Below are 57539 nucleotides of genomic sequence, written 5' to 3' on the forward strand. Positions count from 1 at the left end.
ATCGCGAAGTCCCTACCCGAGCTGCCGGACGAGAAAAAATCTCGATTTGTCAATGACTTCGGCCTGTCTGAATATGACGCGTCAGTTCTGACCGCAGAGGCCGAGAACGCCGCCTACTTTGAGGCCGTCGCCGATGGTCGCAACGGCAAGCTGTCTGCAAACTGGGTGATCAACGAACTCTTTGGCCGTTTGAAAAAGGACGACAAGGGCATCACCGAAAGCCCGATTTCACCAGAGCAATTGGGCGGTATCATCGACCTGATCAGCTCGGACGCGATTTCCGGCAAGATCGCCAAGGACCTCTTTGAGATCGTCTACACCGAAGGCGGTGACCCTGCGAAGATCGTCGAAGAACGCGGCATGAAGCAGGTGACTGACACCGGCGCGATTGAAGCCGCACTGGACGAGATCATCGCCGCCAACCCAGAGCAGGTCGAAAAAGCCAAGGTCAATCCAAAGCTCGCGGGCTGGTTTGTTGGTCAGGTGATGAAAGCCACCGGCGGCAAGGCCAATCCGAAGGCGGTCAACCAGTTGGTGGCTCAGAAACTCAACGGCTAAATCGCCACCTCTGGGTTATTTCGCTCAAAATCGCACAACCAAAAGCCGCAGGCAGGTCGGGAATTCCTGCGGCAAATTCCCCGTGGCGCCCTTTCTAAAAGACATTTAAGTCAAGAAATGCTATGTTTTCGGCAATTGGGCAGAGTTTTATGGTTTACGAATACAAAGTCATTCCAGCACCGGAAAAAGGACGCAAGGCGCGCGGGGTCCGCAAGCCTGAGGATAAGTTTGCCCTCGCGGTGCAAGAGAGCATGAACGAAATGGCTCAGCTCGGCTGGGAATTCCTGCGCAGCGAAACATTGCCCAACACGGAACGCACTGGGCTCACGCGCCGCACCACCACCGAGCGCAGCGTTTTGGTGTTTCGTCGCGAGATCGCACAAGAGCCTAAAAGCTCTCTGGAAGCAACGCTGCGCGAGGTCGAAAAACCCAAGCCTGTCGCCGCGCCGCCGGTCGTTGAACCGACCACCGCTGAGGTGACAGAACCTGAATTACCCGAAATCGCGGCCGAGCCAATCGCCGCTCGTGATGACGCGCAAACCGTTGTTCCTATGAACAAACCGGTGGTCGCAGATCCAGCCCCCACGGAAGACCCTACCCCAGCAGCTCCGAAGAAACTGGCGGCTGTTGAAACCGAGAGCTTTCCGGATCCGCGCCCTGTGGAGCCGCCGCAACCTGAGTCTCAGGCGCTCTACACAAAAGACCGCGTGAAGCCTGCGAAGACTGCAAAGGCGAATGCTCTGCCCGCAGCGCTGCGCAGTCGCGCATCTCAGACGCAAGAAGGCAAAAAGGCCTAGCTGTCCAAGTCCAAAGCCAGGGCGTGAATGCGCCCCACCAGCTCTGCCCCCAGCGCTTTGTGTACGGCCCGATGGCGCGCGACTCTGTTCATAGTTTCAAAGGCTTGCGCGCGCATCCTGACGTTAAAATGGCTCTGCCCGCCCTCTTGATAGCCCGCATGGCCACGGTGGCTTTCGCTGTCATCCACAACCGTCAGCTCTCTGGGCGCAAAGGCGGCAGACAACCGCTCATGAATTTCGTCTTTTACCAACATTTTTTTGGCCTGCCCCCTTCAATATAGCGCGGTTTACTTTAAACTCTCGAACCCGAGTCGAATAGGTATGTTCCATGTCAAAATCAGATCCCTTCGGATTCGATATGTCCGTCTCTTCTGCCAAGAAAAAGAACCCGCGTGGGCGGCGGGGGATGTCTGGCGCGTCTGAAACCTCGACACGGGTTTGCGAACACCCTGATTGCGAAGAAGCAGGGCAGTATCGCGCACCCAAAGCACCGGATGTGCTGGATGAGTACCGCTGGTTCTGTAAAGACCACGTGCGCGAGTATAACGCCAAGTGGAGCTTCTTTGACGGCAAGACCGAGGCGGAAACCAACGCGCAGAAATCCAAGGACAAGGTCTGGGAGCGGGAAACCAAGAAATTCACCGATCCCGAGACCCGCGCCTGGGCCCGTCTGGGCATCGAAGACCCACATCAGGTTCTGGGCGGTAATGCCACGCAAAACCCTGGTCGTTCGACCGGGCGTCGCCTGCCACCCACCGAGCAGCGCGCAATTGATATCCTAGAAGCCGAGGCCACATGGTCAAAGGCCGACATCCGCAAGGCCTATAAGAAGCTGATCAAGGTTCTGCACCCGGACATGAATGGGGGCGACCGCAGCCAGGAAGAGCAGTTGCAAGAAGTCGTCTGGGCCTGGGATCAGGTCAAGGACAGCGCGAGCTTTAAGTGACGTCAGATGCCCATGCGTGCGCATCTACTGCGCCATGGTCATTCGTCGTCCCCGATGTGCGAAGAGCGCTGACGCCGGCATTTCTCTGAACAATAGCGCACGTTGTCCCAGTCTTTCTTCCATTTCTTGCGCCATAGAAACGGCCGCTTGCAAACCGGGCAGGTTTTCTGAGGCAGCTCAGACTTTTTCATGGTTTTCCAGAGCCGTAAAGAAACGCGCGGCGTCGGCTGACACGGCATTTCGCTTTTCGTCAGACATGCGATCCAGCGTTTTATAGACGAACCCAAGCCGCGGATTGCCCCGTAGTTTGCCATCATTTCTCGTCATGAAATCCCAGTAAAGGTAGTTGAACGGACAGGCTTTGGCGCCGTTTTTCGCGCTAACCTTGTAGGAACAAGACTCGCAATAATTGGACATTTTCTTGATATAGGCGCCGCTGGCCGCATAGGGTTTGGACCCCAGAACACCGCCATCTGCAAATAAAACCATGCCATGCACATTCGGCAGTTCGACCCACTCGTAGGCATCCGCGTAAACGAGGAGGTACCATTCATTGACCTCTTGCGGATCGATCCCCGCGAGCAGGGCAAAATTGCCAAGCACCATCAATCGTTGAATGTGGTGGGCATAGGCATTTTGCTTGGTTTCCAACACACATTGCCTCAGGCAGTTCATCTGGGTGACGCCGTCCCAATAGAAATCAGGCAAGGCCCGCGATGCGCCGAAATAATTTTCTTCTTTATAGGCAGGCATCTTGAGCCAATAGATCCCGCGCACATATTCCCGCCAGCCAAGGATTTGGCGGATAAACCCTTCGACGGCGTTCAAAGGCGCGTGCCCATCATGATAGGCCTGCTCCGCTGCGCGGATGCATTCGAGGGGCTCAAGCAACCCCACATTCAGATAGAGCGCGATATGACTGTGAAACATCCACGGCTCTCCTTCGACCATCGCATCCTGATAGGTGCCAAAGAGGGCGAGCCTTTCTCTAACGAACTGGCGCAACGCTTCCAGGGCCGCCGCCTGTGTGACCGCGTAGGGAAACGGCTCTAAATCGCCGAAATGGCTCGGAAATTTTTCGGCGACAAGCGTGAGCACCTCAGTCGTGACCGGATCCAACCTGTCCTGAAAAGGCGCAGGCACCTGCAGCCCCTCTTTCGGAGGGCTCCGGTTCTCGCTGTCATAATTCCACGCGCCCCCTATGGGTCCGCCATGATCCACCAGCACAGAGTATTTCCGCCGCATTTCGCGGTAGAAATACTCCATCCGTATCTGTTTTCGCCCCTGCGCCCAATCCTTAAACTCTTGATGGGACGCAAGAAATCGGGTGTCCTCCAGGATCTGAACCTGAACGCCAAGCCTTTCCGCCCAACCCTGCATCTCTGCAAGCAGCCGGTATTCTCCGGGCTCTGTGACAATCACTTCGGTGGCACGCAGATCCGCGATGGCGCGGGCCACCTCGTCATATAGGCTGCCTGCATTTTCAGGATCGGTGTATTTTGTATAGCGAACAATGTGCCCGCTTTGCCGCAGGCTTTCTGCGAAATGACGCATTGCCGAAAACACAAAGGCGATCTTTTTCTTGTGGTGTTTGACATAGGTCGCTTCGCTGCGCACTTCACACATCAAAATAACGTCGTCATCTGAAGCCAGCTGGAGACTTGGTATATTCAAGCTGAGCTGATCACCTAGTATCAAAATTAGCTTCATGTCACCCGCCCCTTTTCAAGAGTCTACGGCGGGTTCCGCGGTATGGATCAGCAAAGCTTGAAAGAACACAGCCCCGAGACACCAGTCTCGGGGCATTCAAAAAGTTGTAATCGGAAACTTTAAAAGTTTCCGTCGGCGATTTCTTTCAAAGAAATCGGACGCTACGCGGCTTTGAAAACCAGCGACACACCGTTCAGGCAATGGCGTTTGCCGGTTGGCTTTGGCCCATCATCAAAGATATGCCCCAAGTGGCTGCCACAACGGCGGCAATGCACCTCGGTACGCAGGCGCAACAGCTTGCGGTCAGGTTTTGTGCCAACAGCATTGCGCAACGATTTGTAAAAGCTCGGCCAGCCGGTACCACTGTCATACTTGTGCTTGGACGAATAAATCGCCAGGTCACAGCCCCGGCAATGATAGGTCCCGTCCGAGTAATTCTTGTCCAGCGGAGAGCTCCCGGCCCGTTCCGTCCCTTCCTGACGCATCACCTTATACTGCAGCGGCGTCAGCATCGCGCGCCATTCGGCCTCGCTGCGGGTGATCTCAAACTCTGCAGCGATCGCGCCGGTGCCCGAGAGGCTTCCAAACAGGGCAAAAGCGGTGGTCCCCAACAGTGCATCACGACGGTTCATAGGCGTCCCCTTTCCTTTACGGTTGCGCAAGTTCACCACGCCCCGCCGCATTTTCAAACCAACACTTGGTCAAAAACCCGTGACAGGCTGCAACAATCCACGCCACCGATGTGTACAATCGCTCATTTTCCGCGGGGTTTTTGCCCTAACGGTCGCTTTTGCCCTTTCCCTTGCGCCCGCGAGCGATATGTTGCGATGCGGAATGTATTGGCAGCGAATTTTCACTGCGACAGAAGGACGAGACCCATGGCCGACGGCATGACTGACATCGACGCAAAACCAACCGAAGATATCTCGGTGCGCGACGTATTTGGCATCGACAGTGATATGACGGTCAAAGGCTTTGCAGATGGCTCTGACCGTGTGCCAGAGCTGGACAGCACCTACAAATTCGACCCAGACACCACGCTGGCGATCCTGGCAGGCTTTTCCCACAACCGGCGTGTGATGATCCAGGGCTATCACGGCACGGGTAAATCCACCCATATCGAACAAGTCGCAGCGCGCCTGAACTGGCCTGCGGTGCGCGTGAACCTCGACAGCCACATCAGCCGGATCGACCTCATCGGTAAGGACGCGATTAAGCTGAAAGACGGCAAGCAGGTCACCGAATTCCACGAAGGCATCCTGCCATGGGCGCTGCGCAATCCGGTTGCGATTGTCTTTGATGAATATGACGCGGGCCGCGCGGATGTGATGTTTGTAATCCAACGTGTTCTGGAACACGACGGAGCCCTGACCCTGCTGGACCAAAACAAAATCCTGCGCCCTCACCCGCATTTCCGCCTGTTTGCGACCGCAAACACCGTCGGTCTGGGCGACACCACTGGACTTTATCACGGCACCCAACAGATCAACCAAGCGCAGATGGACCGCTGGTCGCTGGTCAGCACGCTAAACTATCTGTCGATTGACGCAGAAACCAACATCGTTCTGTCCAAAGCGCCGCATTACAACACCGAAGCAGGCCGCAAGACCATCAAACAGATGGTGACTGTCGCGGATCTGACGCGTACGGCCTTCATGAACGGAGACCTCTCCACCGTGATGTCCCCGCGGACCGTGATCAACTGGGCGCAGAACTCGGAGATTTTCCGCGATGTGGGCTATGCCTTCCGTCTGACCTTCCTCAACAAATGCGACGAACTGGAACGCCAGACAGTGGCCGAGTTCTATCAGCGTCTGTTTGACGGAGAACTGCCGGAATCTGCGGCGAGCATGAGCCTCGGCTAAAGTCATCGCCCGGCATTAAGCTAGGCATTCCAAAGGATTACGAGTGGCAATGTCAAAACCATCTGACAACCCAGCAGATCCGTTTAAGAAAGCCCTTGCTGAGGCCACCAAAACGCTTGCCCATGACCCAGAGCTCTCGGTCACCTATACCGTAGACCCCTCGGGCGTCTCGGGCGACGCGATGCGCCTGCCGCAGGTCAGCCGCCGCATGAGCCGCGAAGAGGTTCTCATGGCGCGTGGTACAGCGGACGCTCTGGCGTTCAACCGCCGCTATCACGATGCCAACACCCATGCCCGTTATGCCCCAACCGAAGGCATGGCGCGTGAGCTTTACCAAGCGATGGAGACCGCGCGCTGCGAAGCCATGGGCGCGCGGGATATGCCGGGCTCGGCGGGCAATATCGACGCCAAGATCGCGTCTGAGGCCCGTATTCGCGGCTATGAGAATGTCACCCAGCCTGCGGATGCGCCTTTGTCGGCGGCTGCGGGCTATCTGATCCGCCATCTGGCCACGGGCCGCGACCTGCCAGCGCCCGCGCAGAATGTGATGGAGCTGTGGAAGCCTTTCATTGAACAGAACGCCGGCGAAACGCTGGGCGATCTCTCAGACCTTTTGCACGACCAGACCGCTTTCGCGAAATTCGCGCGGCAAATGATTGATGATCTGGGCTATGGGGATCAACTCGGCGACGATCCCGATGAGTTGGATGATGAGGACGACACCGAGGCCGAAGAACAGCCTGACGAAGAGCCCGATCCAGATAGCACAGGCGATGACCAGTCCGACGAAGAGGAAATGGATGCAAATCCTGAATCTTCGCAGGAAGATCAACAAGATAGCCAGCAGGCCCAAGTCACCATGGACGATATGTCCGATGACGAGATGGCAGAAGAAAACGAGATGCCGGACGGCGAGGCTCCGCTGGAACCACCTGCCCCGCAGCCGATTTCTGATGCGGATCCGGATTATCAGGTCTTTGAGACCGAATATGACGAAGAGATCCGCGCCGAAGATCTGGCCGAAGTCGCGGAACTGGAACGCCTGCGCGCCTATCTGGACCAACAGCTAGAGCCGCTGAAGGGCGCGGTAAGCCGTCTGGCCAACAAGCTGCAACGCCGCCTTCAGGCGCAACAGAACCGCTCGTGGCTGTTTGATCTGGAAGAAGGCATTCTGGACGCTGGCCGTCTGGCGCGGGTTGTGGCCAATCCGACGACGCCTCTGTCTTTCAAGGTCGAAAAAGACACCGAATTCCGCGATACCGTCGTGACGCTCTTGCTGGATAACTCGGGCTCTATGCGTGGCCGTCCGATCTCTATCGCTGCGATCTGCGCCGATGTTCTGGCGCGTACGCTGGAACGTTGCAACGTCAAGGTCGAGATCCTTGGCTTTACCACCCGCGCGTGGAAAGGCGGTCAGAGCCGCGAGAAATGGCTGGCTGATGGACGTCCACAACAGCCGGGTCGTCTGAATGACTTGCGCCATATCATCTATAAATCCGCCGATGCGCCCTGGCGTCGGACACGGCCCAATTTGGGTCTGATGATGAAGGAAGGCCTGCTCAAGGAAAACATCGACGGCGAGGCGCTGGAATGGGCGCACCGTCGCATGGTGAGCCGTCCCGAGGCGCGCAAAATCCTCATGGTGATTTCCGACGGTGCGCCGGTCGATGACTCAACTTTGTCGGTTAACCCCGCGAATTACTTGGAAAAACACCTGCGTGATGTGATCGCCATGGTAGAGAAACGCCGCCAGGTGGAATTGCTCGCGATTGGTATCGGCCATGACGTGACACGTTACTACGAGCGTGCCGTCACCATCACCGATGTCGAACAACTGGCAGGTGCGATGACCGAGCAACTGGCAGCCCTCTTTGACAGCGATCCGCGTGCCCGGGCGCGCGTGATGGGCATGCGCCGCGCGGGATAAAGCGGCGGAGTTCACGCCCTCGTTTTTGCTCTGTTCCGAGCCCGCCGCGCCGCCTATGCTGCGCCTGTTGATCCCTATTTGGAGCACCCAATGTTTCAGAGTTTTGATGCCAGCAGTTCCCCCGAACAAGGGCCACCACGCCTTGCGAAACTGCGCGCTGAATTGGAGCGTGTCGGCGTGGACGGCTTCCTTGTGCCACGCGCGGATGTGCATCAGGGCGAATATGTCGCGCCGCGCGATGAGCGGCTTTCTTGGCTGACGGGGTTCACGGGCTCTGCTGGCTTCTGCGTTGCACTGAAGGACCGCGCAGGACTTTTTGTGGACGGCCGCTATCGCGTGCAGGGTCGCCAGCAATGCGCTGAAGAGTTCACCATCGTGCATTGGCCAGAGGTTGGCCTGGCGAGCTGGCTAAAAGAGAACATGAGCGCGGGCAAGATCGCTTTTGATCCTTGGCTACATACAGTTGGGCAAATCGACCAGCTTCAGGTGGACCTGACAGGGACAGAGATCACACTCACCCCAAGCCCCAATCTGGTGGATGAAATTTGGGCCGATCAACCGGACAAACCCAACGCGAAGGCCTTCGCGCAACCGATTGAATATGCGGGCGAAAGCAACGCTGATAAACGTGCTCGTCTGGGTAAGTCCATCGCCGCTAAAGGCGCGCGTTCCGCAGTCATCACCCTGCCCGACAGCCTCTGCTGGCTGTTGAATATCCGCGGCGAGGACATCGCCCACAACCCGGTTGTGCATGGATTTGTGATCCTGCACGCCGACGGATCCTGCGACCTGATCGCCAACCCCGAGAAATTCACCGAAGTCCTTGATCACCTTGGCAAAGGGGTCGCGCTACGCCCCGAAGAGGATCTTCTACCGGCCTTGCAATCGCTCGCTGGCCCTGTGTTGCTAGAGAAAAACTCAGTACCCACCGCCATCGCCGCGGCGCTGACCTCGGCAAACATCCCTGTTATCTTTGGCGCTGACCCATGCGCCCTGCCCAAAGCCTGCAAAAACGCAGCCGAGATCGCGGGTGCCGAGGCCGCCCATCTGCGCGACGGCGCGGCGGTTGCGAATTTCCTCGCATGGTTTGATGAAAACGCCAACAAGGGCATCACGGAAATCGACGTCGTCACCGAACTCGAGGCCCGGCGCGGCGCGACCAATATGCTTCGGGATGTGAGCTTTGACACCATCGCGGGCGCGGGCAGCAACGGGGCCGTGATCCACTATCGCGTGACCCATGAAACCAACCGCACGCTTAATCCCGGCGAGTTGCTGGTTCTGGACAGCGGCGGACAATATCAGGACGGCACCACCGACATCACCCGCACACTCGCCATCGGAGACGCCGGCGACGAAGAAAAGCGCGCCTTTACGTTAGTTCTAAAGGGCATGATTGCTGTTTCCGAGCTGCGTTTTCCCAAGGGCTATGCCGGGCGTGACATTCAATCCATCGCGCGGGTGCCGCTCTGGTCGGCGGGGCTTGATTTCGATCACGGTTTGGGCCACGGCGTCGGCAGCTATCTGAGCGTGCATGAAGGGCCTCAAAGCCTTTCGACCAAGGGGCATGTGGCGCTCGAACCCGGTATGATCGTCTCAAACGAGCCGGGGTATTACAAAGAAGGCGCCTATGGCATCCGCATCGAAAACCTCTTAGTGGTTCAAGAGGCCGAGGCACTGGAAGACGGCGATACGCACCGTCAAATGCTTTGTTTCAAGACTCTTCCCTACGTCCCTATTGACCTGAGCCTCGTCAACGCCGATATGTTGTCCTCATCTGAACGGGACTGGCTGAACAGCTACCATGACGCCTGTTACCGCACTTTGATCCCCCTTGTTGATGCAAGCACCAAGGACTGGCTGCGGAAGGCCACGGCCCGCATCTGACATACTTGCGTTACAATTGGCTGTTTTGACGGCCACGACTGTTTTTGAGGAGAGGCCCATGACACCTTACATTACGATCCGCAAAGCACCCGGCAACTGGACCGTGCGCGCTGGTGGCGCTGTTTTGGGTGAATCCTCAAATGCGCTGGAGCTGACCGAGGGCGACTACCCTTCCGTGATCTACTTCCCGCGCGAAGACATTGCGATGGCGTTTCTGGATGAAAGCGACAAGACCTCCCATTGCCCGCATAAGGGCGACGCGCGGTATTTCTCGATTGTAACCAAGAGCAAGACTCTGGCCGATGCGGTCTGGAGCTATGAGGATCCCAAAGAGGACGTTGCTCGCATCAAGGACCATCTGGCCTTCTACACAAGCGACGAGCTGACGGTCGAACAGCTGTAAGTCAGCATCACAAATCATCATGTAAAGGGCGCCTCGTGCGCCTTTTCTTTTGTCCGCTCTAGTGGTTTAACTCTTCGTCTATCGTTTGTGAGTTTTCCCCATGTCCCAGCAAAAAACATCCCTTGGGTTGATTTTCCTGCTTTATGCGGCCGGCCTTGGAGCAGCGGGACAATTCGCCAAAATCGCAACGATTTTTCCTGAAATTCAAGCGCTTTATCCGGCCTCTGTGGTGACGCAAGGGCTGATCATGTCTGTTATCGGATTTCTGGGCGTGATCTTTGGCATCTTTGTCGGGCAGATCGTGTCCTCGCTGGGATACCGCAAAATGCTGATCGCGGGCATGCTCTTGGGCGCGGCCATGTCCTTTGTGCAGGCGTTTTTGCCGTCCTTGCCGCTGTTTCTTGCAAGTCGGATGATCGAAGGCCTCGCCCATCTCGCAATCGTCGTCGCCGCGCCGACGTTGGTGACCCAAGTGACCGCCCCGAACAAGCGCTACCTGTCGATGACCCTCTGGAGCAGTTTTTTCGGGGTTGGATATGCCCTATGCGCCTCTGCCGCGCCTTTTGCGCTAGAGTTAGCCGGGCCGCCTGCCCTTTTCGCGGGTCACGGTGTCTATATGCTCGTGCTCGCGGGTCTCTCGTTTGTGTGCCTACCGCGTCTTGGGCTGGAACGCGCGCCGCTTCCAACGTTGAATGACGTGATCGCGCGGCACATTCGCGTCTATAGATCGCCGTATCAGTCGCCTGCCGCACTTGGCTGGCTGTTCTACACGCTGACATATCTAGCTTTGCTAACGGTCCTGCCGCCTCATTTTCCTGCAGAGCACCGGCTTGCCCTCGCAACCATGCTGCCGATTGTCAGCATTCTCTCGTCCTTCACGCTCGCCGCAACGCTGATGCGGTTTCTATCGGCGGTCACTGTGGCGCAGATCGGTTTTGCAGGCGGCATTGCCGCAGCGCTTTGGATGGCGGTCTTTGGCGTCTCGACCGAACTGGCCGTGGCGATTTTTGTGGTCATGGGGCTTTTGCAATCGGCAGGCTTTGCGCTGGTGCCAGAGTTGAACAAAGACCCGCAAGATCAAGCCCTTGCCATGGGTGGCATCGCACAGATGGGCAACCTTGGCACTATGTCAGGCACGCCGATCTTGTTGTTTTTGCTAAGCCTCATGGGAACAGGCGCGATCCCTCTGTTCCTGGCGCTGATCTTTGCAGGTGGGTTCACCGCGCATGCCATCGCGAAACGGTTAAGGCGACACCCCTAGGAATGCTCTTCCGCAGCCGTCGCGGCCAGCGCGCGGTTATAGGCCTTAAGAGCATCCACTTGGTGAAGCGCGCCAAGGAGTTCCGGCGCTTCGCCGCCACCCTTTAGACGCACGACAGGTATAAAGGCGATATTAGTGGCGTCAAAAATCGGCATCGCCTGTTCCAGCGTCGCCCCTGCCCCTAGATAGATGTCCTGCTCAATCTTCTGCCAACAGGCCTCTTCGGTAGCGCCGCGTTCGGGATCAATCGGCTTCATCACGCGCGTCACATTAAACATCGCCAAAAGATAGGCCTGAGGCCCTTTGGCCACGTGGATATTGCGCCTCTCAAGCTGCGTCAGGAAGTAAGACCCATCCACAAGACGCGACCCCAAAGCGGTTGAGATCGAGACCGTCACCATCACAGCCACGCCGGTCTGCCAGTCTCCGGTGAGTTCAAAGACGATCAGCGTTGTCGAAATCGGCGCACCAAGGACGGCGGCGGCGACGCCTCCCATACCAGCCAAGGCATAGAGCGTGATTGAGCCCGAGAAATCCGGAAAGATCGGCGTTGCGATCAGCCCAAAGGCCAGGCCGGTCAGCGCGCCCAACATCAGCGCAGGAGAGAACACTCCTCCGCCCATGCGGCCTGCTAAGGTGATCGCGACGGCTATGATCTTGAGGATCACAAACACTATCGCCTCATGCAGCAAGAGCTGCCCTGTTAGGGCATCTGACGTCGTCTCATATCCTACCCCGATGATATGCGGGAACCAGATCGCCATAAGGCCCAAAAGAGCCCCCGAAATCATCGGGCGCATCCAGCGTTTGATTTTGAACTGATCCACGACATGGGTGGACATGTCATCAGCCCAAAAGATCGTCCACATCAGCGACACGGCCACAATCCCGCAGACCGCGCCGAGGATCAGAAAGGCCGGAAGTTCCTGATAGAAAGCTAGCGTGGATTCCATTGGCAGCATGAACTCGGTGACGTCTCCGAATTCGAGGCGGTTGATGACGGTACCTGCCGCCGACGCGATGACAATGGGCGCAAAGGCGTGCACTGCGAAATGGCGCAAGACAACTTCGAGCGCGAAAAGAGCGCCCGCGATTGGGGCGTTAAAGCTGGCCGAAACCGCAGCCGCCACGGCGCAGCCCAACAGATCTCGCCCCGTAATCCCATCGGCTTTGATGCGGTTGCTCACCCAACTGGAAATCACCGCGGCCATATGCACGACGGGGCCCTCTCGGCCTGTCGATCCGCCCGAGCTGAGCGTGATGAAAGAGGAAAGAGCGGACGCGATGCCCGATTTGATATTCACGCGACCTTCGTGCAGGGCCGCGCCTTCAATCACATCCGCAGGCCCCTGCGCGCGCGCATCAGGCGTCATGCGATCCAGAATGATGCCGACAATCAACCCGCCAATGATCGGAATGATGAGCACCCAATAACACGGCAGGGACTCTGCAAATGTTCTCAGCTGAGACACATCATCCGTGCCATAGAGAAACGCCTGAAGCGCCTCGATGCCTTTGCGGAAAAACAAGGCCGCAAAGCCCGAGGCAATCCCGATCATCAACGCAATCAGCCAGAACTGGATCTGGTTCGGCCCGCGTTTAAGCAGGACTTTCCAGCCACCATGACAGCTGCGCCCGGCATGGCGCAAAGAGTCGGCTATGAAGGATCCAATCGGGTTGGGCATGGTGCCTAGGGCCAGTTCATCCACTCCAGCTTTACGCCTGACCAGCGGGTGTTGAAAGCCCTGAGGCCTCAGAAATTAACAACTGTTGCGAAACATAGTCTGAAGCGTGCGCAAAAGGTCAGCAATCAGGCAACGCCCGCCAAAAGCGCCTTGGCCGCCTCGCGCGCGGGATCGGTGACCACGTCGCCAGAGACCATCCGTGCGATTTCGTCGACGCGCTCTTGTTCGCCCAGGGGCACGACCGTTGAGAGGGTCACATCCCCTTCGACGCGCTTCTCGACACGCCAGTGATGCGCCCCAAGAGCGGCCACCTGCGGTGAGTGCGTGACCACGAGGATCTGCCCGCCTTTCGCCAAGGACGACAGACGACGCCCCACCGCATCCGCGGTTGCGCCGCCGACGCCTCGGTCAATCTCGTCAAAGATCATGGTGATCTGGCTGTCATCGCCGCTGAGGCAGACTTTAAGCGCTAAGAGGAAACGGCTGAGCTCGCCACCGGAGGCGATCTTCGCCAACGGCCCCGAGGGCGCGCCGGGGTTCGTGGCGACTTGGAAGGACACAGCGTCGATGCCTTCCGGGCCTGCCGTGTCGGCCGAGATCTCTGTGGTGAAAACCGCGCGTTCCATTTTGAGCGGCGCGAGTTCTGCCATGACAGCCGCATCCAGAGATTTCGCGGCAGTCTTGCGCGCGACGCTTAGTTTTTCTGCTGCCTTATCAAAGGCATCCCGTGCGGCCTTCGCCGCCGCTTCCAGCGCCGCAATATTGCCTTCGCCTGCGTCCAGCGCCTCCATCTTGGCACGCATGTCGTTGGCGAATGCCCCGAGTTCATCAGCCGTCACGCCATGTTTGCGAGCCAATGCGCGGATCGCGAAAAGACGCTCTTCGATCTGCTCTAACTCATGCGGGTCAAAGCTCAGTTGATCCAGACAGCGCTCAACGCCATTGACCGCCTCGCCGAGCTCTCCCATGGCCCGCGCAAGCGCTGCCAGAGGTTCCTCCAAGGGCTCACCCACCTCAGCTACAGCGCCCTCGAGCCAACGGCTGGCGTCGCCCATCGCCCCTTCGGCCCCGTCTGAACCAAGCGCATGAAACGCCTTGGTCACGTCTTCGCGCACGCGTTCCGCGACTTGCATCAGACGACGACGCGCGTCTAGGTCGGCGTCTTCGCCGGGTTGAGGATCCAACTGATCCAGCTCTGCGACCGCATGGCGTAGGAACTCTTCCTCGGACTTCATCTCTGCCAGCGCAGTCTGAGCCTGCACCAGAGTTTTCTGAGCCTTTTGAGCAGCTTGCCACTTGGCGCGCACGTCGGCCTTCAGATCGCCAACATCGGCGAATTGATCCAGCAAAGCGCGGTGGCCCTTTGGGTCCAACAAACCGCGATCGTCGTGCTGACCATGCAGTTCTACCAGATGATCCGAGAGCTGGCGCAGCACTTCGCCAGAACAACGCCGATCATTGACCCACGCCGTCTTGCGCCCGTCCTGCGTGTTCACCCTGCGCAACATCAATGTGTCGCCACCGGGCAGACCGGCCTCTTCGAGGATCACATGGGCGGGATGGCCGCTCGGCAGATCGAATTCCGCGACGACCTCGCCGCGCTCTGCCCCTGCCCGCACCAATTCCGCGCGGCCGCGCCAGCCCAGCACAAATCCCAAGGAATCCAAAAGGATCGACTTGCCCGCGCCCGTTTCACCGGTCAGCACATTCAACCCCGGTTGAAGATCCAACTCCAACCGGTCGATGATCAACATGTCCCGAATTTCCAGCGCCCGAAGCATCAGCCCACCCGAATTACGTTCCGGCGCCGGTTACAGCCACTTGCCCTTGACCGTCTGACGATAAATGCTCGCCAGCCAACCGTTGCCCCGTGCTTTGGGTTCTAGCCCCTGGCCCGTCAACAGTCGATAGCTGTCTTCATACCATTCGGTCGAGCGGAAGTTATGCCCCAGAATGGCACCCGCGGTCTGTGCTTCTTCGGTCAGACCCAGCGACAGGTATGCCTCGACCAGTCGATGCAGCGCTTCTGGCGTGTGAGTCGTGGTCTCAAAGTCCTCAACCACAACGCGGAACCGGTTGATCGAGGCCGCGTAGTTGTCGCGCTTAAGGTAATAGCGTCCGATTTCCATTTCTTTGGCCGCGAGATGATCAAAGGCCAACTCGAACTTCAGCACAGAAGACCGCGCATATTCGCTGTCTGGATAGGTTTCGATCACAGCGCGCAGGGCTTGCAACGCTTGGAACGTGAGGCCCTGGTCGCGGCCAACTTCGTCGATCTGATCATAATAGCTGAGCGCCAAGAGGTACTGCGCATAGGCCGCATCGTCATCCACTGGGTAGAAATCGATGAACCGTTGCGCCGCGCTGCGGCTGTTTTCGTAATCTTTATCAAGATGATAAGCATAGGCCTGCATGATCAACGCGCGCTTGGCGTAGTCGGAATAAGGATAAAGCCGCTCCACTTCCGAGAAATAGAACGCCGCATCATCCGGCGCGCGGTTTTCGATTTCATATTCGCCGCGCTCATAGATCTGGCGGGCGGTGAAATTCTCAAGCTCTGGATCCGGGGCAAAGAGGCCTGCACCTCGGTCACCACAGGCCGACAGCAAAAGTGTCGAGGCCAAAAGAACTGATCCCAGTTTGCGTGACATAGAGACTGCCATTCTGTTTACCTTCTTGAGCATCGCTTAAGACATAATGCGTCCCAAGCGTTTAGCATAGAATGTAGCGAGGAAAAAAGACTTTGGCGACGGGGCATTTGCCCTTGCCACATCAAAGTCACGCGACCGCGGGTACCTCAGAGAGACGCACGCCCATACCCGGCAGTTTTGCGCAAGTGTTTTCAGAGCATTCGACAAAGCTATAGGCCATAGGATCCGCGAACAGCTTGCGCAGCAAAGCGTTGGTTAGCGCGTGCCCCGCGCGATGGCCTTTATAGGCCCCAAGGATCGGCGCGCCGGCTGTGTAAAGATCGCCCAGAGCGTCCAGCATCTTGTGGCGTACAGGCTCATCATCGCGACGCAGGCTGCCTGCTTCGATCTTAGAGCCGTCAAAGACAATCGCGTTTTCACCCGGAACACCACCGAGGGCCAAACCATTGGATTGCATCGCAATCACGTCAGAGCGGCGGCAGAAGGTGCGGCTGTCGCACAACTCACGCACAAAGGTGCCATTCGCCATATTCAGCGTGTGTTGCTGAACGCCGATGGCTGCGTCTTCGAATTCAATGTGGAAGTCTATTTCCAGATTGTCCGCTGGGGTCAGTTCCGCCCAAGCATCGCCCACGTCTACACGGATCGGCTTTTCAACTTTGATCGCGCGGATCGGAGAGGTCTGCTCTTGCAGTCCGCGGGACAGGATGGTTTTCACAAATGGCGCGCTTGAGCCATCCATGATCGGAACTTCAGGCCCATCAATTTCGATCAGAGCATTATGCACGCCGCAGCCTGCAAGGGCCGCCATGATATGCTCGATGGTCGAAACAGAAACGCCAGAAGAATTCTTGATTAGGGTGCAGAGAGGAGATTGTTCCACATTGTCCCAACGCGCCGCGATCATCGGATCCCCGTCCAGCACGTCAACGCGGCGAAACCAGATACCATAGTCGGCAGAGGCGGGTTCAATCACCATACGCACAGGCTTACCAGAATGTAGCCCGACCCCGGTGAAACGAATTGTAGAACGCAAAGTATTTTGCACAGGCAGTCCCCAGTTTTACGGCTCCCCAACCGTAGGGACAGCTCTAAAGGGCGCGGACCGGTGAAACAATTCAAAGATTGCGACGGGTCGAAACATGACATGCGCAGATCGGCATATTTTCGCCAAGACATGCATAAGCATTTAATTTAAAACAAATAAAGCCGCCTAACAAGGCGGCCCTACTTTGTTACAAACTGTAATCTTTAGTTGGCTTGACGCCGCAGGAAGGCTGGAATTTCGATACGATCCTGCTCTTCTTCTTCCATTGGTGCTGGCTGCATTTGCGGCTCTTGGCGCGCGGCCTGAGCGGCGGCGTCCTTGGAATGACCAGTCATGCGACCGATCAAAGAGTTGATACCGAACTTGCGCTCTTCTGGCTGAGGCGCTGGCTCGACTGCAACGATTTTCTCACGTTCCTGTGGTGCGGAAGGCACTTTTGAAACCGCGGTGCGCAGGCGTGCGAGAGCTTCAGGGGACGGCGTGCCCGGTGCTGGCGCTTTTGGCGCGACAAAGGCTTCTGGCTCATCGTCCACATATTCTGCCTGCGGCTGGAACTGCGCGACCTGCGGCTGGTAAGCCGGAGGGGGCAGATCGTCGGTTACGGCTGGAGTCTGCTCTTCGAACAAATCTTCCATCTGGTCCTCAGAGGCCGCTTGTTCTGCATCAAACTCGCTGAACAGTGCAGGCTCTTCTTGCGCGGCTACTGGAGCCGCAGCAACTGGCGCTGGTGCGGGCTCTGGTTCCGCTTGTTTCAGAGGCTCGGACAGTTTGCGGCGCGCCACTGGGGTGTCCATGATGACTTCGCTCGCGTCGATCCCGGTCGCGACGACGGAGACGCGCATGCCACCATCCAAGGACGTGTCCATGGTGGAGCCGACGATGATATTTGCTTCTGGATCAACTTCTTCGCGGATGCGGTTGGCTGCTTCGTCCAGTTCAAACAGGGTAAGATCTTCGCCGCCGGTGATGTTGATCAGCACACCACGCGCGCCACGCAGGCTGATTTCGTCCAGCAGTGGGTTGGCAATGGCTTTTTCCGCCGCCTGGATCGCGCGATCTTCGCCGGTAGCTTCGCCGGTGCCCATCATGGCTTTTCCCATCTCGTCCATCACGGCACGAACGTCTGCAAAGTCGAGGTTGATAAGGCCCGGACGCACCATCAGGTCGGTCACGCCTTTGACGCCCTGATAAAGAACGTCATCGGCCATCGAGAAGGCTTCGGTGAAGGTAGTTTTCTCATTCGCCAGACGGAACAGGTTCTGGTTTGGAATGATGATCAGAGTGTCGACGACCTTCTGAAGCGCCTCAACACCGGCTTCTGCCTGACGCATGCGCTTGGCGCCTTCGAATTGGAATGGCTTGGTGACAACCCCAACGGTCAGAACACCCAGCTCGCGGGCCGCTTGTGCAATAATTGGAGCCGCGCCGGTACCGGTGCCGCCGCCCATGCCCGCGGTGATGAAACACATGTGAGAGCCAGCCAGGTGATCCACGATCTGTTCGATGCTCTCTTCTGCTGCGGCTGCACCCACGGTTGGTCGTGCCCCGGCACCTAGGCCCTCAGTCGCTTTGACACCCAGCTGAACCCGCGCCTTCGCGTCATTCTGTTGCAGCGCCTGTGCGTCTGTGTTCGCGACGACGAAATCGACACCCTCAAGCTCTTTGGCGATCATATTGTTGACCGCGTTGCCGCCTGCCCCGCCAACACCGAACACGGTGATACGTGGTTTGAGGTCTTCCTGCTCCTGGAAGGTCAGATTCAATGCCATCAGAATGTCCGCCTGTCTTGCCCCGAATTTACGGGTGTTTTTCATCTACTCTCTAATAGTCATAGCGTTCACAACGCGCTACGTCACGCCCAAAAGCGGTATCAGCCACAAAATATGGCCAAAATACGACTTAGACCCGCGTGATTTCGCCTAAAATGCAAAATACAGTGGGAATCTGGGGGTTAGGACACAAAAAGAGGGATTGGACGGCCCCGAAAGGGCAGTCAGCGTCTGGTGATTCACAGGTTTGGCGAAGCTGCTCTGCCTGCCAGTAGCGCGTTTTGCGCCGTTATGAGACTCACCTTAGCCGAATCTATCCTTGCTGTCGACGGTCAGTCCTTCTGATGGGGTAGACTATTCATGACGGGCCTACCAATTCGCTTTAAACCACCGAACGGCGCGGCGGAAACTTTTGACGCCGTGATGTTCAACCGGAAGGTCGAAATCCCAGCATTCATCTTGTGGGCGGGTCGCAAAGAGGCACATACCGACCGAAGAGCTGAACCCCGGCCCTGTAGTCGCCTGTGGCAGCCCGTGCACGCGGATCGGACGACCCAGACGCACTTGCTGCCCGAGGATACGGCTTGCCAGCCCATCAAGCCCCGGCATCTGGCTCGCGCCGCCGGTCAGAACGATTTTCTGGCTTGGCAAATGTTCGAACCCGGCGGCATCGAGACGTTTGCGGGCTTCTTCTAGGATCTCTTCGACGCGGGGACGGATGATCCCAATCAGTTCCGCGCGGCTGACCTGACGGCGGTCATGTTCCCAATCGCCCGTCTCGCCATTGATCTCGATCATCTCGCGGTCATCCATGCCGGTGGCCTGAACGCCGCCGTAGAAGGTTTTGATCCGTTCAGCCGTCGCGGCGGGCACCTGAAGCCCCATCGAGATATCGCTGGTCACGTGATCCCCGCCCATGCGCACCGCATCGGCATAGATCATGTGTTTCTTCATAAAGATCGAAATGCTGGTTGAGCCGCCGCCAAGGTCGATACAGGCCGCACCCAGTTCTTGCTCGTCTTCCACGAGGGCCGCCAGACCAGACACATAGGCCGAATTCGCAATGCCCGCGAGTTCCAGATCGCAGCGCTTCACACAATGGGCGAGGTTTGCGACGACCGAGGCATCGACAGTCAGCATATGCATATCACAGCTGAGGTTCTGACCCACCTGCCCGCGCGGATCGCCAAGACCACTGCGATGATCCAGCGCAAAGTTCACCGGATGGGCATGCAGAACCTCGCGCCCTGCCCCGATGTCGGGTGTTTCGCATCTCGAAAGAACATGCGCGACGTCATGTTCAGTAACTTCCTGCGCCATCACCTCAACACGGCCATCCAGACCGTAAGAACGCGGCGACGCGCCGGAGAAACAGGCAATCACATGATCCACACGGATCTGCGCCATCTTTTGGGCCGCTTGCACCGCCGTGCGGATCGCACGCTCCGTTTCCTGCATCGCCGAGATCTCGCCAAAGCGCACGCCTCGAGACCGGGTCGACGCCGCGCCGATCACCCGAAACCCGCTTTGCCCGGCCAGCGGCCCGATACCGTCCATGTCGCCAACTTGATCCACGCCATCAAACCGCAAAACCAGACAGGCGATTTTTGACGATCCAACGTCCAAAATCGCAACAACACCGCGTTGCATCGCGGCTTTTCGCATGGCGCGCATCGCGCGTTGTGATTGATAGAGGTCGCCCATTATTCTTTTACCCCCAAGCTCGTTTTGCGCACATCCCACCAGTTCTCGACAGAATTCTCCGCAACCCTCAACGTCGGCCTATTGCCGATCCGCAGATCGACCACCGACACGTCTCTTTCCAATAAGTCCTGCACCTGCGCCATTGCCACGATGCGCTCTAGCGCCCCGACGGCTCCGTTTTCCGGCAGCATGATGCGTTGATCGCGATCCAGCACGATGTCCCAGCGCCGATCCCCGACCCAGGCCAAGCCGCGCACCCGATCGCCCAAAGGCGCTGCAACTTTCAGCAATTGTAGTGCTTCTTTGGCATGCACATCCGCGCCAACGCCCGCCATCAAGGGCAGATCGCCATGCGCCAAACGCCCCTTTGCAGCAGAAACCACGAACCCTTCGGCATCCACAAGCTGCAAGCCATCCTGCGTGCGCCACAAAAGAACCGGCGTCCGTTCCTCAATCGCGATCTGCAGCACATTGCCATCGATCTTGATCTGAGCCGCTTTGACCGGGGACAGCCCCAAAAGCGTCTCTCGCATCGCGACCACATCGATATCAAAGCTGCTGATCGGGAAGTCTGTGTGCAAAACCTCGCGAATGTCGCCAGCAAGGATTGGCCCTGCACCATCGATGGTCATCGCGCCCACCATGAACTCGGGCCGTTCCACAAAACTGGTGCGCAGATCTTGCAACATAAGGAAGAAGTTATCCGAGCGCTCTTGATCCGCGAAATAGGCATTGACCGCCAAGACCGCCAAAATAAAGGGCGCAACAACGCGCAGAGCAAAGCGAAACAGCGGCGTGAGCATCATCCTCTCGTAGCGATACCAGAACCGCGACGGTGCGGGGTCTGCCTTGGCCGCGCGCGGCTGCGGTTTAGGAGCCGGACGATAATAGCTGGGACGCGACGCAGTTATCTGTTGCATGATGCATCCTCCACCAACCACTTACACAACTCTGGAAAAGAAATACCGACGGCCTGCGCCTGTTCTGGGCTAAGGCTTGTTGGGGTCATGCCGGGCTGCGTGTTAGTCTCAAGCAGAATGAGCCCTGCGAGGCCTTTGTTTTCATCCCAGCGGAAATCGGTGCGGGAAATACCACGACAGCCCAGAACCTGATGGGCTTTCAGAGACATCTCCATACAGGCGTCAAAAATTTCAGAAGGCACTTTGGCAGGCACCTCATGACGAGAGCCCCCTTCTGCGTATTTCGCGTGATAGTCATACCAGCTGTCGGTGATGATATCCGTGACCGTCAAAGCGCGGTCACCCATGACAGTGCAGGTCAGCTCGCGCCCGTCCACATAGTCCTCAACCATCAACTCATCCGGCATATCCGGCGCGAGTGTCGGCGGGCCGTTGGCGGCTTCTTGAACAATATAAACACCGACAGAAGAGCCCTCATTATAAGGCTTCACCACATAGGGTGGCTCCATCATATGGCGGGTTTCAATCTCGTCGCGCTGCGCCAAGAGGCTTGCAGCCACAGGAAGACCAGCGGCGCGGTAGGCCTCTTTGGACTTTTCCTTGTCCATCGCAATAGCGGAACTCATGACGCCGGAATGAGTATAGGGGATCTGCATCCATTCCAGCAGACCCTGCACACAGCCATCCTCGCCCCAGCGACCATGCAAGGCGTTAAAGACAACATCCGGCTTTATTTTCATCAAGTCCTGAGCCAAGTCGCGGTCCGCTACGACCTCGACAACCTCAAAACCTGCTTCCCTCAACGCAGCGGCACATTCTTTACCCGTCGACAGAGACACCTCGCGTTCGGCCGAGGGGCCACCCATCACTACCGCTACCTTTTGGGGTGTTCTGCTCGAACTACCCACGTTAACAGCCTCAATTTTCCGAGCCTTTTTCGGCCCTTGTTTATTGCCCTTTTTAAGGCGATCTCCGCCGCCTCTTAGGGTCTCATGTACGCGCCAGCCCGGTTCTCCGGCACCGACTGATATTTTATGTCCAGATCTTATGCCCGGATCATTGATTGCAAATCAGTCATACTCGCCAATTCGCTTAATTTCCCATTGTAGCTCTATTCCGCTGTTTTCGAAAACCTTTTTTCGCACTTCTTCGCCAAGATTTTCGAGATCCGCCGCCGTCGCGTCGCCGGTATTGATCATAAAGTTGCTGTGTTTCTCGCTCATCTGAGCGCCACCCACCCTGGCCCCGCGCATGCCCGCATCATCAATCACTTTCCACGCCTTTAGGTCGTGCACGTCATCCGCGCGCCCCGTGCTGGAAAAGCCTGCTGGATTGCGGAACGTACTGCCTGCGCTGCGATCTTTGGTCGGCTGCGTGGCGTCACGTTTTTCCAGTTGCGACTGCATGCGGGCGCTCAGCTCCTCAGGGTCGCCGCTGGGGCCTTCGAAGGTGGCTTCCACCAGAACCCAGCCCCCTGGCAGGTCGGATTGGCGGTATTGAAAGTTCAAGTCATCGGCGGTGAGCGTCACAAGTTCTCCGCCCCGGGTCACAGCTTTGGCCGAGACAAAAACATCAGCAATATAAGAACCATAGCAGCCGGCGTTCATGCAAACCGCACCACCGATAGCGCCCGGAATAGTGCGCAGGAAGGTCAGATCCACACCTTGCTCTGCCGCTTTGCGCGCCACATGGGCATCCAGCGCAGCAACGCCTGCTGTCACGCGATTACCCTCAACCTCTATCTGATTAAACCCGCGCCCCATACGGATTACGACGGCCCGAAGACCACCATCGCGAATGATCAGATTGCTGCCCACACCCATCGGAAAAACCGCAACCGACGGATCCAGATCACGCAGAAAGTCCTGCAAATCAGATACATCCTGTGGTTGAAAAAGATAGTCCGCAGGCCCACCGACCCGCAGCCATGTCAGATCCGCCAAAAGGCGGTTTTCGGTGATTTTTCCACGCACTTCTGGCAAGCCACTCATCGCCCTGACCCCCTCGGTTTGATCCGCTCAATTCGCCAGTTCACCGCATAGCCGAGCAAGGCCCCAAGGCCAAGACCGACAAGCGGAGGTAAACAGGCGGTTAACCAAAACAGGAAAAGACGGAAGCTGTCCCAGCCTTCAAGCAGTTCGGCCCAGATGAAGACACCGATGTTCAGACCGCCCAGAAGAGTCGAGATCAAAAGGATGATCCGCCAGGAATCCCGCTGTGTCAGAACGAAGCCCGTGATCCCCAAAAGGATCATCAACGTGCCTCCGATCAGCAGCAGAATTTCAGCTGGCACCATGCCCGACAACCCTCTTTACCCAGCGGCCCAAATAGATCACCGGCCAGCGCATGATCCACATGCCGGCCAGCAGGAAAACACAAGCCAAAAGGATGCCATGCTGCAGGAAAATGCCAATCAAAATCGGCACAGCGATTGCGATCATGACATAGGCAAAGCGCCAGTGCTTATCGCGGCTGGGAAACATGGCGCGCATGTTGACCACGACCATCCAGATAAGGGCTGCGATGACGCTGAGGCTCATGTTAGTCTGCCAATCGTTTTGGAAGCGCATTGGCCCAGGCGCTGATGGTACCAGCGCCAAGACAGACCACCATATCGCCCGGCTGCGCCTGTTCTTTTACGAGGCGCACCAGATCGTCTTCGCTGACAATCGCGCGGGCATGACGGTGGCCGTGTGCAATCAGGCCGTCGACCAGATCGTCGCGCGTGGCGCCTTCGATCAGATCTTCGCCCGCGGCAAAGACTTCGGCGATGGCAACGACGTCAGCCTCGTTAAAACAGGTGCAGAAATCCTCAAAGAGGCTGTGCAGACGGGTATAGCGGTGCGGCTGATGCACGGCGATCACGCGGCCTTCGCTGGCCTGACGCGCGGCCTTCAGCACGGCGGCGATTTCCACCGGATGGTGGCCGTAGTCGTCGATGATCGTGATGCCATCAACTTCGCCCACTTTGGTAAAGCGACGGTTGACGCCTCCGAATTTTGCCAGAGCTTCGCGGATCTCATCCAGCTTCATGCCCAGATGACGCGCCACAGCAACGGCACTTAAGGCATTGGAAACATTGTGATCTCCAGGCATTGGTAGAGTACAGCCCTCGATGACAAGCCCTTCGTTTTGCAGGTGAATGTCGAAATGCGCCACACCTGCCTTATAGGTCGGCTTGGTGGCTCGCACATCCGCTTGCGAATTGAACCCATAGGTCACAACGCGGCGGTCTGTGATCTTTCCGACCAAAGCCTGCACTTCGTTATGATCGGTGCAGCAGACCGCAAGACCGTAGAAGGGGATGTTCGACACGAACTCGTTGAAGCCTGCACGCAACGTATCGAAATCGCCCCAATGCTCCATATGCTCGGGGTCGATATTGGTGACAATCGCAATGGTCGCCGGGAGGCGGTTGAAAGTGCCGTCGGACTCATCGGCTTCAACCACCATCCATTCGCCATCGCCAACTCGCGCATTGGAGCCATAGGCGTGGATGATCCCGCCATTGATCACCGTCGGGTCGTATTTCCCGTGATCGAGCAAAGCGGCGACCATCGTGGTGGTCGTGGTTTTGCCGTGCGTCCCAGCAACGGCGATGTTGGACTTCAGCCGCATCAACTCGGCCAGCATTTCCGCGCGGCGCACGACTGGCAAGCCCTGCCGGCGTGCTTCATCCAGCTCTGCATTCCCGGGCTTGATCGCAGAGGAAATCACAACAACTTCAGCGGCCTCAAGGTTCTCGGCCTTTTGCCCGATAAAGATCGTCGCGCCCATCTCAGCCAACCGCTGCGTGATCTTGCTGTCTTTCAGGTCCGAGCCCTGCACTACATAGCCATGGTTCAACAAAACCTCGGCAATGCCCGACATGCCAATGCCGCCGATGCCGACAAAATGGATCGGGCCAACGTCTCCGGGGAGTTTGGTTGCTGCATTCATATCAAACGTCCTCTTGGGCCAGATCCCGAACCATCGCGACCAAATTCGCCGTCGCGTCCGGCATGCCCATCGCAAGCGCCCCTGCACTCATTTCAACAGCCGCATCCGCGTCGCTTAGGATCGCGGCGATCTGGGCCGTCAGGGTTTCTACATTAAAGGCGGTCTCAGGGATCACAACCGCCCCATCCGCTTCCTCGAGCCCACGCGCATTGGCGCTTTGGTGATCGCCTGTCGCAATCGCCAGAGGGATCAGGATCGACGGCCGACCGATGACGGAGATATCAGCGACAGAAGAGGCCCCTGCCCGCGAAATCACCAGTTGCGCTTCGCTCATGCGCTCGGGGATGTCGGTGAAAAATTCCTGCACATCGGCGGTGATGCCCTGTTCTGCATAAAAGGCAGAGACATTCGCGTGATCCTCGCCCCGCGCCTGATGGCTGACGCGCAGGTGAGATTTGATCTCATCGGGCAGCATCGCAATCGCAGGTGGCACGACCTCCGAAAGGATCCGCGCGCCCTGGCTGCCGCCAATGACGAGGATCGACATCGGGTAGTCTCCGGGTGGGATATAGCCGGCGCCCGCGCGGTCCAGAACAGTTTGGCGCACAGGGTTGCCGGTGTGAATGCCGGTAATCCCCTCGGGCAAAGTTGTTGGCCAAGTACCGCAGGCAATCATGCTGACGCGCTTGGCGAAAGCCTTGTTCACACGCCCCAAAACACCGTTTTGCTCGTGAATCATCCGGGGCAGTTTCAACAACACCGCAGCGCCCATGGCTGGAATGGTCGGATAGCCCCCAAAGCCCACAACCACATCAGGCCGATCGCGACGCAGCTTGACCACCGCACTCAGCACACCGCCTAAAATGCGAAATGGCGCGGCAAGCTTGGCCACAACCCCACCCCGCGCAAAGGTGGCGGAAGAGACCTGTTCGATCTCCACGCCTTCGGGAAAGGCTCCGGTATAGCGCGCGCCACGTGCGTCTGTAGACAGCTTCACGCGCCACCCCTGCGCCAACATGGCTTCGGCTAAAGCTTGCGCCGGGAACATATGGCCCCCGGTGCCTCCTGCTGCCATCAAGAGCAGCGGTTGTTTTGTCATCTAATGTGGCCTCGAAGTATATCGCCAAATTCACCCTGAGCCCGGCTCCGGGTCAGCGCCAGCAACATACCGACTGCGATGCCACCTGCAATAAGAGAAGAGCCGCCATAGCTGACAAACGGCAAAGTCATGCCTTTGGCGGGCAACAATCTGACAGCGACCCCCAGATTGATCATTGCCTGGATACCAAACATCGCGACCAAACCCGTACCCGCAAGACGGATAAACGGATCACGTTCCCGCATCAGGCGCAGCAGAGAGCGCGCTACGATGGTGGCATAAAGCGCGATGATGCAAAGGACCAGCACGAGGCCGTATTCCTCGGCAGCCACGGCAATAATGAAATCAGTATGCGCATCAGGCAGAGACCATTTCACCTGCCCCTCGCCCACCCCGACGCCGAAAAACCCACCCTCGCGGATCGCGTTTGTGGCGTAGCCCAGCTGTGTGGTTGGATCGACATCTGCGGTCAGAAACCCATCAATCCGGCGCGCGAAGTGTTCAGAGGCGTTGTAGGCGATGAATCCGCCAATACAGACAAAGCCCGCCATGGCGACCAGCAGGGTCATCGGGGCTCCGGCGACGAAGTACATGACGCCCCAACCGAACAGGATCAGGCAGGCCTGCCCAAAGTCGGGCTGCATCACCAGCGCGCCCACAATGATCAGTGTCAAAAAGATCGACCAGCTTTTGCCTGGAGGTCCGTTGATCTCTTGGCTCGCGGCAAAAAGCCAAGCCATCACGACCACGTAAACTGGTTTCAGGAATTCAGAGGGCTGCAGGGCCGCAAAGCCCAGCGAATACCAGCGCACGGCGCCTTTGCCGTAATCGGTCCCAAATACCGGCAACAACAACAGCGCCACAAAGGCCATCAAGAAGCCCAAAACGGCCAACCGCCGGATCTCGCGTGGGGATAGCATCGAGACGATGATCATTGTGACCATCGCCCCACCCACGAAAATTCCTTGGCGCAAAACGTAGTGGAAATAGGGAAAGCCGTTTTTCTCGGCCAAAGGCGGGCTTGCCGCCAACCCCAATAACATGCCGATCCCCATCAACCCCAAGACACATGTCAGGGTGATTTTATCAACTGTCCGCCACCATTTCGGAAGAATCGGCTCCACGTCCCGAACTGGGACTCCGCCGTAGACCATTTCTGTCATCAAAGACCTGCCGATTTGCCTGTTTGCGCCCGGTTCTCCGGATCTGAGGCGAAGTGTACCACGAGTTGGGCTTTAAGGGAAGTATGGCGGCACAGTCCTCTTGGCAAAATCGCGCTGTGGTGACGTCCATATTGGTATGGACAGTTTGCACAAAATTGGAACTTTTCCGAAAACCGATTTCAGGTAGCTAGGGGCCAAAACCAACCGGAGCCCCTCATGACTGATCAGCCAAGCTATCCCATCACCCCGACCAATCGCATCAAACGCGCCCATGAGCGCGCGGCCTATGATCACGCGAGCGTCCACGCCATTCTGGATGCCGCCGCGCTATGCCATGTTGCCTATGTGATTGACGACCAACCCTATGCCACGCCGACCATGTTCTGGCGCGAGGGCTCTCGGCTTTACTGGCACGGAAGTGCGGCAAGCCGGATGATCAAAACCATCCGTCAGGGCGTGAAGGCATGCGTGACGGTGACCCATTTTGACGGGCTGGTGATTGCTCGGTCTGGTTTCCATCATTCTGCGAACTACCGGACGGTCATGGCCTTTGGCACCGCGCGCCTGCTCGACGATCCCGATGAAAAATACGCAGCGCAAATTGCCATGGTGGATCGGCTCTTCCCCGGTCGGACAGAAGGATTACGCAAAGTCACGGATCAGGAACTTAAGGCAACGTCATTTATCTACATGGACATCGAAAGCGCGGCGGCCAAGGTTCGGACAGGCACCGTCAAAGACGACGAGGAAGACTACGCCCTGCCCATCCACGCAGAGATCATTCCAATCCACACAACGCTCGGCACGCCAGAACCCTGCCCGCGCAGCCATACCGAGGCCGCACGCGGCGCAGATCTGGACCTCTATTCTGACGGTTCCTCGCTTGAGGGTGCCTTGACCCAGGCCTATGGCGAGACATTTGACTAGGGATTGAAACACACCTGCCCCCTGTCCATATTTTATGCAGATCAAGGGGGGACGCGATGACAGATACAATCCTATGGCAAAGGCTCGAAGGCCTCTTGGTCTTCGTCGTCTCCGTGGTATATTTCGCCAACCTCGACAGCGGCCTGCCGATCTGGGCGGCGGTCCTAATCTTCTTCGCGCCGGATCTGTCCTTCGCCGCCTATGCAGCGGGCCCCAAGGTCGGAGCCTTCGCCTATAACCTCGTCCACGTCTATGCGCTCGGAGCGGTCTTGATCTTCGCAGGTCTTTTGACGGCCAATGTTTTGATGACAGCCATCGGAGCCTTGATGCTGGCACACACCGGCTTTGACCGCGCACTAGGCTATGGGTTGAAGTCCATCAAAGGCTTCAAACACACCCACATGGGCGATCTATGACAAAAGCCCCGCCAAAGCGGGGCTTTCTTTTTCTATTAGAAAAAGGCCTTAGCCGATGACGCCACCGTCGGTGCGCTTCACGGCAACCACGCAAGAGCGCGGCAACGTGCCTGGGCCGTCTGGGAAGTCAGCCGCCGGGTGCTGGATACCAACAAAGGCCGTCCGGCGATCCAGGGACCAGCACAGACCCGTCACTTCACAACGGTTCGGACCGGTCATAAAGCGCACGATCTCACCCGTCGCAGGATCACCGATCAGCATCTGGTTGTTGCCCTGCCCCGCAAAGTCGCCTTCGTTCTTATAATCGCCGTCGGTCTGGATCCACAGCAGGCCTTTGCTGTCAAACTGCATACCGTCCGGGCTGTTGAACATATTGCCCGTGTTGACGTTCGCAGAGCCTGCGCGGTCGTCATCAAATATAGTCGGGTTGCCCGCCATCACATAGAGATCCCATGTGAACTTGGTATCAGTGTGATCGCCATTTACAGGACGCCAGCGCACGATCTGACCGAACTTATTGGCCTCACGCGGGTTTGGACCGCCCACAGGGGTTTCATCCCCACCTGCGTTGGTTTTCAGACCACGGTTCTTGTTGTTGGTCAGCGCGCAATAGGCTTCGACTTTCAGAGGGTTCACAGCCACCCACTCTGGGCGGTCCATCGTGGTCGCACCCACTTTGGAGCCTGCCACACGGGTGTGAATGCAGATCTCCTCGGCGGTCATGCCGGTCGCTTCTGGGGTCAGAGCAATCCATTCACCGCTCAGATCGTCGTTGAATTTCGCCACATAAAGCTGACCGTCGCTCAGCAGACCCTCGGTGCTGCCGCCTTCGACATAAGCGTCCTTGGAGACGAACTTATAAAGGAACTCGCCGCGCTCATCGTCGCCCATATAGACAACCACGCGACCATCTGCGGCCAGAACGGTTTCTGCGTTCTCGTGCTTGAAACGACCCAGAGCAGTGCGTTTCTTTGGCGTCGAGGTCGGATCCGTCGCGTCAATCTCGACGATATAGCCGTGACGGTTTGGTTCGTTGATGTTTTTGCTCAGGTCGAAACGGTCATCAAACTTCTCAAACCCGTAGCGGGACTTGGTTTTGATACCATAGCGCTTGAACTCTGCTGGCAGCTCTTGCTCAGCATCGGCCGAGCCGAAATAGCCGTTAAAGTTCTCTTCGCAGGTCAGGTAGGTGCCCCAAGGGGTCTCGCCATTGCCGCAGTTGTTCCAGGTGCCCAGAACAGTCTTCGCCATTGGGTCCGCATCAGTTTTCAGCAGATCATGGCCAGCAGCCGGACCGGTCAGTTCCATCGGCGTGTCGATGGTGATGCGACGGTTGAACTCAGAGTCCAGAACCACGTCCCAGCCATTCGCGCCCTCTTCGATTTCGAGGATCGAAATACCATGGGCGTTCTTCATTTTCTGAACGTCATCGGCATTGATCGCCTTGCCATCTTCGCGGTTGTTCAGCAGAACTTTGTTTTGAATATACTCGTTGTTCACCGCGAGTATCTGTTTGTCGCCCTTGGCAAAGATCGCCATACCGTCGGTGTTGTCACCAAACGCACGCGCTTGGGTTTCCGCAGTGCCACCGGTCGCTTGGTCCACGTCAGGTGTGCCAGACCACAAAGGCTGACCCCATTTGACCAAAACCTCCCACTCATAGCCCTCAGGCAGAGTGATGGTGTTCGCGGTGGATGTTGGGATCGGGTTAAAGCCAAAACGGTTGGCTGCCTGCGCCTCAGAGGCCAGGAAAGTCGTGCCCATAACGGCCGCGCCAGATCCAAAGGCCACAACACCGCCCAGAAACCCGCGGCGAGACATCGCCGCGTCGACTACGGCATCAAAACCGTTGTCCTCTGGGCGCGGGTCGCGCAGTTCGTCATAGTCATCAAAGGAAAGCTCGTCGATGTCGTGCTCACGCATTGGGAAATCCTTGTCGTTTGCTGGATAATGAGGGCCCTTCCCTAGCGCGCGGCAGGCAACGAATTCGTTGCAGATTTGTATGATCTAGATGACGGTTTATTTGCCGTTTTGTGACGCCAAAAAATCGAGCAAATTGGTTAACAAATTGCTTATCGCTTGACCTTCGCCTCTCGGCTCAGGCATGGGCGTCTCATGCAAGTCAAAACTCTGATCCTTGGTGCCGGAGCCGCCGGAATGATGTGCGCAGCCCATGCGGGGGGTGACACTCTGGTGGTCGATCACGCAAAGGCCCCGGGCGAGAAAATTCGCATCTCGGGGGGCGGACGCTGCAATTTCACCAATATGTACGCAGGGCCCGAAAATTTCCTGAGCGGCAATCCGCATTTCTGCAAAAGCGCGCTCAGCCGGTATACCCAATGGGATTTCATCGACCTCGTCGCGCGCCACGGCATCGCCTATCACGAGAAAACTCTGGGCCAGCTGTTTTGCGATGAATCCTCGAAAGACATCATCCAAATGTTGCTGTCTGAGCTGCGCAACGCAGGCGCGGACCTGTGGCTGAAGACGTCGATCCTGTCGGTCACGCGCAGCGACGGTGTCTTTGAGGTTTCACTCGACAAAGACGGCACAACAATCACCGTCACGGCTCAAAATCTGGTTCTAGCCACCGGAGGCAAATCCATCCCCAAAATGGGCGCAACCGGTCTCGCCTATGACCTGGCGCGTCAATTTGGCCTGAACGTCACCGAAACACGCGCGGGCCTCGTGCCTTTCACATTCTCGGACGGGCGGTTCAAAGCCCTTTCCGGCGTCGCTCTTCCCGTGCAGGCATCGCTCCCATCCACCTCATTTGACGAAGCGCTGCTCTTCACGCACCGAGGCCTATCCGGCCCCTCTGTTCTGCAGATCAGCTCTTACTGGCGCGAAGGCCAGAAGGTTGCCTTTGACCTCTATCCGCAAGGCGGTCTTTACGAGGCCCTGCGTGCCAAACGCACCGAGGATGGGCGCAAAAACCTCTCGACTATTCTGGCGCAATTTATCCCCGCGAAACTCGTTGATTTCCTCGCCAAAGACCTCGCACTCAGCGGCAATATCGCTGATCAATCTGACGCCAAACTGCGCGCCCTCACGGACGCCGTCCACACCTGGCACCTCACCCCCAGCGGCACCGAAGGCTATCGCACTGCTGAAGTCACGCTTGGTGGCATCGACACCGACGCGCTGTCGTCAAAAACCATGGAAGCCAAATCCGTCCCCGGCCTCTACGCCATCGGCGAAGCCGTCGACGTGACGGGTTGGCTTGGAGGATTCAACTTCCAATGGGCCTGGAGCTCGGGCTTTGCGGCCGGCACCGCAATCGCGGCCAGCTAGGCTTTTTCTCTTGCCAAAAATATCCCCGCCGGAGGCATCCCACGCGGGCCACACCCTATGACAGCTGGGCTTTCACAAGCTCTGCAAAGTGATCGCCACGTTTCTCGAAACTGTCGTATTGATCAAAGCTCGCCGCAGCAGGCGCCAGCAAAACCGTCTCGCCTTCTTGCGCCTCGGCCACCGCCTTAGCGACCGCCGTCTCCATATCCGTGCAAACCTCGGCCTCAACCCCGCCCAATTGCATCGCAAAAGTCGCAGCCTCACGCCCAATCACATAGGCCTTCACGACCTCACCCGTGGCCGCCTGCACCGCCTCAAGCCCACCATCCTTCTGCAACCCACCACAGATCCAGCGGATCTTTTTGAAGGCCCCAAGCGCCTTTGCCGCCGCATCCACATTAGTGGCCTTACTGTCATTCACATAGGTCACACCACCCGCCTCAGCGATAATCTGCGAGCGATGCGGCAGACCTGCGAAGCTATGAAATGCCTGCTCTATCACCCGCGGCGCAAGCCCAAGCGCGCGACAGACCGCATAGGCCGCACAGGCGTTCTGATGATTGTGCACACCGGGCAGGCCTTTCACAGACCGCAGATCAATCGAGCCGACCTGCTTGCCCTTGCGATACTCAGACAAGAAGCCCTTCTTGGCAAAGACCTGCCAGCCCGGCCCAGTCAGTTTCTGGTCAACCGACATGCGGATCACGCGGTCGTCCGCCAGGCCTTCAGAGAGCTGATTGGCCAGATACAGCCCCTCATCCTCGTCAATCCCAATCACAGCGCGGTCCGGCCCGCCTTCGGCAAAGAGCCGCCGCTTGGCCGCGAAATAGCCGCCCATGCCAGCATGGCGATCCAGATGATCTGGAGACAGGTTCGTGAAAACTGCAATATCCGGCGTCAGAGATCGTGCGAGATCGGTCTGATAGCTCGACAGCTCCAGCACCACGACCTCGCCATCAATCGCTGGATCAATATCCAGAACACCGCGCCCGATATTGCCTGCGAGCTGACAGGGGCGGTTGGCGGCCTCCAGAACGTGATGGATTAAGGCCGAAGTGGTGGACTTGCCGTTGGATCCGGTCACCGCGACGACTTTGGGCAGCGTGTCGAACTTATCCCAATCCCTTGTCGCGAAGCTGCGGAAAAACAGGCCAATATCATTGTCCACGGCTACACCTGCGGCCAGAGCAGCCTTCACAACAGGATTTGGCGTCGGATAAAGATGCGGAATACCAGGCGAGACAATCAGGCTGGTGATACCCTCAAACGCGCCCTGCTTCGCGAGTTCCTTGATTGCAAAGCCTTCATCCTCCGCCGCCGCGCGCGCGGCTGGGTTGTCGTCCCAACAGATCGGAATCGCTCCTCCCTCGCGCAGCGCGCGGGCCGTCGCAAGACCAGAACGGCCAAGGCCGAGAACGGCGATCTGATGGCCCTTATATCCGACAACAGGTATCATCGGTGCGTCCCCTCACTCTGCGCCCGCGAGCGCCTGTAAAATTGCCAAAGCGCGATCCGCGTCAGTGGCGGGCACAAAAGCATGATCATGGTGATAGGCCGCAACCATGTTGCAGGCAATGCCCGCGTCGGCCAAGGCGCTCGCGACGGCCGCGGTCAGCCCCACCCCATCCAAGGCAGAATGCACCGTCAGCGTGATGCGCCGCATGGGAAGGTCGCTCGCCAATCCCGCGTCTTTAGCAACCTGATCGGTCAAGATCACCGAAAAGCCCTCGTCTTCAACGAAGCTGGCCAAAGCCTGAGATTTCAACGCCTCAAAGCCGTCTGGCAGCACACAAAAATGATAGAGCGCGTCATCCAACACAGGCGCCATGCCTGAAATCATGGCGCGGGTGTCTTTGACGGGCGCGGACACGGGCCTGGTCACCGAACCTTCAGCGTTGCCAGACCGATCATCGCGAGGATCAGGGAAATGATCCAAAACCGGATCACAATCTGCGGCTCAGCCCAGCCCTTTTTCTCGTAATGGTGATGGATCGGCGCCATCAGAAACACGCGTTTACCCGTGGCTTTGAAGTAGACGACCTGAATAATAACCGAGAGCGCCTCGACCACGAAAAGCCCGCCCACAATCGCCAGCACCAGCTCGTGTTTCGTTGACACCGCAATCGCGCCCAATGCGCCACCCAAAGCCAAAGACCCCGTGTCGCCCATAAAGACCGCTGCGGGAGGGGCGTTATACCAGAGGAACCCAAGGCCTCCGCCGATGAGGGCTGCGGTAAAAATCAAGATCTCACCAGTGCCGGGCACGTAGTGCACGTCCAGATATTCGGTAAAGTCGACGCGGCCCACTGCATAAGCGATAATGCCCAATGTGCCACCTGCGATCATAACAGGCATGATCGCCAGACCGTCCAGACCATCGGTCAGGTTCACCGAGTTCGCAGAGCCTACGATAACGATCACAGAAAACGGTACAAAGACGTAACCTAGGTTCAGCAGAACGTCTTTGAAGATCGGCAGAGCAAGTTGGTATTGCAGATTTTCCGGATGCAGAGTCGATGCCCAATAGCCAGCGATTGCCGCAATCAAGAGCCCCAACAACAGGCGGATCCGGCTAGAAACACCCTTAGTGTTCTGCTTGCTGACCTTGGCGTAATCATCCGCAAAACCAATCAACCCATAAGCCAAAGTCACAAAAAGAACGAGCCAGACAAACCCATTATCAAGCCGCGCCCACAGAAGCGTCGAAGTCACTAGAGCCCCCACGATCAGCAAACCGCCCATTGTCGGCGTACCAGCCTTGGAAAAGTGGCTTTCCGGACCATCATCGCGGATCGGCTGTCCTTTGCCCTGCCGTCTGCGCAGCACGTTGATCAACGGACGGCCAAAGATAAACCCAAAGAGCAACGCGGTCAGAAAGGCCCCGCCAGCGCGGAAGGTGATGTAGCGAAACAGGTTAAAAACATCGCCACCATCTGACAAAAGCGTCAACCAATAGAGCATTATGTGGTCCCTTTGCTTAATTTCATGGCGGGATGGCCCAATTTACGAATAGCGTCAACCACGCGCGCAACACCCATACTGAGTGAGCCTTTTGCCGCCACAATATCCCCGGCATGCAGATCGCGGGCGACGCCCTTGGCCATCTCTTCGCTGGTTTCCGTCCAGCGGCCACGTTTTTCAACGGGCAGAGCATCGTAGAGCTCTTTCATCAGAGGGCCAATGCAATGAATTCGGTCGATTTTTTCCACCGAGACCAGATCTGCGATCTCGCGGTGCAGATCTTTTTCGCGCGGGCCCAGCTCTTTCATATCGCCGAGATACGCAATCCGGCGCGCGGATTGACCTGCGGTTTCGCCAGACAATTCCGCAACAGACAAGACTTCTAGTGAGGCCCGGACCGAGGCCGGATTGGCATTATATGCGTCATCAATCAACTCGATCATGCGGCGATTGTCCGCCGGGTCCAGCTGGATAATATCGCGCAAACCGCGTCCTGCGCCGGGTTCCCAGCGGCCGAGATCAGTGATCGCGATGGCGGGATCAAGCGCCAGCGCGTCCGCTACCGCGAGAACGGCGAGGCCGTTCATGGCATAGTGGCGACCGGGCACGGCAACTTTATAGAGCAAGGGCTGTCCATGGGCCGTGCCGGTGCCGACAGTGGCGTTGTCCGTGACGTTGACCTCTGTCAGGCGGAAAGTCGCATCGCTCTCGCCGAAACCCACAAGCGTCTTGGCATTCTGCGCGGCAATGTCTTGTAGAATGGGCGAGACCGTGAGGTCTGCGTTAAAGATCGCGGTGCCGTTTTCTTCGAGACCCGTAAAGATCGAGGCCTTCTCGCGCGCGATCCCTTCCACATTCTCAAACGCCTCAAGATGCGCGGGTGCGACCGTCGTGACCACCGCCACATGCGGGCGGGCCATCGCAGCCAAAGGCGCGATTTCGCCTGGGTGGTTCATACCGATCTCGATTACAGCAAATTCCGTGTCTTGCGGCATGCGCGCCAATGTCAGGGGCACACCCCAGTGGTTGTTGTAGCTCGCAACCGAGGCATGCACACGCCCCTGCCCGCCAAGCACTGTGCGCAGCATTTCCTTGGTCGAGGTCTTGCCCACCGAGCCCGTCACCGCAACGACTTTGCCGACCATGCGCGCGCGGGAGGCTCGACCCAGATCCTCAAGCCCTTTGAGCACATCCTCAACGAGCAAAAGCGGCGCATCGGCTGGCACGCCTTCGGGGATACGGCTGACCAGCGCCGCGCCAGCCCCTTTCTCCAAGGCTTGAGCGACGAAGTCATGGCCGTCTCGCGCAGCCTTGAGGGCCACGAAGAGGTCGCCCACCTCAATCGTCCGCGTATCGATAGAAACGCCACGAACAGTCCAGTCGCCCTGCGCTTTACCACCGGTTGCTTTGGCGGCCCCAGATGCGGTCCACAATGTCATGCCAGATCTCCGTCCAAAGCCATCACAGCGACGCTCGCCTGTTCCACATCGTCAAACGGCAAGACATCGTCGCCAACAATTTGCCCCGTCTCATGCCCCTTACCCGCGATCAGCAACGCATCGCCCGGCCCCAACGCATCCACCCCGCGCAGGATCGCTTCGGCGCGGTCACCGACTTCGATCGCCTCGGGCGCGCCTTCAAGAACGGCGGCTCGTATCGTCCCTGGATCTTCGCTCCGCGGGTTGTCGTCAGTCACAAAGACAACATCGGCGTTCTCTTGCGCGGCTTTGCCCATTAATGGTCGCTTGATGGGATCGCGATCCCCGCCAGCGCCCACGATCACCACGAGCTTGCCCATCACATGCGGGCGCATGGCTTTGAGCGCGGTTTCGACGGCATCCGGCGTATGAGAATAATCCACAAACACAGGCGCGCCATTGCGACGGGTCGCAGCCAACTGCATACGACCACGCACAGTGGTAAGAGTATGCAGAACCTCAAACACCCGCATCGGATCGGCCCCGCAGCCAATCGCGAGGCCCGAGGCCAAAAGCACGTTGTCAGCCTGAAAGCCGCCAATCAGGTTCAGACGTACTTGGTAGGTCTCATCGCGGAACGAAAAGCGGATGTCTTGCCCTGCATTGTCCAAACGTTGGCTCAGCAAACACAGGTCCGCGCCCTCGCGCCCAACAGTAATCACCGCCTGCCCGCGACCCCGCGCAATCGCGGCCATATCCGGCCCGCGCATGTCATCCGTGTTGATGACCGCGACGCCATCCTCTGGCAGCACACGGTCAAAGAGTGCGGCTTTGGCGTCGAAGTATTCATCAAAGGTCGCGTGGTAATCCAGATGATCCTGCGTGAAATTCGTGAAGCCTGCGGCGGTCAGTTGAACGCCGTCCAGACGCCTTTGAGCCAGCCCATGCGAACTGGCTTCCATCGCGGCATAGTCAATCCCTTCGGCATGGGCTGCCGCCAGGGTGCGATGCAAAGTGATCGGCTCGGGTGTTGTGTGCATCAAAGGCGCTTCAAAGTCGCCCTCCACCCCAGTTGTGCCGAGGTTCACAGCAGGCAACCCCATCGCCTGCCAGATCATCCGCAAGAACGTCGAGACCGAGGTTTTGCCATTCGTGCCCGTCACTGCCGCCATCACCGGCGGCTGGTGCTCAAACCAGAGCGCAGCCGTATAGGCCAGAGCCTGCCTTGGGTCTTCGCAAATGATCAAAGCCGCGTCCGAGGTCGCAAGTTCCGCCTCCGCAATCCGCGCGCCTTCGGCGTCGGTCATCACAGCAGCCGCCCCCATGCGCAGAGCAAACTGAATAAACGTCGCGCCATGCACCTGCGTACCGGGAAGTGCTGCGAACAAATAGCCGTCTTTGACATCGCGGCTGTCCACGGCCAATCCGGTGATTTCGGGGTTTTTTCCCTGCAGGGCCGTCAGGCCAAGGTCGGAAACAGTCTTTGCCTGCGCTGCCATTTATCTGCCCTTGCCAGCTTAGTTCGCTGCCAAGGTTATATCAGTCAATTCCACAGGTTCAACGTGCGGCAGCAAGCCCAGCAAAGGTGCGACGCGGCCGATGATTTCAGAGGCCACAGGCACAGCCGTCCAACCGGCCGTACGGCGCGGCTCTTCGCCCATAGTTTCAACGGGTTCGTCCAGTGTCACCACGAGGACGTACTTCGGATCATGCGCGGGGAAGACCGAGGCGAAAGTGTTGATCACCTTGTCCTCATAGTAGCCACCGTTCGGCTTGGGCTTGTCCGCCGTGCCGGTTTTGCCCGCCACATGATAGCCCGGCACCTCACCCATCGAGGCCGTGCCCTCTGTGACCACCTTGCGCAGCATGTCGACGCTAGCCTCTGCAACCGCTTGGCTCATGACCCGCGGGCCATATTTCGCGCCGCTTTGCTTTAGGATCGTCGGCTCGATCTTGTGACCACCATTGGCAATCGCAGCATAGGCTGCGGCCAGATGCAAAGGCGTTGCCGACAGACCATGACCGTAAGAGATTGTCACGGCTGACAAATCTGTCCACTTGGACGGCTTGAGCGGCTTGCCACCGGTCGCCTCGACAACTTCGATCTTCGTCGGGTCAAACATGCCCAGAGACTGCAGGAACTCTTGCTGACGCTCCGCACCAACATCTAGCGCGATGCGCCCCGTCCCACGGTTCGAACTTTTGACGATGATGTCTGTGACCGAGAGTTTGCCATAGTTTTTGTTCTCAAACTCGCCAATCGTGTAGCCATGTACCTTCATCGGACCTTTGGTCTCAATCACGGTTTCTGGCGTCACTAATCCCAACTCAAGCGCCTGAGCGGTTGTGAAGATCTTGAAGGTCGACCCAAGTTCATAAACGCCCTGCAAGGCTCTGTTAAACAAAGGACTTTCCGATCCAGCCTCGGTCGGGATTGGGCGCGGACGATCGTTTGGATCAAAATCGGGCATAGAGCTCAGAGCAATCACTTCGCCCGTATGCGCATCCATCAGAACCGCTGCGGCACCCTTGGCGTTCAATAGCTTCATACCGCCATAAAGCACCCGCTCCATGGCCGCCTGAATGGTCAGGTCCAGAGACAAAGTCAGCGCCTTACCACCATTGGCCGGATCGCGCAGGATGTCATCAAAGGTTTTCTCAACCCCGGCAACGCCGATGACTTCGGCGGCACTCACGCCCTCACGACCAAAACCCGCGCCGCCCAGAATATGCGCGGCTAGTTTACCGTTGGGGTAAAGACGCATCTCACGCGGGCCAAACAACAGACCGGGATCGCCGATATCATGTACGGCTTGTTTCTGCTCGGGGCTCAGCTTTTTGCGCACCCAAAGGAATTTGCGTTTGCCGGTGAAATCCTTGAGCAAGCGCTGCTCGTTCATATCCGGGAAAATGCGCTCCAGTTCCTGCGCGACCCGTTCTTTGTCGATCATCTGCTGGGGCTGCGCATAGAGGCTATGGGTCTCGATATTGGTCGCCAGAATACGCCCGTTGCGATCCACGATATCGGCGCGCTGCGCCATGATGCGTGCGCCGCCGGTGCTCGAGCGCGGTTCAACAACCTCGCTTTGGGACAGCGTGCCCATACGGATGCCAATGATGCTGAAAGCTGCCAGGAACATGACACCCAGAACCAATAAACGCCCCTCGGCCCGCTGACGCGCCGCGCCGCGCATTTCTTCGTGACGCTGGCGAATGTTCTCTTTTTCAATCGCCTTATGATCTGCACCGTTTTGGCGCGCTTGCAGGATCGTGGCCAGGGGTCTTAGAGGCGTGCGAGTCATTGGTTTGCCTCCTGATTAGAGACCTCGACGACGTCGTCGATAATATCAATGTTCACAGGGGGATAGCTGACTTGTTCCACCATACCGAACTGATCGGCCTGCAATGGCAGAAGCTGCAGGCGGTCAAAGTTCAGATCCGCAAGATCCAGCAAGCGATCCGGGCGGTTCAGATAAGCCCATTCCGCTTTCAGGATCGCCAGACGGTCACGTGCCTCGCTAATCTCATAGCGCAGCTCTTCAACATTCCCGAGCGCTTGTTGCGTGGCATAATTCTCGCGATAGGCCCAGAAGGCCAAGGCGATCACCGATAGGGCTGTCATCACATAAAGCAGGCTACGCATTACTTTCGTCCCCTCTTTTGGCCGCCCAACATGGGCATCCCGATCTTGGCCCCATCGACCACGCCTGCTGGTGCATCGGTGCGACGGGCCACGCGCAATTTTGCAGAGCGCGACCGTGGGTTGATGGCGAGTTCTTCGTCATCGGGCCCAACCGCCTTGCGGGTGAGCAGTTCAAAGGCTGGCGCGTCCTGAGCCACCTCGGGTGCGTAACGATTGCCCCCACCGGTGCGGCCCGCGCGCTCGGCCATGAACTTCTTGACCATGCGGTCTTCAATCGAATGGAATGTAACTACGGCCAGCAATCCGCCGGGCTTAAGCGACCGTTCAGCCGCCATCAGACCATTCAGCAATTCGCCGTATTCATTGTTCACCGCAATGCGCAGCCCCTGAAAGCTGCGGGTCGCCGGATGGCTTTGCCCGGGCTTTGGGCGCGGCAAGTTTTTCTCAATGATATCTGTGAGTTCTATCGTGGTCTTAAACGGCCGATCCGCGCGCGCCTTGACGATTGCACGGGCGATGCGGCGGCTTGCGCGCTCTTCGCCGTAGTGGAACAGGATATCCGCGATCTCTTCTTCGGAGGATTCATTGACCAGATCGGCCGCCGATGGTCCCGACTGGCTCATCCGCATATCCAGAGGGCCATCTTTCATGAAGGAAAAGCCGCGCTCCGCGAGGTCCAGCTGCATCGAGCTGACACCAAGATCCAGGACCACCCCATCCAGATCCTGCGCATGGGCGTCCATGTTGGAGAACACATCCGCGATGAACTCGATCTGACCGGCGAACGCGCCAATCCAATCCTCGGCCATGTCAAACGCCAATGGATCGCGATCCACGCCATAAACCTTGTCAGCCCCCGCCTCAAGCAAACCGCGCGTATAGCCGCCCGCGCCAAAGGTGCCGTCCAGCCAACGCCCAGACACAGGCGCAACCGCCGCCAACAAAGGTTTCAGCAAAACTGGGATGTGAGGAGATGTCGTCTCGGTGGCAGCCTTAGACATCGATCAATCCTCGGGCCGCTTGTCCAGGAAGGCCAGAGGATCAAAGTCATCTGGCAGCTCATCCAACCATTCTTCGGTCTTGGCGAGCTCTTCTTCCTCGTAGGTTTCCGTTTTCCAAATCTGGAACGTATCACCTGCCGCAATAAAGAAGGCTTCGTTTTCCAGATTGATCTTCTGCCGCAGCTTAGCCGGCAGAACCAAACGGCCGGTTTCATCGACAGTCGTCGGGAAAGACTGTCCATGAAACAGGCGTTGCAGCATTTTACGCTCCATCGAGCCACGGGGCAGCGCGTCGATCTTTTCGTCCACCTCTTCGATGGCTTCCATCGTGTAGCATTCCAGATAGTTCCGGCGGTGGTCGCCATAGACGATCACAAGCTCGGGGGTGTCTCCGGATTTCCAGTTGGGATCAGAGGCCTCTAGCACACGGCGAAACGAGGCCGGGATCGACACCCTGCCCTTGCTGTCCACCTTGTGGTGGCTTTCGCCTCTAAATCTGCGTGCCACTGCCTGACGCGCCTCTCACTGTCTTTGCCACCTCAGTGGCCTGAAATGGAAACGGCGAATTGAGCTGCTGCCACTGCCCAATTCGCCGCCCTCGTCCCGCCTTGCGGGGATGTCCAGCTGCGCGCGCCACCTGGGGGGATGTCTGCTCGCTCGCGCGCCGGATCTCTTCGTTCGATGAAAGCGGAGCCTGTATGAAACCTGTCTTGGGATTTTATTGTCGGGGTCTTGCCGCCCCTATTCCCGTCCTCATCGTGCATATAGGGATGACATGGGAATTCATGGAAATCAACAGGAATTTTGGGCATTATAGGGAGAATTAACTCAAGAGAGACCTATTCACACCCTGCAAATCAACAGGAACTCGGGCAAAAAGCACAACATATAGGCAAAGCAATTCAATCAAACCCAACATAGGCTCAAATTACGCGCCACCCACAAATATCCCATTATTTCCCAGAAAACTTGCTCAAATCGACTTCTCGCCAGCAAAAACTCGACGTCCGTCGAAGTTTTAGACACCCCAACGCGCCGATTCGATCCACTTTCCCCAGCCGGACCATCAATTCCCACATCGGGTCCCACGAATTCCCACAGCCACTTTAAGCACCCCAAGGGCGCAACCGATCAAAATACCGCAGTTGCCGAATTATTCTTTTGAGCCACTTTATCCACAGGTCGCAAACAGCTATGTTGGCCTAACCAAAAAAGACGAGTGAAGCAGTTAAAAGTGACGGTACACAGCCCCGTGCAACTTCCTATTCAAATGCAAAAGGCGCGCAAAAAGGACATGCGCAGCCAGTTTGCTGCGTTGGTCTATCGCGTCAAGAATGACAAAGTGCAGGTGCTTTTGGTCACCAGCCGCAATAGCGGGCGCTGGATCATTCCAAAGGGCTGGCCGATGCTGGGGGAAACCCCGTCTGATGCAGCCGCGACCGAAGCTTGGGAAGAAGCGGGCGTAAAGGGCAAGACCTTTGATCGCTGCCTCGGGGTCTATTCTTACTACAAAACGCGCGGTGGCGGCCGAGACCTGCCCTGCCTGGTCATGGTCTATCCGGTCAAAGCCAAAAAGCTTGCGACCGAATATCCGGAACACGATCAACGGCGCCGCAAATGGTTTTCCCTGAAAAAGGCCTCCAAGCTGGTCACAGAGCCGGAACTCTCCCATATCATCGCCTCTTTTGACCCGCGTCAGGTGCATTGACACACCCACGTCAGATCGTGATCGCGACACGCTTGATCCTTTGCGCGCAGCGGCCTAAGTAAATTCTACCTACGATAGACGCGCGACCATGATCCAATACACGCTCAAATGCTCAAACGACCACCGCTTTGACAGCTGGTTTCAATCCGCCGAAGGCTTTGACAAGCTGAAGGCAGCGGGCATGGTGACTTGCGCGATCTGTGGCGACACACAGGTCGAAAAAGCCATCATGGCCCCGCGCGTGCGCCCCGCCCGTTCTGCGGCAACACCCGTGAAAGAGGCCGAGACGCCCTTGTCCTCCCCTGCCAATCCGGCGGAACAGGCTTTGGCTGAGTTGAAGAAGCAGGTCGAAAAGAACTCCGATTATGTGGGCGCGAATTTCGCGCAAGAGGCGCGCTCTATGCATATGGGCGATACGCCAGAACGCGCCATTTACGGCGAGGCCAAACCCGAAGAGGCCAAGAGCCTGATCGAAGATGGCGTTCCGGTTGTGCCGCTGCCTTTCACGCCCGGGCGAAAATCCAACTAAGTCTCTCATCACCTAAGGATACTTTCATGCATGTCGTCATCACCGGGGCCAATCGAGGAATTGGTCAGGCTCTATTGTCGCGCTATCACTCTCGAGGGGATCAGGTCACAGGCACGTCCCGCGCGGGCGGAGATTACGCAAAGCTGGACGTCACAGATGTAGCTGCTCAAAAGGCCTTTGCCGAGCAGATGACTGATCAGCCTGTCGACCTATTGGTCTGCAACGCGGGCGTTTATCTGGACAAGGGACATGATTTGGACGCAGGCTATCCCGCCCAAATGTGGGCCGACACCTTTGCCGCCAATGTCACGGGCGTCTTTCTGACCGTTCAATCCCTCTTGCCGAACCTGCGCCTGGCCGAGAGCGCCAAAATCGCAATCATTTCCAGCCAGATGGCCAGCCACACGCGCGCGCCGGGCGGTAGCTATATCTACCGCGCTTCCAAGGCGGCCGTCCTCAACGTCGGTCGCAACCTCAGCACGGAATTGCAGCCTGAAGGCATCGCCGTCGGCATTTACCACCCCGGCTGGGTCAGCACGGATATGGGCGGCGCAATCGCCCCCACGACCGTGGATCAATCCGCCGACGGTCTGGTTGCGCGATTTGATGAGCTCGACATGAGCTCGACCGGGTGTTTCAGAACCTTTGACGGTGCGGATCACCCCTACTAGGCGATTCTGCTTCGCGACCAACCGCGCAAGAAAATTCTGCTAAATTGGACTTGCCGCAGCCTATAGCGGCAAGCGCCCCGCCGCGGCGGTCATTTTTGCGAAGCCAAGCCCCAACAGCGCCAGAAAACCGCACCCCTGCCGGTTGTTTTCGCAGGCGCGATTGCGTAAACCGCGCTGCAATCTGAAAGACAAAAGTTAGGACCAAACGGCGATGCCCACTTTGGTAATGAAATTCGGCGGCACCTCGGTCGCGAACCTGGATCGCATCCGCCGCGCCGCCAAGCGCGTGGGCGTTGAGGTGGCAAAGGGCTATGATGTGATCGTCATCGTCTCTGCGATGTCCGGTAAAACCAACGAACTGGTGGGCTGGGTCAACGAGACCTCCGCGCTCTATGACGCGCGTGAATACGATGCGATCGTCAGCTCGGGTGAGAACGTCACTGCGGGCCTCATGGCACTGACGTTGCAAGAAATGGATATTCCGGCGCGTAGCTGGCAAGGCTGGCAGGTTCCGGTCAAAACCACATCGGCACATTCGGCAGCCCGGATCGAAGAGATCCCAAACGACAATATCAATGCGAAGTTCGCCGAAGGCATGAAGGTCGCCGTCGTCGCGGGTTTCCAAGGCATCAGCCCAGAAGGACGCATCACCACATTGGGACGTGGCGGATCTGACACGACCGCTGTGGCCTTTGCCGCCGCCTTTGGTGCCGAACGTTGCGACATTTATACGGACGTGGATGGCGTCTATACCACCGACCCACGCATCTGTGAAAAGGCGCGCAAGCTCGACAAAATCGCCTTTGAAGAGATGCTAGAACTAGCGTCCCTCGGCGCGAAAGTCCTGCAAACCCGCTCGGTCGAACTGGCAATGCGCTATAAGGTGAAACTGCGCGTACTCAGCTCTTTTGAAGAACAATCTGACGAGGCCGGAACGCTCGTCTGTGATGAGGATGAAATCATGGAATCCAATATCGTCAACGGCGTCGCCTATTCCCGCGACGAAGCTCAAATGACCCTTTTGTCTGTGGCTGACCGCCCGGGCATCGCGGCCATCATCTTTGGGTCACTGTCGGATGCGGGTGTCAATGTGGATATGATCGTTCAGGACATCTCAGAAGACGGTCGCACTAATATGACCTTCTCCCTGCCCATCGATCAGATTGCACGTGCCGAAAAAGCCGTAGAGGCAATCCGTGGCACCGAGCTGAACTTTGAAAACCTCATCGTTGCCGAAGACGTGGCCAAAGTGTCCGTCGTGGGCATCGGCATGCGCAGCCAATCCGGCGTGGCGGCCAAGATGTTCAAAGTCCTGTCGGACGAAGGCATCAACATCAAGGTGATCACGACGTCCGAGATCAAGATCTCTGTTCTGATCGAACGCAAGTACATGGAGCTGGCAGTGCAAGCGCTGCATGATGCGTTTGATTTGGACAAAGCGGCCTAACCAGCCGACACGAAAATTTCTGCAGCGCGGCGCCAAATGGGGCCGCGTTTTGCGTTCCACCCGTTGCTTTTCTGCGCGCGCAAAAACGAAAGCGCTAGAAAACAGGCAGGGACAATGGATTTGTCGACGCACAGCCGACCCAAGCGCAACTAAGTGATTTCCCTGCTTTGCCCTCTGACGTTTTCGGCATAGACAGGTCGTAAAGGATGCGTTGGGACTGAAGTTACATGCCGGAAAGATCTGACAGCGAGAGCCGCAAGCTCCTCGGACGTCTGCGCGAGGCCTTGGCCGAGGACAGCGCCGGTCAGGCGCGGCTGGATAAAATCACCAAGCTGATTGCCTCGTCTATCGGCACCGAAGTGTGCTCGATCTATCTGTTCCGCGACGCTGAAACGCTGGAACTTTGCGCGACCGAAGGCCTGAAGGCCGAAGCGGTTCACCAAACCCGCATGCGCCTTGGCGAAGGCCTTGTCGGTCGCGTCGCCAAATCCGCGCGCATCGTGAACACCGCTGACGCCCCCAGCGAAAAAGGCTTCCGCTATATGCCAGAAACCGGCGAGGAAATTTATTCGTCCTTCTGCGGTGTTCCGATCCAGCGTCTGGGCGAGCAACTGGGTGTCTTGGTCGTGCAATCCAAAGCCAGCCGCGACTTTTCCTCCGACGAGGTCTATGCGCTTGAGGTCGTCGCGATGGTGCTGGCCGAAATGACCGAGCTCGGTGCCTTTGTCGGAGAAGGCGCAGCCCTGTCGCCCTTGCACCAACGTCCCGCAATGTTCAAAGGTGGCACGGCACAAGAAGGTGCCGCCGAGGGTCATGTGTGGCTGCATGAGCCGCGAGTTGTTGTCACCAACCCGATCGCAGATGACCCCGAGGTCGAGAAGCAACGCCTCACCAAAGCGATCGAAGACCTGCGCGTCAGCGTCGATGAACTCCTCGCAGGTGCTCAGGGCGGCGACAAAGATCAAGTGCAAGTTCTGGAAGCCTACCGGATGTTTGCCAACTCCAAAGGCTGGCTGCGCCGGATGGAGCAAGATATTGATCAGGGTCTGACCGCCGAAGCCGCTGTAGAGAAAGAACAATCCACCGCGCGCGCGCGCATGGCGCAGGCGACAGACGCTTATCTGCGCGACCGTCTGCATGATCTGGATGACCTCTCAAATCGCCTCTTACGCAATCTCACGGGCCAAGGGTCTGACACTGGCGCTGACATGCCGGAAAACCCCATCCTGATTGCACGCAACATCGGCCCTGCCGAATTGCTGGACTATGGCCGGAAATTAAAGGGCATCGTGCTGGAGGAAGGCTCTGTCGGCTCTCACGCAACCATTGTAGCGCGGGCCTTGGCGATCCCCTTGGTGATCCACGCTGACAAGATCACCACCGAAGCCCTGAATGGCGACATGATCCTCGTGGACGGAGATGAGGGCCATGTGCACCTCAGACCCGATGACACCGTCGTCACGGCCTTTCGCGACAAAACCGCCATGCGTGCCAATGCGCAGGAACGCTATGCCTCGATCCGCGAGAAACCTGCGACCACATTGGATGGCGAAACCGTCAGCCTCTTGATGAACGCAGGCCTCATGGCCGACCTGCCTTCGCTGCCAAGCTCTGGAGCCGAAGGCGTGGGCCTCTTCCGCACGGAACTCCAATTCCTGATCCGCAACCAGATGCCCGGACGCACGGAACTGGCGGAACTCTATAGCCATGTGATGGATTCCGCGGGAGACAAATCCGTCGTCTTCCGTACGCTCGATATCGGCTCAGACAAAGTCCTGCCCTTCATGGCCCCTCAGGACGAGCCCAACCCGGCGCTTGGCTGGCGCGCGATCCGCGTGGGCCTCGACAAACCCGGCGTTCTGCGAATGCAGCTTCAGGCGCTTTTGCGCGCAGCCAATGGGCGACCGCTCAAGGTCATGTTCCCTTTCATCGCGCAATATGACGAATATAAAGCCGCCCGCGCCGAGATGGACAAAGCCATCGAACGCGAAAAACGTTTGGGCCACAAACTGCCGTCTGACCTGAAAACCGGCGCTATGCTGGAAACACCCTCGCTTGGCTTCGCCCCGCAAAAGTTCTTCGAAGAGGTCGAATTCATTTCCATCGGCGGCAATGACTTGAAGCAGTTCTTCTTTGCCGCAGACCGCGAGAATGAGCGCGTTCGCAAACGCTATGACACGCTGAATGTCAGTTTCCTTAGCTTCATCGAAGGCATCGCAAACCGTTGTAATACAACAAAAACCCCGCTCAGCTTCTGCGGAGAAGATGCCGGCCGGCCGGTCGAGGCTCTCTGCCTCGCCGCGATGGGTCTGCGCGCGCTTTCGATGCGCCCGGCGTCCATCGGCCCGGTCAAAAGCCTCTTACGGCGCAGCAACCTCTCTGAGGTCCGCGATGTCATCAACGAGGCCCGCAACCGCGGCGACCAAAGCGTGCGCCCCGCCGTCATGGAATATCTGGCAAACCAGGGCTAAGCCTTCATCTTGCCAAAAATACTCACTGCGCGAGGCTCACCCCTTGCGCAGGTCCTGCACCTGAGGCGATGCCGCTTCGCGAAACATCGTGACCAGCTCGGGATGCGGCACATCGCCTTCAATCGACAGACGCCGCAGCCCGAAATGCACATGCGCCATCTCGCGGTAGTAATTCATATAGGCGTAATTTGTCAGAGCCCCCGTCGTGGCCCCAATCACAGGCACCATCTGCGCCGCCAGCTTTTGCCCTAAAACCACCGCCAAACGCGGCGTGACCCAGGCGATCAGCTTCTGTGTACCACCGCTACTCAGCGCCATCCGCGACGACAGAAACGCCAGATCGGCTGCATCGTCCTCTGATAGAGGCCCGCCAGCCGCAAAGACCTGAACACAGTCGAACTTCACATTCTCTGAGGTCGCATCGAATTCATATTGCTCGGCCACATCCTGAATGGCGCGCAAGAAAACCGTGGTGGTCACGGGAAGCTCGGCCAAAGCGGTGCCCACACCACCAGCCCCACCAGCAGCGCCCAAGGCTGTCGCAAACGTTGTCTGCAACCACCCCGTCTCGCTGCCACGAATAGAACGCGAGCGATCCGCCGCTTTCATCGCCTGCACCAAGGCCTTTTCAGTCGCCACTTCCAGCCCGTCGCGCGCTTTTACGGGCAATTGCCCCAAAAGCCCGTCGGCTTGCTGACCCAGCGCGTTCAAAAGCTCAATCACCAAACCACCGGCGTTATTATAACGCTCTACAAGCCGATAAAGCTCGCGGTCCACATTAGCTTTGAAGTGATTGTCTTTCATCTCACGCTCCCTTTGCACTCTAGGTTGGCAAAGGCCGCGCGATTTTCAACCCTCTGCGCAGGATTTCACCGCACCTGCGACGCCGCCCCAAGCTCCGGCGACCAACTCATACCCCAAGACGCGCGCGGGGTTGGTGGGGGGTGGCATTACCACATCTGGCAGCAGCTCAAAGCCAAAACGCGAATAGTATGGCGCGTCGCCGACAAGGATAACCCTCTGCCAAGACAAGTTTTTTGCAACGGCAAGGCTTTCGCGGATCAGAAAACCACCAAGCCCCTCACCCTGCCGCGTTGGGTGCACGGCGACCGGCCCCAATAACAGCGCATCGACGCCACCAATCCGTACAGGCCAATAGCGAATAGCCCCTGCCAAAATCCCATCGTCATCCCGCGCAAGCAGCGCCAAATCCGAGACTTTCTCTACTCCATCGCGCAGTCGATAAGACGACAGCGCCTCGCGCCCGGGCGCAAAACAGAGGTCATAGAGGGCTTCGACCTCCCACCAATCCTGCTCTGTTTCTTGCGCCAGATGGTACACCGCGACGACTGCCTTTCGATTTCGGTGGAAACCGCCCTAACACGAGGTTACCTCTTGGGCAAACATGAAGAAGGATCCCCTGATGTTTTATCGCGCGGAAGACGGCCATCCCCTGCCCCACAACCCCTTCAAGGCGATCATCTCGCCACGCCCCATCGCGTGGATCTCAACGATTGATACCCAGGGCAACGCCAACCTCGCGCCCTATTCCTTTTTCAACGGTATCGCTGATGCGCCAATGCAGGTGATGTTCGCCTCAACCGCCAGCAAGCCGGATCAGGACGACACCAAGGACACTGTCGCCAACATCCGCGCCACCGGAGAGTTCTGCGTCAACATCGTCTCAAACGCGCTTCAGAATGCGATGAATGTCTCAAGCACTGGCTTTGACAAGGATGTTGACGAGTTCCAAAAGGCGGGCCTCACAGCTGCCCATTGCAACACGATAGGATGCCCGCGCGTGCTCGAGGCCCCTGCGAGCCTAGAATGCAAACTCGATCAGATCGTGACGCTGAAAGGCGCGAGCAATTTCATGGTGATCGGCGAAGTCACCGGCGTGCATCTGCGCGATGAGTGCATTGTGGACGGCATCTTTGATGTGACCACTTACGAACCTTTGGCGCGCCTGGGTTATCGGGACTATGCCAAGGTCTCAGAGGTCTTTTCGCTGGCGCGACCTGACGACTAAAACAGAGTCTGCGCGATCAGGATCCACACAGGTAGCGTCGCCGCTGAAAGCAATGTGGTCTGCGCAATCAGCGTTGCCACTAGCTTGCGATCTGCTCCAAAGCCTGCGGCCAATACATGCGCGGCGGACGCGGTCGGCAGGGCTGCGAATACGATCAGCACTTGCACCAAGGGGCCAGTGGCTCCGACTACCAGCGCGACGATGCAAACTAATGCGGGCAGGATCATCAGTTTTGTGCCGTTCAAGATGCCTGTGAAGCGGTCCAGCCTTGCCAAAGCGCCCCAGTTCATCGTGGCTCCGATAGAAATCAGCGCGACAGGGATCGCCGCTTGCGCCAGCATCTCCAATGGCGCAAGCACTGGCCCAGGGATTTGAACGCCTGTCAGGGCGACAACCACCCCCCCAAGGCTCGCGATCAGGAACGGGTTGAGCGCGACGCGTTTCAGGGTGCCGAGGATGCCCAGCTGGCCGTCTCGCGACAGCCCAGAAACGGCAAAGACATTCGCCATTGGCACGCCCATTCCAACAACCACCGCAAAGATAGCCGCATCGCCCCCGCTGAGCGCCCCGATAGCGACAAAACCAAGCGCTGTGTTGAACCGCCAAGCGGTCTGCCAGCAGCCCGCGAAATCAAGAAACCGTTCGGGCCCAAAGGGTCGCGCCAAATAGCCAAAGAGCAGCCCAGCGACCAAGATCCCCCACGCCAAAGGCGCAATTGAGGCCACCTGTGAAAGTGCAATCGGACGACCCGAGGCTGCCACAAACAACAGCGTCGGAAAGAGGATCTCAAAGTTGAGCTTATCCAGCCCCTGCCACGCGTTCTCAGACAGGCGTTTGCGCACGAGGCCGCCCAGAATGACCATCAAGAACGACGGGATCAACCCGCTGAGGATCGTGACAAAAACCACCGACTGCTCCAACAAAAAAGGGCGCGCGAAACGCACGCCCTATTGATAACGGATCAGATCTTAATGACCACCCAAGATGCCAGTCCGTACGGAATAATCCGCGGCGACCTGATAATCGGGGTCATCATCACTGTCGATCACAAGGTGGCCCGCGCGGGTCAGCAACTGGTGGCAATCGCGGCTAAGGTGGCGCAGAGTGAGCTTCTTGCCCGCCGCTTCATATTTGCCCGCCATCGCCTCAATCGCCTGCAGCGCGGACTGGTCGGCCACGCGGCTGTTGGCAAAATCGACGATCACGCTGTCTGGATCGTTTTGCACGTCAAACAGCTCGACAAACCCGTCTGAGGAGCCAAAGAACAAAGGTCCTTGGATCTCATAAACCTTGGCACCTTTGTCGGTTACAGACTCGCGGGTGGTCGCGGTGATCCGCGTCGCGTTGCCCCACGCATAAGCCAGGGCCGAGACGATCACGCCCACAACGACCGCAATCGCGAGGTCGGTCATGACGGTCACAACGGTCACCAGAACGATCACGAAGGCATCGGTCAAAGGCACTTTGCGCATGATCTTCAACGAGTTCCACGCGAAGGTGCCGATCACGACCATAAACATCACGCCGACCAGCGCGGCCAGCGGAATCTGCTCAATCAGAGGGCTCGCAGCCACGATAAAGAGCAAAAGACAGAGCGCGGCAAAGACACCCGCGATCCGAGTGCGGCCACCCGATTTCACGTTGATCATCGACTGACCAATCATCGCACAACCGCCCATGCCGCCGAAGAAACCCGTCACCACATTCGCAGTGCCCTGCGCGATACATTCCTGACTTGCACCACCCCGTTTGCCGGTGATCTCACCAACAAGGTTCAGCGTTAGCAAGCTCTCGATCAGGCCGATGGCTGCGAGGATCACCGCGTAAGGCAGGATGATCTGGAAGGTCTCCCAATTCAGCGGCACCATTGGAATGTGGAACAGTGGCAGACCGCCTTCAATCGAGGCCATATCGCCCACGCGCGGCACGTCCAGACCCAGTGCAATCACCAGAACTGCCACAATACCGATCCCCGCCAAAGGCGCCGGAATGACTTTGGTGATGCGTGGCATAACCCAGATGATTGCCATGGTCAGCGCGACCAGACCCAGCATCGTCATCAGCTGAGGCCCTGCCAGCCATTCACCGCCGCTCATTCCATGGCCCGTGTTCTCAACCGATCCCGGCACTTTAAATTGCGTCATCTGCGCCAGGAAAATCACAATCGCCAGACCGTTCACAAAGCCCAGCATCACTGGATGAGGCACCAGTCGAATGAACTTACCCCACTGCATGACACCCGCGATGACCTGCAGGATGCCCATCAGGACGACCGTCGCAAAGAGGTACTCAACACCGTGCTCCGCCACCAGCGCCACCATGACCACAGCCAAAGCACCGGTCGCGCCCGAAATCATACCCGGACGCCCGCCGATCAGAGCGGTGATCAAACCAACCAGAAAGGCCGCGTAAAGGCCAACCAACGGATGCACGCCCGCCACAAAAGCAAAAGCCACCGCCTCAGGCACCAGCGCGAGGGCCACCGTCAGGCCCGACAACAGCTCCGTGCGCACCCGCGCGACGGACCAGCCTTCGTCCTGCATGATCGACAGGTTCGGAGGCGTGATGTTTTTGGCCAAAGCGGCGAGTGCGGATCTCATGATATGTCCTGAAATAGCTGGCGAAGTTGTGGCCGCCCTATCGGATATTGCCAAGCGCGACAAGGGCAGCGCAGGGTTTTGGCGGGCCGTGGTGCCAATAGAACAGGCCAGCGCGGTCTCTGTGCCATGGGTTGCCGAAAATATGACCAATGTGCGGTTGCATCCCTGCACGGCTAGGGCCAAGAATACGGCCAGTAAGATCAGCCAATTCACGAGGGAGCCCCCGATGACCGAGACCGCCAAAGAGACCATGATTGCCGTGATCGGCGGCTCTGGAATTTACGACATCGACGGGCTTGAGGGCGCGGAGTGGGTCTCGGTTGAAACCCCTTGGGGCGATCCCTCGGATCAAATCCTGACAGGTAGCCTGAACGGCGTGAAAATGGCATTTCTGCCGCGTCACGGGCGTGGACATAGGCACTCTCCGACGACGGTGCCCTATCGCGCCAATATTGACGCTTTGAAACGTCTTGGCGTGACCGATGTAATCTCTGTATCGGCCTGCGGGTCGTTCCGCGAGGCGATGGCTCCGGGCGATTTTGTCATTGTAGATCAATTCATTGACCGCACCTTTGCACGTGAGAAATCCTTCTTTGGCACCGGTTGCGTCGCGCATGTGTCGGTTGCTCATCCAACCTGCCCGCGCCTGTCCGACGCTTGCGAAACCGCGGCCAAAACCGCAGGCATCAACGTGCATCGCGGCGGCACCTATCTGGCGATGGAAGGACCGCAGTTTTCCACATTGGCGGAATCCAAAATGTACCGCGAAAGCTGGGGCTGCGACGTCATCGGCATGACCAATATGCCCGAAGCCAAACTCGCGCGCGAGGCCGAGCTTTGCTATGCCTCCGTCGCGATGATCACCGATTATGACAGTTGGCACCCAGACCACGGCGAAGTCGATGTGACAGAGATCATCAAGACCCTCATGGGCAACGCCGACAAGGCGCGCAATCTGGTCAAAGAGCTGCCCGCGCTCTTGGGTGCTGAACGCGAAGACTGCCCGCATGGTTGCGACAAAGCTCTGGAGTTCGCGATCCTGACGGCTCCTGATGCGCGCGACCCTGAGGTCGTGGCGAAACTCGACGCGGTCGCGGGCCGGGTTCTGAACGCGTAAGGGCGGATCATGGAGTTTACTCTCTGGCTCAGCTTTGCCGCCGCCTCCACTGCGCTATTGGTCATGCCCGGACCGACACTTTTGTTGGTCCTCAGCTACGCCATGACCCAAGGCCGCCGCGTCGCGATCGCCTCAGCGCTCGGTGTGGCGACCGGAGACCTCATCGCCATGACCGTCTCCGTCATCGGCCTTGGCGCGCTGTTTCTGGCCTCGGCAACAGCCTTCACCATCCTGAAATGGATCGGCGCGGCCTATCTGTTCTATCTCGGTGTTCGGATGCTGATGAGCTCCACCGAAAGCTCGCCTTTGATGGAAAAACCAGCAAATACCTCAGAAGGCCGCGTCTATCGCGACCTCGCCTTGGTGACGGCGCTCAACCCGAAATCCAATACATTCTTCATCGCCTTCGTGCCTCAGTTCATCGACGCGAATGCGGCCTTTGCACCTCAGGCTGCAATCCTGATCGTAACCTTTGTGGCAATCGCCGGCGTGAACGCTCTGGTCTTCGCGCTTGGCGCAAATTCCATTCGTGCGAAAATCACCCGCCCCGCTGTGCTGACCTGGCTCAACCGCGCAGGCGGTGCGACCCTCATTGCTATGGCAGCACTCACGGCCACATTGCGCCGCGCGACCTAAATCCAAAGGACTCCCATGCCCAAATCGAAAACCGTCAAAAACTATATCCGCACCATCGTGGATTTCCCCCACGAAGGCATCATGTTCCGCGATGTCACCACGCTCTTTGCCGACCCGCGCGGCTTTCGCATGGCGATTGACCAAATGCTGCACCCCTATGCGGGGGAACGGATCGACAAGGTCGTGGGTCTTGAGGCACGTGGGTTCATTCTGGGCGGAGCGATTGCCCACCAACTGAGCGTCGGCTTTGTGCCGATCCGCAAGAAAGGCAAGCTGCCCGGCACCACGATCTCGCAGGACTATAAGCTGGAATATGGTGAGGCGATTGTTGAAGTGCATGACGACGCCATCCAACCCGGTGAAAAAATCCTAGTCGTGGATGATTTGCTGGCAACAGGCGGCACTGCCGAAGCCGGCATCAAACTGATCGAGCGCCTCGGCGGCGAAATCCTTAGCTGCGCTTTCATCATCGACCTGCCCGAATTGGGTGGTCGCAAAAAGCTTGAGGCGATGGGCATGGACGTCTCCGTCCTATGCGAGTTCGAAGGCCTCTAGGCCTTCAACACCACCCCCGGGTTCATTATTCCCTTGGGATCCAAAGCCGACTTGATCGCACGCATCGTGGCGAGTTTCACCGGATCGCCATAGCGTTCCAACTCGCCCGTTTTCATGCGCCCGATCCCATGTTCCGCGCTTATCGAGCCGTTGTATTTGTGGACCAACCCGTTGACGATGCCTTTAACATCATCAATTAGGTGATTGTAATTATTTCGATTTTCGCCCTTCGGCGGATAGACGTTGTAGTGCAGGTTGCCGTCCCCAAGGTGCCCGAACGCGTTGATCCTGAGGGGTCCAAGCTTGGCCAAAGCAGTATGCCCTTCGACCACAAACTCCGCAATCCGCGAAATCGGGATCGAGATATCATTGCTGAGGATCGCCCCAATTTTGCGGTTCGCCAGAGGGATGCTTTCGCGAACGGACCAAAATTCTCCGCGCTGCGTTTCAGACTGCGCAATCAGCCCATCCAGCACCAGATCCCGCTCCAAAGCGGTCGCAAAAATCGCCTCAAGAACGCTTTGTGGTTCTTGGCCTGCGCCTAGTCCAAGGTCGATCAGGACGCACCAATCAGGCTTTTCTGCAAAAGGCTGGCGCACCTCAGGCATGGTTTCGGCAAGGAAATCCAGCCCCTCACGATGGATCAGCTCAAAGGCCGACACCGCCTCGCCCACATGGTCCCGCGTGATCGCCAAAAGATCCAAAGCTGCCGCAACAGAGGGCACCGCCATCAACGCCGTCCCTTCCCCGACCGGACGCGCAAAGAGTTTCAGCGACGCGGCTGTGATGATCCCCAACGACCCCTCTGCGCCAATCAAAAGGTTCTTAAGGTCATAGCCCGTATTATCTTTGCGCAATCGGCTCAGCCCGTGCCAGATCTCGCCACTAGGCAAGACCGCCTCAAGCCCCAAACACAGGTCGCGCGCATTGCCATAGCGCAGCACATTGACCCCGCCTGCATTGGTCGCGAGGTTGCCGCCGATCTGACAGGAACCCTGCGCTGCGAGGGACAGGGGAAACAGCCGATCCGCCTCCTGCGCGGCCGCTTGAACGGCTTCAAGGACGGCGCCCGCTTCGGCAATGATTACGTTTTCTTCAGGAAATACGTCTCGAATGGCGCGCATGCGTTCAAGCGAGATCACCAAGGGCACAACACCCTCGCCTTTCACCTGACCGCCCACAAGCCCCGTTCCGCCCCCGTATGGCACCACAGGCACCGAGGCCTCGTTGCAGAGGCGCACAAGTGCTGCGACCTCCTCAACCGTGCGCGGCTTCGCAACAGCCGCCGCCTGCCCCGCAAAACGTCCGCGCGGCTCTTCCAGATAGCGCGGCTCAGGTTCAGACAAAACGCCTGCGCCAACATGGCTGGCAACACGGTCAAGAAATGCGGAATCGGCGGGTTTCAAACTCATAGGCCTAGCCCTACCATGTCCGGAGCTTACGTCTAGGGTTCACTCAGGAATTTGGGCTGCAACACGATGATCGTCGGCCTGTCCGGCAGGCTGCGCAACGAGACCTCAAGATCGTTCACGCCCTCATCCACAATGGCGAAATCCTCGGACATGCCGATCAGGAAACTGTCCAAAGTGCCGCGCCCAAACCAATGCATCGGGATCACGATCGAGGACTTCAACCGCCGCATCACAGCCATCATGGTCTGATGATCCAACGTCATACCACCATCCACAGCCGCCATCACCACATCAAGCCGCCCAAGTGCTGCATATTGCGCCGCATCCGGTTCATGGTGCAGATGCCCGAGGTGGCCAATGCAAAGCCCCGCGACTTCAAAGACAAAGATCGAATTGCCCTTCGGCTCCATCCCGAACCCAGAGCGGATATCGGTTGATACATTCCGCACTAACATTTCACCCAGATCGACATGATGCTCGATACCTTTGCCAAACTCGCCCCAGCCTCGCAGAACATGGGGTATGGCTGGATCAGGAACTGGTGTCCAATGGCTGCTGTGGCCATGGTTCATCGTGACCACATCCGGCAGGAAATCCACGTTGCCGATATAGCCCGTGTAATCTGTCACAACCGACAGCCCACCCTCGGTCTGGATCAAAAACGCCGAGTGATCCAGATAGCGGATCCGCACAGAATTTCGCTCTACAGGATCACGAAAGCTGGCCAGATGGACATAGCTCATGCCCGGCGTCGCCTCCGCCAGCGCGATACAATGGCTATACCGCCGCTCCTGCGCCTGAAGTGCCGTCCCAAATACCAAAAACAAGAAAACCAAAAACCGCATGATCTGCCCTCCTTACAGAAAGGATAGCACGATCCGCTCAGATTTCATCTTGCCCAAAATACTCCCGCCGGAGGCTCCTGAGGTATCCACACCCTCAGCCGGCCGAAGTGCGTCCCCGCCGGTCGCCGCGCAAGCAAGCATAGAGCACATGGGTGCGCCAGCGTCCGTTGATCTGCAGATAGCTTTGGGCCACGCCTTCGTATTTGAAACCGGATTTCTCTAGAACACCTCGGCTGGGCGTGTTTTCCGGTAGACAAGCGGCCTCTATGCGGCTGAGGTCCATATGCGTAAAGGCATAATGCACCACCGCTTCAATCGCCTCGCGCATATAGCCCTGACGCGCGAAACTTTGACCGACCCAGTAACCAAGCGTGCCCGCCTGCGCAGGCCCACGACGGATATTGTCGAGCGTGATCGCTCCAAGCAAAGCACCAGACCCGCGATCTGTCAGAAACAAAGGCACGGCCGAGCCGTTGCCAATAGCCCTCTGCGCCCAATATACGCGGTTGGTAAAGCTCTTGCGGGTT

The 57539-nt window shown here is 57.9% G+C and carries 55 protein-coding genes (2 of these 55 only partly in view); 20 read left to right on the forward strand and 35 right to left on the reverse strand.

The window, feature by feature from the left end; all coding sequences use genetic code 11:
* Together gatB and WG622_RS04030 are read left to right on the forward strand one after the other, a co-directional pair.
* A protein-coding gene (gatB, locus tag WG622_RS04025) for an Asp-tRNA(Asn)/Glu-tRNA(Gln) amidotransferase subunit GatB (protein ID WP_339402396.1) crosses the window boundary here: on the forward strand, positions 1–558 show its 3' portion. 954 nt of this gene lie to the left of the window's left edge; 558 of the gene's 1512 nt are visible here — the last part of the coding sequence; the start codon falls outside the window, past its left edge; it ends in the stop codon at positions 556–558.
* A gap of 122 nt (positions 559–680) precedes the next feature.
* Positions 681–1355 carry a DUF4177 domain-containing protein gene (locus WG622_RS04030; protein WP_339402397.1) on the forward strand — a complete coding sequence of 225 codons (675 nt, stop codon included), beginning with the start codon at positions 681–683 and terminating at the stop codon, positions 1353–1355.
* On the opposite strand, the gene WG622_RS04035 is transcribed toward WG622_RS04030, so the two are convergent.
* Positions 1352–1609, reverse strand: coding sequence for a BolA family protein (locus WG622_RS04035; RefSeq protein ID WP_339402398.1), 258 nt, complete (start codon positions 1607–1609; stop codon positions 1352–1354). The two genes, WG622_RS04030 and WG622_RS04035, sit on opposite strands and share 4 nt — an antisense overlap.
* Positions 1610–1683: 74 nt before the next feature.
* Here WG622_RS04035 and WG622_RS04040 point away from each other — a divergent pair, with 74 nt between their 5' ends.
* A complete protein-coding gene (locus tag WG622_RS04040) occupies positions 1684–2301 on the forward strand; it encodes a J domain-containing protein (protein WP_339402400.1) in 618 nt (205 codons plus the stop codon).
* 38 nt (positions 2302–2339) lie between these two features.
* On the opposite strand, the gene WG622_RS04045 is transcribed toward WG622_RS04040, so the two are convergent.
* The 3 genes from WG622_RS04045 to msrB all read right to left on the reverse strand — a co-directional run bounded on the left by WG622_RS04045 (position 2340) and on the right by msrB (position 4643).
* Positions 2340–2540 carry a DUF2256 domain-containing protein gene (locus tag WG622_RS04045; protein WP_339402401.1) on the reverse strand — a complete coding sequence of 67 codons (201 nt, stop codon included), beginning with the start codon at positions 2538–2540 and terminating at the stop codon, positions 2340–2342.
* Positions 2479–4011 carry a cryptochrome/photolyase family protein gene (locus WG622_RS04050; protein ID WP_339402402.1) on the reverse strand — a complete coding sequence of 511 codons (1533 nt, stop codon included), beginning with the start codon at positions 4009–4011 and terminating at the stop codon, positions 2479–2481. Before WG622_RS04050 ends, WG622_RS04045 begins: the two co-directional genes overlap by 62 nt.
* Positions 4012–4172: 161 nt before the next feature.
* Positions 4173–4643, reverse strand: a complete 471-nt coding sequence (msrB, locus tag WG622_RS04055) for a peptide-methionine (R)-S-oxide reductase MsrB (RefSeq protein ID WP_339402403.1) — start codon at positions 4641–4643, stop codon at positions 4173–4175.
* A gap of 246 nt (positions 4644–4889) precedes the next feature.
* Between msrB and cobS the strand changes: the two genes are divergently transcribed.
* The 5 genes from cobS to WG622_RS04080 all read left to right on the forward strand — a co-directional run bounded on the left by cobS (position 4890) and on the right by WG622_RS04080 (position 11354).
* Positions 4890–5876 (forward strand): cobaltochelatase subunit CobS, encoded by a 987-nt coding sequence (gene cobS / locus WG622_RS04060; protein ID WP_339402404.1) that lies wholly within the window; start codon positions 4890–4892, stop codon positions 5874–5876.
* Positions 5877–5925: 49 nt separating this feature from the next.
* The gene (gene cobT, locus WG622_RS04065; protein ID WP_339402405.1) at positions 5926–7803 is read left to right on the forward strand and encodes a cobaltochelatase subunit CobT; all 1878 of its coding nucleotides are present in this window, start codon (positions 5926–5928) and stop codon (positions 7801–7803) included.
* A 90-nt stretch (positions 7804–7893) separates the two neighbouring features.
* A complete protein-coding gene (locus WG622_RS04070; protein ID WP_339402406.1) occupies positions 7894–9690 on the forward strand; it encodes an aminopeptidase P family protein in 1797 nt (598 codons plus the stop codon).
* A 58-nt stretch (positions 9691–9748) separates the two neighbouring features.
* Complete coding sequence (locus WG622_RS04075) at positions 9749–10093, forward strand: DUF427 domain-containing protein (protein ID WP_339402407.1); 345 nt, start codon at positions 9749–9751, stop codon at positions 10091–10093.
* A 100-nt stretch (positions 10094–10193) separates the two neighbouring features.
* Positions 10194–11354 (forward strand): MFS transporter, encoded by a 1161-nt coding sequence (locus tag WG622_RS04080; protein WP_339402408.1) that lies wholly within the window; start codon positions 10194–10196, stop codon positions 11352–11354.
* Here WG622_RS04080 and WG622_RS04085 read toward each other — a convergent pair.
* The 14 genes from WG622_RS04085 to WG622_RS04150 all read right to left on the reverse strand — a co-directional run bounded on the left by WG622_RS04085 (position 11351) and on the right by WG622_RS04150 (position 27332).
* Positions 11351–13039, reverse strand: a complete 1689-nt coding sequence (locus WG622_RS04085) for a chloride channel protein (protein WP_438839020.1) — start codon at positions 13037–13039, stop codon at positions 11351–11353. The genes WG622_RS04080 and WG622_RS04085 overlap by 4 nt on opposite strands.
* Before the next feature lie 125 nt (positions 13040–13164).
* Positions 13165–14820: a DNA repair protein RecN gene (recN, locus tag WG622_RS04090; RefSeq protein ID WP_339402409.1), complete on the reverse strand. Its 1656-nt coding sequence runs from the start codon at positions 14818–14820 to the stop codon at positions 13165–13167.
* Positions 14821–14850: 30 nt separating this feature from the next.
* On the reverse strand, positions 14851–15702 hold the full coding sequence (locus tag WG622_RS04095) for an outer membrane protein assembly factor BamD (protein WP_339402410.1): 852 nt from the start codon (positions 15700–15702) through the stop codon (positions 14851–14853).
* A 115-nt stretch (positions 15703–15817) separates the two neighbouring features.
* Entirely contained in the window at positions 15818–16738 is a 921-nt protein-coding gene (gene lpxC / locus WG622_RS04100; protein ID WP_339402411.1) for a UDP-3-O-acyl-N-acetylglucosamine deacetylase, read from the reverse strand.
* A 203-nt stretch (positions 16739–16941) separates the two neighbouring features.
* The gene (gene ftsZ / locus WG622_RS04105; protein WP_339402692.1) at positions 16942–18507 is read right to left on the reverse strand and encodes a cell division protein FtsZ; all 1566 of its coding nucleotides are present in this window, start codon (positions 18505–18507) and stop codon (positions 16942–16944) included.
* Positions 18508–18876: 369 nt separating this feature from the next.
* Positions 18877–20211, reverse strand: a complete 1335-nt coding sequence (gene ftsA, locus WG622_RS04110; RefSeq protein ID WP_209356612.1) for a cell division protein FtsA — start codon at positions 20209–20211, stop codon at positions 18877–18879.
* On the reverse strand, positions 20211–21131 hold the full coding sequence (locus WG622_RS04115) for a cell division protein FtsQ/DivIB (RefSeq protein WP_339402412.1): 921 nt from the start codon (positions 21129–21131) through the stop codon (positions 20211–20213). Before WG622_RS04115 ends, ftsA begins: the two co-directional genes overlap by 1 nt.
* Complete coding sequence (locus WG622_RS04120; RefSeq protein WP_339402413.1) at positions 21119–22039, reverse strand: D-alanine--D-alanine ligase; 921 nt, start codon at positions 22037–22039, stop codon at positions 21119–21121. The genes WG622_RS04115 and WG622_RS04120 overlap by 13 nt, the downstream gene beginning before the upstream one ends.
* Positions 22040–22201: 162 nt before the next feature.
* Positions 22202–23122: a UDP-N-acetylmuramate dehydrogenase gene (gene murB, locus WG622_RS04125; RefSeq protein ID WP_339402414.1), complete on the reverse strand. Its 921-nt coding sequence runs from the start codon at positions 23120–23122 to the stop codon at positions 22202–22204.
* Positions 23119–23427, reverse strand: a complete 309-nt coding sequence (locus tag WG622_RS04130) for a hypothetical protein (RefSeq protein ID WP_339402415.1) — start codon at positions 23425–23427, stop codon at positions 23119–23121. Before WG622_RS04130 ends, murB begins: the two co-directional genes overlap by 4 nt.
* Complete coding sequence (locus WG622_RS04135) at positions 23414–23671, reverse strand: DUF2484 family protein (RefSeq protein ID WP_209356617.1); 258 nt, start codon at positions 23669–23671, stop codon at positions 23414–23416. Before WG622_RS04135 ends, WG622_RS04130 begins: the two co-directional genes overlap by 14 nt.
* A 1-nt stretch (position 23672) precedes the next feature.
* Positions 23673–25070 carry a UDP-N-acetylmuramate--L-alanine ligase gene (murC, locus tag WG622_RS04140; RefSeq protein WP_339402416.1) on the reverse strand — a complete coding sequence of 466 codons (1398 nt, stop codon included), beginning with the start codon at positions 25068–25070 and terminating at the stop codon, positions 23673–23675.
* A 1-nt stretch (position 25071) separates the two neighbouring features.
* Positions 25072–26169 (reverse strand): UDP-N-acetylglucosamine--N-acetylmuramyl-(pentapeptide) pyrophosphoryl-undecaprenol N-acetylglucosamine transferase, encoded by a 1098-nt coding sequence (locus tag WG622_RS04145; RefSeq protein WP_339402417.1) that lies wholly within the window; start codon positions 26167–26169, stop codon positions 25072–25074.
* Positions 26166–27332, reverse strand: coding sequence for a peptidoglycan glycosyltransferase FtsW (locus tag WG622_RS04150; protein ID WP_339402418.1), 1167 nt, complete (start codon positions 27330–27332; stop codon positions 26166–26168). The genes WG622_RS04145 and WG622_RS04150 overlap by 4 nt, the downstream gene beginning before the upstream one ends.
* A gap of 216 nt (positions 27333–27548) precedes the next feature.
* On the opposite strand from WG622_RS04150, the gene WG622_RS04155 reads away from it, so the two are divergent.
* Together WG622_RS04155 and WG622_RS04160 are read left to right on the forward strand one after the other, a co-directional pair.
* Entirely contained in the window at positions 27549–28259 is a 711-nt protein-coding gene (locus WG622_RS04155; protein ID WP_339402419.1) for a pyridoxamine 5'-phosphate oxidase family protein, read from the forward strand.
* Between the two features lie 56 nt (positions 28260–28315).
* On the forward strand, positions 28316–28675 hold the full coding sequence (locus tag WG622_RS04160) for a DUF4260 domain-containing protein (protein ID WP_339402420.1): 360 nt from the start codon (positions 28316–28318) through the stop codon (positions 28673–28675).
* A 48-nt stretch (positions 28676–28723) separates the two neighbouring features.
* Here the strand turns inward: WG622_RS04160 and WG622_RS04165 are convergent, their stop codons facing one another.
* A complete protein-coding gene (locus tag WG622_RS04165) occupies positions 28724–30598 on the reverse strand; it encodes a PhoX family protein (protein ID WP_339402421.1) in 1875 nt (624 codons plus the stop codon).
* A 192-nt stretch (positions 30599–30790) separates the two neighbouring features.
* Between WG622_RS04165 and WG622_RS04170 the strand changes: the two genes are divergently transcribed.
* Positions 30791–31969, forward strand: a complete 1179-nt coding sequence (locus WG622_RS04170) for a BaiN/RdsA family NAD(P)/FAD-dependent oxidoreductase (RefSeq protein ID WP_339402422.1) — start codon at positions 30791–30793, stop codon at positions 31967–31969.
* Between the two features lie 55 nt (positions 31970–32024).
* Here WG622_RS04170 and murD read toward each other — a convergent pair whose 3' ends face one another.
* The 9 genes from murD to mraZ are packed head-to-tail and all read right to left on the reverse strand — an operon-like array spanning position 32025 to position 41499.
* Complete coding sequence (murD, locus tag WG622_RS04175; protein ID WP_339402423.1) at positions 32025–33425, reverse strand: UDP-N-acetylmuramoyl-L-alanine--D-glutamate ligase; 1401 nt, start codon at positions 33423–33425, stop codon at positions 32025–32027.
* A 12-nt stretch (positions 33426–33437) separates the two neighbouring features.
* Positions 33438–33839 (reverse strand): ACT domain-containing protein, encoded by a 402-nt coding sequence (locus tag WG622_RS04180; protein ID WP_339402424.1) that lies wholly within the window; start codon positions 33837–33839, stop codon positions 33438–33440.
* An 8-nt stretch (positions 33840–33847) separates the two neighbouring features.
* Positions 33848–34930 (reverse strand): phospho-N-acetylmuramoyl-pentapeptide-transferase, encoded by a 1083-nt coding sequence (mraY, locus tag WG622_RS04185; protein ID WP_209356627.1) that lies wholly within the window; start codon positions 34928–34930, stop codon positions 33848–33850.
* On the reverse strand, positions 34930–36369 hold the full coding sequence (locus WG622_RS04190; protein ID WP_339402425.1) for a UDP-N-acetylmuramoyl-tripeptide--D-alanyl-D-alanine ligase: 1440 nt from the start codon (positions 36367–36369) through the stop codon (positions 34930–34932). The genes mraY and WG622_RS04190 overlap by 1 nt, the downstream gene beginning before the upstream one ends.
* Positions 36366–37847 carry a UDP-N-acetylmuramoyl-L-alanyl-D-glutamate--2,6-diaminopimelate ligase gene (locus tag WG622_RS04195; RefSeq protein WP_339402426.1) on the reverse strand — a complete coding sequence of 494 codons (1482 nt, stop codon included), beginning with the start codon at positions 37845–37847 and terminating at the stop codon, positions 36366–36368. The genes WG622_RS04190 and WG622_RS04195 overlap by 4 nt, the downstream gene beginning before the upstream one ends.
* 18 nt (positions 37848–37865) lie before the next feature.
* Positions 37866–39650 (reverse strand): peptidoglycan D,D-transpeptidase FtsI family protein, encoded by a 1785-nt coding sequence (locus WG622_RS04200; protein WP_339402427.1) that lies wholly within the window; start codon positions 39648–39650, stop codon positions 37866–37868.
* On the reverse strand, positions 39647–39991 hold the full coding sequence (gene ftsL, locus WG622_RS04205; RefSeq protein WP_339402428.1) for a cell division protein FtsL: 345 nt from the start codon (positions 39989–39991) through the stop codon (positions 39647–39649). Before ftsL ends, WG622_RS04200 begins: the two co-directional genes overlap by 4 nt.
* Positions 39991–40992 (reverse strand): 16S rRNA (cytosine(1402)-N(4))-methyltransferase RsmH, encoded by a 1002-nt coding sequence (gene rsmH, locus WG622_RS04210; protein WP_339402429.1) that lies wholly within the window; start codon positions 40990–40992, stop codon positions 39991–39993. The genes ftsL and rsmH overlap by 1 nt, the downstream gene beginning before the upstream one ends.
* 3 nt (positions 40993–40995) lie before the next feature.
* Positions 40996–41499: a division/cell wall cluster transcriptional repressor MraZ gene (mraZ, locus tag WG622_RS04215; protein WP_209356633.1), complete on the reverse strand. Its 504-nt coding sequence runs from the start codon at positions 41497–41499 to the stop codon at positions 40996–40998.
* Between the two features lie 727 nt (positions 41500–42226).
* On the opposite strand from mraZ, the gene WG622_RS04220 reads away from it, so the two are divergent.
* The 5 genes from WG622_RS04220 to ptsP all read left to right on the forward strand — a co-directional run bounded on the left by WG622_RS04220 (position 42227) and on the right by ptsP (position 47818).
* Positions 42227–42700 (forward strand): NUDIX hydrolase, encoded by a 474-nt coding sequence (locus WG622_RS04220; protein ID WP_339402430.1) that lies wholly within the window; start codon positions 42227–42229, stop codon positions 42698–42700.
* 88 nt (positions 42701–42788) lie between these two features.
* The gene (locus WG622_RS04225) at positions 42789–43229 is read left to right on the forward strand and encodes a DUF1178 family protein (protein WP_339402431.1); all 441 of its coding nucleotides are present in this window, start codon (positions 42789–42791) and stop codon (positions 43227–43229) included.
* 26 nt (positions 43230–43255) lie between these two features.
* Complete coding sequence (locus WG622_RS04230) at positions 43256–43900, forward strand: SDR family NAD(P)-dependent oxidoreductase (protein ID WP_339402432.1); 645 nt, start codon at positions 43256–43258, stop codon at positions 43898–43900.
* 211 nt (positions 43901–44111) lie between these two features.
* Positions 44112–45347 (forward strand): aspartate kinase, encoded by a 1236-nt coding sequence (locus WG622_RS04235; RefSeq protein ID WP_339402433.1) that lies wholly within the window; start codon positions 44112–44114, stop codon positions 45345–45347.
* A 227-nt stretch (positions 45348–45574) separates the two neighbouring features.
* Positions 45575–47818 (forward strand): phosphoenolpyruvate--protein phosphotransferase, encoded by a 2244-nt coding sequence (ptsP, locus tag WG622_RS04240; RefSeq protein WP_339402434.1) that lies wholly within the window; start codon positions 45575–45577, stop codon positions 47816–47818.
* A gap of 36 nt (positions 47819–47854) precedes the next feature.
* On the opposite strand, the gene WG622_RS04245 is transcribed toward ptsP, so the two are convergent.
* Positions 47855–48622, reverse strand: coding sequence for an EcsC family protein (locus tag WG622_RS04245; RefSeq protein ID WP_339402435.1), 768 nt, complete (start codon positions 48620–48622; stop codon positions 47855–47857).
* 45 nt (positions 48623–48667) lie between these two features.
* Positions 48668–49159 carry a GNAT family N-acetyltransferase gene (locus WG622_RS04250; RefSeq protein ID WP_339402436.1) on the reverse strand — a complete coding sequence of 164 codons (492 nt, stop codon included), beginning with the start codon at positions 49157–49159 and terminating at the stop codon, positions 48668–48670.
* An 82-nt stretch (positions 49160–49241) separates the two neighbouring features.
* Here WG622_RS04250 and WG622_RS04255 point away from each other — a divergent pair, with 82 nt between their 5' ends.
* Positions 49242–49847 (forward strand): flavin reductase family protein, encoded by a 606-nt coding sequence (locus WG622_RS04255; RefSeq protein WP_339402437.1) that lies wholly within the window; start codon positions 49242–49244, stop codon positions 49845–49847.
* Here WG622_RS04255 and WG622_RS04260 read toward each other — a convergent pair.
* Positions 49844–50755 (reverse strand): AEC family transporter, encoded by a 912-nt coding sequence (locus WG622_RS04260; RefSeq protein ID WP_339402438.1) that lies wholly within the window; start codon positions 50753–50755, stop codon positions 49844–49846. The genes WG622_RS04255 and WG622_RS04260 overlap by 4 nt on opposite strands.
* A gap of 60 nt (positions 50756–50815) precedes the next feature.
* Complete coding sequence (locus tag WG622_RS04265; protein WP_339402439.1) at positions 50816–52447, reverse strand: SulP family inorganic anion transporter; 1632 nt, start codon at positions 52445–52447, stop codon at positions 50816–50818.
* 226 nt (positions 52448–52673) lie between these two features.
* Here WG622_RS04265 and WG622_RS04270 point away from each other — a divergent pair, with 226 nt between their 5' ends.
* From WG622_RS04270 to WG622_RS04280, 3 genes are read left to right on the forward strand one after another with little or no spacing between them, the layout of a single operon-like run.
* Positions 52674–53564 (forward strand): S-methyl-5'-thioadenosine phosphorylase, encoded by an 891-nt coding sequence (locus WG622_RS04270; protein WP_339402693.1) that lies wholly within the window; start codon positions 52674–52676, stop codon positions 53562–53564.
* A gap of 9 nt (positions 53565–53573) precedes the next feature.
* Positions 53574–54200: a LysE family translocator gene (locus WG622_RS04275; RefSeq protein ID WP_339402440.1), complete on the forward strand. Its 627-nt coding sequence runs from the start codon at positions 53574–53576 to the stop codon at positions 54198–54200.
* 15 nt (positions 54201–54215) lie between these two features.
* Positions 54216–54755, forward strand: a complete 540-nt coding sequence (locus WG622_RS04280) for an adenine phosphoribosyltransferase (RefSeq protein ID WP_339402441.1) — start codon at positions 54216–54218, stop codon at positions 54753–54755.
* Here WG622_RS04280 and WG622_RS04285 read toward each other — a convergent pair.
* The 3 genes from WG622_RS04285 to WG622_RS04295 all read right to left on the reverse strand — a co-directional run.
* Positions 54752–56167, reverse strand: a complete 1416-nt coding sequence (locus WG622_RS04285; protein WP_339402442.1) for an FAD-binding oxidoreductase — start codon at positions 56165–56167, stop codon at positions 54752–54754. The genes WG622_RS04280 and WG622_RS04285 overlap by 4 nt on opposite strands.
* 32 nt (positions 56168–56199) lie before the next feature.
* On the reverse strand, positions 56200–57012 hold the full coding sequence (locus WG622_RS04290) for an MBL fold metallo-hydrolase (protein WP_339402443.1): 813 nt from the start codon (positions 57010–57012) through the stop codon (positions 56200–56202).
* 94 nt (positions 57013–57106) lie between these two features.
* Positions 57107–57539: the 3' portion of a GNAT family N-acetyltransferase gene (locus WG622_RS04295; RefSeq protein ID WP_339402444.1), read on the reverse strand. Its footprint extends 152 nt past the window's final position; 433 of the gene's 585 nt are visible here — the last part of the coding sequence; its start codon lies off the right edge, out of view — the gene reads right to left on this strand; it ends in the stop codon at positions 57107–57109.

Source organism: Cognatishimia coralii (assembly GCF_037478305.1).
In the GTDB taxonomy this organism is placed as follows: Bacteria; Pseudomonadota; Alphaproteobacteria; order Rhodobacterales; family Rhodobacteraceae; genus Cognatishimia; species Cognatishimia coralii.

Excerpts from the sequence above, each read along its gene's own strand:
- ftsL (WP_339402428.1), bottom strand. The coding sequence starts at position 39,991 with ATGCGTAGCCTGCTTTATGTGATGACAGCCCTATCGGTGATCGCCTTG.
- WG622_RS04115 (WP_339402412.1), bottom strand. The coding sequence starts at position 21,131 with ATGCAACAGATAACTGCGTCGCGTCCCAGCTATTATCGTCCGGCTCCT.
- WG622_RS04285 (WP_339402442.1), bottom strand. The coding sequence starts at position 56,167 with ATGAGTTTGAAACCCGCCGATTCCGCATTTCTTGACCGTGTTGCCAGC.
- WG622_RS04170 (WP_339402422.1), top strand. The coding sequence starts at position 30,791 with ATGCAAGTCAAAACTCTGATCCTTGGTGCCGGAGCCGCCGGAATGATG.
- murB (WP_339402414.1), bottom strand. The coding sequence starts at position 23,122 with ATGAGTGGCTTGCCAGAAGTGCGTGGAAAAATCACCGAAAACCGCCTT.
- WG622_RS04280 (WP_339402441.1), top strand. The coding sequence starts at position 54,216 with ATGCCCAAATCGAAAACCGTCAAAAACTATATCCGCACCATCGTGGAT.
- WG622_RS04095 (WP_339402410.1), bottom strand. The coding sequence starts at position 15,702 with ATGGCAGTCTCTATGTCACGCAAACTGGGATCAGTTCTTTTGGCCTCG.
- WG622_RS04155 (WP_339402419.1), top strand. The coding sequence starts at position 27,549 with ATGACTGATCAGCCAAGCTATCCCATCACCCCGACCAATCGCATCAAA.
- WG622_RS04160 (WP_339402420.1), top strand. The coding sequence starts at position 28,316 with ATGACAGATACAATCCTATGGCAAAGGCTCGAAGGCCTCTTGGTCTTC.
- WG622_RS04265 (WP_339402439.1), bottom strand. The coding sequence starts at position 52,447 with ATGAGATCCGCACTCGCCGCTTTGGCCAAAAACATCACGCCTCCGAAC.
- WG622_RS04035 (WP_339402398.1), bottom strand. The coding sequence starts at position 1,609 with ATGTTGGTAAAAGACGAAATTCATGAGCGGTTGTCTGCCGCCTTTGCG.
- cobT (WP_339402405.1), top strand. The coding sequence starts at position 5,926 with ATGTCAAAACCATCTGACAACCCAGCAGATCCGTTTAAGAAAGCCCTT.
- WG622_RS04225 (WP_339402431.1), top strand. The coding sequence starts at position 42,789 with ATGATCCAATACACGCTCAAATGCTCAAACGACCACCGCTTTGACAGC.
- WG622_RS04165 (WP_339402421.1), bottom strand. The coding sequence starts at position 30,598 with ATGCGTGAGCACGACATCGACGAGCTTTCCTTTGATGACTATGACGAA.
- WG622_RS04135 (WP_209356617.1), bottom strand. The coding sequence starts at position 23,671 with ATGAGCCTCAGCGTCATCGCAGCCCTTATCTGGATGGTCGTGGTCAAC.
- WG622_RS04075 (WP_339402407.1), top strand. The coding sequence starts at position 9,749 with ATGACACCTTACATTACGATCCGCAAAGCACCCGGCAACTGGACCGTG.
- WG622_RS04150 (WP_339402418.1), bottom strand. The coding sequence starts at position 27,332 with ATGACAGAAATGGTCTACGGCGGAGTCCCAGTTCGGGACGTGGAGCCG.
- ptsP (WP_339402434.1), top strand. The coding sequence starts at position 45,575 with ATGCCGGAAAGATCTGACAGCGAGAGCCGCAAGCTCCTCGGACGTCTG.
- WG622_RS04050 (WP_339402402.1), bottom strand. The coding sequence starts at position 4,011 with ATGAAGCTAATTTTGATACTAGGTGATCAGCTCAGCTTGAATATACCA.
- WG622_RS04190 (WP_339402425.1), bottom strand. The coding sequence starts at position 36,369 with ATGACATTGTGGACCGCATCTGGGGCCGCCAAAGCAACCGGTGGTAAA.
- WG622_RS04235 (WP_339402433.1), top strand. The coding sequence starts at position 44,112 with ATGCCCACTTTGGTAATGAAATTCGGCGGCACCTCGGTCGCGAACCTG.
- murC (WP_339402416.1), bottom strand. The coding sequence starts at position 25,070 with ATGAATGCAGCAACCAAACTCCCCGGAGACGTTGGCCCGATCCATTTT.
- WG622_RS04040 (WP_339402400.1), top strand. The coding sequence starts at position 1,684 with ATGTCAAAATCAGATCCCTTCGGATTCGATATGTCCGTCTCTTCTGCC.
- WG622_RS04045 (WP_339402401.1), bottom strand. The coding sequence starts at position 2,540 with ATGCCGTGTCAGCCGACGCCGCGCGTTTCTTTACGGCTCTGGAAAACC.
- WG622_RS04130 (WP_339402415.1), bottom strand. The coding sequence starts at position 23,427 with ATGGTGCCAGCTGAAATTCTGCTGCTGATCGGAGGCACGTTGATGATC.
- WG622_RS04275 (WP_339402440.1), top strand. The coding sequence starts at position 53,574 with ATGGAGTTTACTCTCTGGCTCAGCTTTGCCGCCGCCTCCACTGCGCTA.
- WG622_RS04030 (WP_339402397.1), top strand. The coding sequence starts at position 681 with ATGTTTTCGGCAATTGGGCAGAGTTTTATGGTTTACGAATACAAAGTC.
- WG622_RS04085 (WP_438839020.1), bottom strand. The coding sequence starts at position 13,039 with ATGCCCAACCCGATTGGATCCTTCATAGCCGACTCTTTGCGCCATGCC.
- WG622_RS04270 (WP_339402693.1), top strand. The coding sequence starts at position 52,674 with ATGACCGAGACCGCCAAAGAGACCATGATTGCCGTGATCGGCGGCTCT.
- ftsA (WP_209356612.1), bottom strand. The coding sequence starts at position 20,211 with ATGGGCGACCTCTATCAATCACAACGCGCGATGCGCGCCATGCGAAAA.
- WG622_RS04145 (WP_339402417.1), bottom strand. The coding sequence starts at position 26,169 with ATGACAAAACAACCGCTGCTCTTGATGGCAGCAGGAGGCACCGGGGGC.
- WG622_RS04290 (WP_339402443.1), bottom strand. The coding sequence starts at position 57,012 with ATGCGGTTTTTGGTTTTCTTGTTTTTGGTATTTGGGACGGCACTTCAG.
- mraY (WP_209356627.1), bottom strand. The coding sequence starts at position 34,930 with ATGCTCTATTGGTTGACGCTTTTGTCAGATGGTGGCGATGTTTTTAAC.
- WG622_RS04255 (WP_339402437.1), top strand. The coding sequence starts at position 49,242 with ATGTTTTATCGCGCGGAAGACGGCCATCCCCTGCCCCACAACCCCTTC.
- cobS (WP_339402404.1), top strand. The coding sequence starts at position 4,890 with ATGGCCGACGGCATGACTGACATCGACGCAAAACCAACCGAAGATATC.
- WG622_RS04195 (WP_339402426.1), bottom strand. The coding sequence starts at position 37,847 with ATGGCAGCGCAGGCAAAGACTGTTTCCGACCTTGGCCTGACGGCCCTG.
- rsmH (WP_339402429.1), bottom strand. The coding sequence starts at position 40,992 with ATGTCTAAGGCTGCCACCGAGACGACATCTCCTCACATCCCAGTTTTG.
- WG622_RS04230 (WP_339402432.1), top strand. The coding sequence starts at position 43,256 with ATGCATGTCGTCATCACCGGGGCCAATCGAGGAATTGGTCAGGCTCTA.
- WG622_RS04070 (WP_339402406.1), top strand. The coding sequence starts at position 7,894 with ATGTTTCAGAGTTTTGATGCCAGCAGTTCCCCCGAACAAGGGCCACCA.
- recN (WP_339402409.1), bottom strand. The coding sequence starts at position 14,820 with ATGCTTCGGGCGCTGGAAATTCGGGACATGTTGATCATCGACCGGTTG.
- murD (WP_339402423.1), bottom strand. The coding sequence starts at position 33,425 with ATGATACCTGTTGTCGGATATAAGGGCCATCAGATCGCCGTTCTCGGC.
- WG622_RS04245 (WP_339402435.1), bottom strand. The coding sequence starts at position 48,622 with ATGAAAGACAATCACTTCAAAGCTAATGTGGACCGCGAGCTTTATCGG.
- msrB (WP_339402403.1), bottom strand. The coding sequence starts at position 4,643 with ATGAACCGTCGTGATGCACTGTTGGGGACCACCGCTTTTGCCCTGTTT.
- ftsZ (WP_339402692.1), bottom strand. The coding sequence starts at position 18,507 with ATGGCATTGAATCTGACCTTCCAGGAGCAGGAAGACCTCAAACCACGT.
- WG622_RS04080 (WP_339402408.1), top strand. The coding sequence starts at position 10,194 with ATGTCCCAGCAAAAAACATCCCTTGGGTTGATTTTCCTGCTTTATGCG.
- WG622_RS04200 (WP_339402427.1), bottom strand. The coding sequence starts at position 39,650 with ATGACTCGCACGCCTCTAAGACCCCTGGCCACGATCCTGCAAGCGCGC.